This is a genomic window from Nostoc sp., from assembly GCF_036917235.1.
In the GTDB taxonomy this organism is placed as follows: domain Bacteria; phylum Cyanobacteriota; class Cyanobacteriia; order Cyanobacteriales; family Nostocaceae; genus Nostoc.
In genome coordinates this window covers 1-57,671 of the sequence record NZ_JBALDU010000111.1, presented here as the reverse complement: position 1 = coordinate 57,671, position 57,671 = coordinate 1, and the positions used below count along the sequence as shown (strand labels likewise).

45 protein-coding genes (1 of these 45 running past the window's edge) are annotated in these 57,671 nt (G+C 42.3%); 17 read left to right on the top strand and 28 right to left on the bottom strand.

The genetic code is table 11. The features are described from left to right. The 5 genes from V7K44_RS31770 to V7K44_RS31750 all read right to left on the bottom strand — a co-directional run. Positions 1-539, bottom strand: partial view of a class II aldolase/adducin family protein gene (locus tag V7K44_RS31770; RefSeq protein WP_334937852.1) — the 5' portion only. Its footprint begins 223 nt before the window's first position; 539 of the gene's 762 nt are visible here — the first part of the coding sequence; the start codon lies at positions 537-539; its stop codon lies off the left edge, out of view. Continuing rightward, positions 523-1,197, bottom strand: a complete 675-nt coding sequence (locus tag V7K44_RS31765) for a hypothetical protein (protein ID WP_334937846.1) — start codon at positions 1,195-1,197, stop codon at positions 523-525. Before V7K44_RS31765 ends, V7K44_RS31770 begins: the two co-directional genes overlap by 17 nt. Positions 1,198-1,316: 119 nt before the next feature. Beyond that, the gene (locus V7K44_RS31760) at positions 1,317-1,523 is read right to left on the bottom strand and encodes an RRXRR domain-containing protein (protein WP_322638086.1); all 207 of its coding nucleotides are present in this window, start codon (positions 1,521-1,523) and stop codon (positions 1,317-1,319) included. A gap of 335 nt (positions 1,524-1,858) precedes the next feature. After that, positions 1,859-3,532, bottom strand: a complete 1,674-nt coding sequence (locus V7K44_RS31755; RefSeq protein WP_334937843.1) for an RluA family pseudouridine synthase — start codon at positions 3,530-3,532, stop codon at positions 1,859-1,861. A gap of 436 nt (positions 3,533-3,968) precedes the next feature. After that, positions 3,969-4,355, bottom strand: a complete 387-nt coding sequence (locus V7K44_RS31750; protein ID WP_334937841.1) for a hypothetical protein — start codon at positions 4,353-4,355, stop codon at positions 3,969-3,971. Between the two features lie 442 nt (positions 4,356-4,797). On the opposite strand from V7K44_RS31750, the gene V7K44_RS31745 reads away from it, so the two are divergent. From V7K44_RS31745 to V7K44_RS31710, 8 genes are all read left to right on the top strand, one after another. Continuing rightward, the gene (locus V7K44_RS31745; protein WP_334937839.1) at positions 4,798-6,651 is read left to right on the top strand and encodes a response regulator; all 1,854 of its coding nucleotides are present in this window, start codon (positions 4,798-4,800) and stop codon (positions 6,649-6,651) included. After that, on the top strand, positions 6,648-9,200 hold the full coding sequence (locus tag V7K44_RS31740) for an ATP-binding protein (RefSeq protein ID WP_334937837.1): 2,553 nt from the start codon (positions 6,648-6,650) through the stop codon (positions 9,198-9,200). The genes V7K44_RS31745 and V7K44_RS31740 overlap by 4 nt, the downstream gene beginning before the upstream one ends. A gap of 69 nt (positions 9,201-9,269) precedes the next feature. Continuing rightward, positions 9,270-9,647, top strand: a complete 378-nt coding sequence (locus V7K44_RS31735; protein ID WP_334937835.1) for a response regulator — start codon at positions 9,270-9,272, stop codon at positions 9,645-9,647. Positions 9,648-9,764: 117 nt separating this feature from the next. Then, on the top strand, positions 9,765-10,172 hold the full coding sequence (locus tag V7K44_RS31730) for a response regulator (RefSeq protein WP_334837211.1): 408 nt from the start codon (positions 9,765-9,767) through the stop codon (positions 10,170-10,172). A 631-nt stretch (positions 10,173-10,803) separates the two neighbouring features. Further along, on the top strand, positions 10,804-14,541 hold the full coding sequence (locus V7K44_RS31725; protein ID WP_334937832.1) for a diguanylate cyclase domain-containing protein: 3,738 nt from the start codon (positions 10,804-10,806) through the stop codon (positions 14,539-14,541). Positions 14,542-14,733: 192 nt separating this feature from the next. Continuing rightward, positions 14,734-14,952, top strand: a complete 219-nt coding sequence (locus V7K44_RS31720) for a hypothetical protein (protein WP_094353160.1) — start codon at positions 14,734-14,736, stop codon at positions 14,950-14,952. A 654-nt stretch (positions 14,953-15,606) separates the two neighbouring features. Continuing rightward, on the top strand, positions 15,607-16,329 hold the full coding sequence (locus V7K44_RS31715; protein ID WP_334937830.1) for a carbonic anhydrase: 723 nt from the start codon (positions 15,607-15,609) through the stop codon (positions 16,327-16,329). A gap of 546 nt (positions 16,330-16,875) precedes the next feature. After that, complete coding sequence (locus V7K44_RS31710) at positions 16,876-18,384, top strand: UbiD family decarboxylase (protein ID WP_334937828.1); 1,509 nt, start codon at positions 16,876-16,878, stop codon at positions 18,382-18,384. Positions 18,385-18,588: 204 nt separating this feature from the next. On the opposite strand, the gene V7K44_RS31705 is transcribed toward V7K44_RS31710, so the two are convergent. Further along, a complete protein-coding gene (locus tag V7K44_RS31705) occupies positions 18,589-19,482 on the bottom strand; it encodes a TauD/TfdA family dioxygenase (protein WP_334937826.1) in 894 nt (297 codons plus the stop codon). A gap of 288 nt (positions 19,483-19,770) precedes the next feature. Between V7K44_RS31705 and V7K44_RS31700 the strand changes: the two genes are divergently transcribed. From V7K44_RS31700 to V7K44_RS31685, 4 genes are all read left to right on the top strand, one after another. After that, positions 19,771-20,310, top strand: a complete 540-nt coding sequence (locus V7K44_RS31700; RefSeq protein ID WP_334937910.1) for an SH3 domain-containing protein — start codon at positions 19,771-19,773, stop codon at positions 20,308-20,310. 105 nt (positions 20,311-20,415) lie between these two features. Further along, on the top strand, positions 20,416-20,616 hold the full coding sequence (locus V7K44_RS31695; RefSeq protein WP_334937824.1) for a DUF4058 family protein: 201 nt from the start codon (positions 20,416-20,418) through the stop codon (positions 20,614-20,616). Beyond that, a complete protein-coding gene (locus V7K44_RS31690) occupies positions 20,595-20,720 on the top strand; it encodes a hypothetical protein (protein WP_442940730.1) in 126 nt (41 codons plus the stop codon). The genes V7K44_RS31695 and V7K44_RS31690 overlap by 22 nt, the downstream gene beginning before the upstream one ends. A gap of 93 nt (positions 20,721-20,813) precedes the next feature. Continuing rightward, positions 20,814-22,910, top strand: a complete 2,097-nt coding sequence (locus tag V7K44_RS31685; protein ID WP_334937822.1) for a tetratricopeptide repeat protein — start codon at positions 20,814-20,816, stop codon at positions 22,908-22,910. Between the two features lie 145 nt (positions 22,911-23,055). On the opposite strand, the gene V7K44_RS31680 is transcribed toward V7K44_RS31685, so the two are convergent. Next, complete coding sequence (locus tag V7K44_RS31680) at positions 23,056-23,316, bottom strand: endonuclease domain-containing protein (RefSeq protein WP_334937820.1); 261 nt, start codon at positions 23,314-23,316, stop codon at positions 23,056-23,058. 3 nt (positions 23,317-23,319) lie between these two features. Next, positions 23,320-23,511 (bottom strand): hypothetical protein, encoded by a 192-nt coding sequence (locus tag V7K44_RS31675; protein WP_334937818.1) that lies wholly within the window; start codon positions 23,509-23,511, stop codon positions 23,320-23,322. Between the two features lie 196 nt (positions 23,512-23,707). Here V7K44_RS31675 and V7K44_RS31670 point away from each other — a divergent pair, with 196 nt between their 5' ends. From V7K44_RS31670 to V7K44_RS31660, 3 genes are all read left to right on the top strand, one after another. Further along, positions 23,708-25,324, top strand: coding sequence for a tetratricopeptide repeat protein (locus V7K44_RS31670; protein ID WP_334937816.1), 1,617 nt, complete (start codon positions 23,708-23,710; stop codon positions 25,322-25,324). Positions 25,325-25,558: 234 nt separating this feature from the next. After that, entirely contained in the window at positions 25,559-26,038 is a 480-nt protein-coding gene (locus V7K44_RS31665) for an MOSC domain-containing protein (RefSeq protein ID WP_334937814.1), read from the top strand. Between the two features lie 57 nt (positions 26,039-26,095). Continuing rightward, positions 26,096-26,473, top strand: a complete 378-nt coding sequence (locus tag V7K44_RS31660; RefSeq protein ID WP_334937810.1) for a hypothetical protein — start codon at positions 26,096-26,098, stop codon at positions 26,471-26,473. A 134-nt stretch (positions 26,474-26,607) separates the two neighbouring features. Here the strand turns inward: V7K44_RS31660 and V7K44_RS31655 are convergent, their stop codons facing one another. From V7K44_RS31655 to gvpN, 16 genes are all read right to left on the bottom strand, one after another. Then, a complete protein-coding gene (locus V7K44_RS31655; protein WP_334937808.1) occupies positions 26,608-28,830 on the bottom strand; it encodes a chemotaxis protein CheW in 2,223 nt (740 codons plus the stop codon). 37 nt (positions 28,831-28,867) lie between these two features. Further along, positions 28,868-30,130 (bottom strand): GAF domain-containing protein, encoded by a 1,263-nt coding sequence (locus tag V7K44_RS31650; RefSeq protein WP_334937806.1) that lies wholly within the window; start codon positions 30,128-30,130, stop codon positions 28,868-28,870. Between the two features lie 29 nt (positions 30,131-30,159). After that, on the bottom strand, positions 30,160-31,185 hold the full coding sequence (locus V7K44_RS31645; RefSeq protein WP_334937804.1) for a chemotaxis protein CheW: 1,026 nt from the start codon (positions 31,183-31,185) through the stop codon (positions 30,160-30,162). A 66-nt stretch (positions 31,186-31,251) separates the two neighbouring features. Then, positions 31,252-34,416, bottom strand: coding sequence for a hybrid sensor histidine kinase/response regulator (locus V7K44_RS31640; RefSeq protein WP_334937802.1), 3,165 nt, complete (start codon positions 34,414-34,416; stop codon positions 31,252-31,254). 207 nt (positions 34,417-34,623) lie between these two features. Continuing rightward, positions 34,624-39,870 carry a GAF domain-containing protein gene (locus V7K44_RS31635; RefSeq protein ID WP_334937800.1) on the bottom strand — a complete coding sequence of 1,749 codons (5,247 nt, stop codon included), beginning with the start codon at positions 39,868-39,870 and terminating at the stop codon, positions 34,624-34,626. A gap of 236 nt (positions 39,871-40,106) precedes the next feature. Continuing rightward, positions 40,107-40,640 (bottom strand): chemotaxis protein CheW, encoded by a 534-nt coding sequence (locus V7K44_RS31630; protein WP_334937798.1) that lies wholly within the window; start codon positions 40,638-40,640, stop codon positions 40,107-40,109. A gap of 14 nt (positions 40,641-40,654) precedes the next feature. Next, positions 40,655-41,017, bottom strand: coding sequence for a response regulator transcription factor (locus V7K44_RS31625; RefSeq protein ID WP_094345744.1), 363 nt, complete (start codon positions 41,015-41,017; stop codon positions 40,655-40,657). A gap of 145 nt (positions 41,018-41,162) precedes the next feature. Then, on the bottom strand, positions 41,163-42,494 hold the full coding sequence (locus tag V7K44_RS31620) for a response regulator (RefSeq protein WP_334937796.1): 1,332 nt from the start codon (positions 42,492-42,494) through the stop codon (positions 41,163-41,165). A gap of 444 nt (positions 42,495-42,938) precedes the next feature. Beyond that, entirely contained in the window at positions 42,939-43,646 is a 708-nt protein-coding gene (locus V7K44_RS31615) for a gas vesicle protein GvpC (protein ID WP_334937794.1), read from the bottom strand. A 213-nt stretch (positions 43,647-43,859) separates the two neighbouring features. Next, positions 43,860-44,081, bottom strand: coding sequence for a gas vesicle structural protein GvpA (gvpA, locus tag V7K44_RS31610; protein WP_012408764.1), 222 nt, complete (start codon positions 44,079-44,081; stop codon positions 43,860-43,862). Positions 44,082-44,285: 204 nt separating this feature from the next. Further along, the gene (locus tag V7K44_RS31605; protein WP_334937792.1) at positions 44,286-44,975 is read right to left on the bottom strand and encodes a GvpL/GvpF family gas vesicle protein; all 690 of its coding nucleotides are present in this window, start codon (positions 44,973-44,975) and stop codon (positions 44,286-44,288) included. A 227-nt stretch (positions 44,976-45,202) separates the two neighbouring features. Continuing rightward, positions 45,203-47,026: an AAA family ATPase gene (locus tag V7K44_RS31600; RefSeq protein ID WP_334937790.1), complete on the bottom strand. Its 1,824-nt coding sequence runs from the start codon at positions 47,024-47,026 to the stop codon at positions 45,203-45,205. A 259-nt stretch (positions 47,027-47,285) separates the two neighbouring features. Beyond that, on the bottom strand, positions 47,286-48,035 hold the full coding sequence (locus tag V7K44_RS31595) for a GvpL/GvpF family gas vesicle protein (RefSeq protein WP_334937789.1): 750 nt from the start codon (positions 48,033-48,035) through the stop codon (positions 47,286-47,288). A gap of 131 nt (positions 48,036-48,166) precedes the next feature. After that, positions 48,167-48,601: a gas vesicle protein K gene (locus V7K44_RS31590; protein WP_334937787.1), complete on the bottom strand. Its 435-nt coding sequence runs from the start codon at positions 48,599-48,601 to the stop codon at positions 48,167-48,169. After that, a complete protein-coding gene (locus V7K44_RS31585) occupies positions 48,588-48,938 on the bottom strand; it encodes a gas vesicle protein (RefSeq protein WP_334937785.1) in 351 nt (116 codons plus the stop codon). Before V7K44_RS31585 ends, V7K44_RS31590 begins: the two co-directional genes overlap by 14 nt. Then, on the bottom strand, positions 48,935-50,104 hold the full coding sequence (gvpN, locus tag V7K44_RS31580) for a gas vesicle protein GvpN (protein ID WP_334937783.1): 1,170 nt from the start codon (positions 50,102-50,104) through the stop codon (positions 48,935-48,937). Before gvpN ends, V7K44_RS31585 begins: the two co-directional genes overlap by 4 nt. 211 nt (positions 50,105-50,315) lie before the next feature. Here gvpN and V7K44_RS31575 point away from each other — a divergent pair, with 211 nt between their 5' ends. After that, a complete protein-coding gene (locus V7K44_RS31575) occupies positions 50,316-50,567 on the top strand; it encodes a gas vesicle protein GvpG (RefSeq protein ID WP_334937781.1) in 252 nt (83 codons plus the stop codon). A gap of 76 nt (positions 50,568-50,643) precedes the next feature. Here the strand turns inward: V7K44_RS31575 and V7K44_RS31570 are convergent, their stop codons facing one another. From V7K44_RS31570 to V7K44_RS31555, 4 genes are all read right to left on the bottom strand, one after another. Further along, a complete protein-coding gene (locus V7K44_RS31570; RefSeq protein ID WP_334937779.1) occupies positions 50,644-51,417 on the bottom strand; it encodes a hypothetical protein in 774 nt (257 codons plus the stop codon). A gap of 128 nt (positions 51,418-51,545) precedes the next feature. Then, on the bottom strand, positions 51,546-52,544 hold the full coding sequence (locus V7K44_RS31565) for a WD40 repeat domain-containing protein (RefSeq protein WP_334937777.1): 999 nt from the start codon (positions 52,542-52,544) through the stop codon (positions 51,546-51,548). Positions 52,545-52,698: 154 nt separating this feature from the next. Further along, a complete protein-coding gene (locus V7K44_RS31560) occupies positions 52,699-52,983 on the bottom strand; it encodes a hypothetical protein (protein WP_334937775.1) in 285 nt (94 codons plus the stop codon). Positions 52,984-53,028: 45 nt separating this feature from the next. Beyond that, positions 53,029-54,912: an ArsA family ATPase gene (locus tag V7K44_RS31555; protein ID WP_334937773.1), complete on the bottom strand. Its 1,884-nt coding sequence runs from the start codon at positions 54,910-54,912 to the stop codon at positions 53,029-53,031. Positions 54,913-55,316: 404 nt separating this feature from the next. Between V7K44_RS31555 and V7K44_RS31550 the strand changes: the two genes are divergently transcribed. After that, positions 55,317-57,671: NACHT and WD repeat domain-containing protein (locus tag V7K44_RS31550; RefSeq protein ID WP_442940729.1), on the top strand; the 2,355-nt coding region annotated here is incomplete at its 3' end.

The window sequence follows — 57,671 nt, the reverse complement described above, 5'->3', positions numbered from 1 at the left end:
AAAATGCTATGGTTACGTAGGATTATGGCTTTGTTTGGCCCCAAAGTATGCGCCAATCGCTGACCTTCAGAAGTTTCTAAAACAACACCTGTAAAATCGTCAAACAGGGCATGATCTTCGTAAAAAGCACAAGAATCTTGAGTCAAGGGGTCAAGGAGACGCCCCAAACTAGACCAGGCTTTACCATAAAGTGAATGGGCGTGAGCTGCTGCGATGACATCAGGTCGAGCTTCATGAATCTGAGAATGGATGGCGAAAGCAGCTTGGTTTACGTCAGCATCGCCTTTAACCACCTCACCTTCTTTGTTAACTAGAATCAAGTCAGAAACTCGGATATGACCAAAGTATGCCCCGAATGGATTGACCCAGAAATGGTCTGTAAACTCAGGATCGCGAGCCGTAATATGGCCTGCAATTCCCTCGCTGAAGCCAAACTTACCAAACAGGCGAAAGGCGGCGGCGAGGCGTTGCTTGCGGTGGAGGCGTTCGTCTTCAACTCGCTCGAAAACTGGGGGTTTTGGTCTAATATAGTTGGCCATGTTCTTTTTTCTCCTCTTCTTTACAGGGAGCGTTGGAATATCCAGAGCGAAAGGATTTAACGCTGTGAGATTCTGGGATGAACTGGTGACGCAAGACGCAACCAGTATCATTACCCAAGACATGAATGGATACAGATGCGCTCTGGGATGTGGTTTTGACGGCGTGAATATCACCATCTGGGGGTAAGAGACGGTAGATATCCCCTGGTTGAAGCGATCGCACTTCAGTTACTTGTAATTGTGCGTGTCCTTCGGCATCACCGCTATCTACACGGCGATAGACTGTTTCTTCTTGATTACCTTTGTATAAACCAATCAATCCCCAGGCTAGATGATCGTGGACGGGAGTCGTTGAGCCTGGGGGAATCACCAAACTGAATACTGACAGGGAACGGTCTTTAGCGCGATAAAGCAGCCATTGACCAATACCACCGCCCATCCGGCTTTCGGGATTGACTTGGGCAAACTTTTGGGGTAGCCATTCCTGTTGAGCAAGGAGTTCTTGAAAATAGGGTTCTAGTCTAGCGAGAGTTTGGGTGCGATCGTCAACAGTGCTAGCACTAATTTCCCGCACTGTTGCGACAAAGGATCGTAGTTCCTGGCTCTCAATAAACCATTGGTCTTTTGGTAACGGTTCTAAAATAGTGTGGTTCGTCATCTATATTCCTCTGTTTAGGAGGCGACTAAGATTAACTAATTACTAAGTCGTAATTCGTAATACTTCTCTACGAGAGGCTGCGCTCAGGACAAGCTCAGTATAAGTTCGTAGTTAAGAATTCAATTACGATTTATTTTAATACCAGGATGAATTTTAAAGCCAAGTTGCTCAAGTTTTAGATGGGAAAGGGACTCCTTCAGAATGATAGTAAAAGGATATCGCTGGAATACAGTAGCTTTACCTTGTGACAATAGCAGCCTAGCATGGCTGATGCGTACTGGATATAACGGTTGTCTGTTGGCATCGAGAATGAATACTTTAGTCATACAATTTTAAATTTTAGATTTGCGATCGCCAGATTGATAATTGGGGAGTGGGCACAGAAGTTTTTATTGGGAAGCCTCTTAGCAGTTATATTAATTTCCGTAAATACTATAAGTCGGTCGGATAACCGTTGAATTAATTACAAGCAGAAATTATCACATACAAATTTAAAAAGCAATAGGCTAGCTGTTAGGGGAGATAAAGCGTAGCTTTATCTCTTTGGGGTTCTTGGGATTTCAAGGAATCAAGCTGATATACAGCAGAATTCAGGAGTAAAACGGGTAACAGACTTAGCTTGTGTACCTCACCGACTTGAAATCTGCTGTAATATGACTCGTTAAAATGGCGTAATTGCTTGTAAATGCAGGGTTTTTTCTAACTGCGGATGTTTGAAGCGAAGTTCTCTGGCGTGCAGATGTAAGCGACTAGTAACTGCACAGCATCCATAAAGGCGATCGCCTAAAATAGTTACCCCAAGTCCTCCTGCATCAGCTGCATGAACCCTCAATTGATGGGTGCGTCCTGTTAGCGGCGTAAATTCTACGCGGGTATAGTCTCCTTCTCTCGCTATTACTTGGAAGTGTGTCAAGCTGGGTTTACCATGTTGCCAATCAACTTTTTGCTCAGGGCGATTTTCAGGATCTCCCCACAATGGCAGTTCAATCACACCTTGCTCAACTGTCAAAACACCGGAAAGTATGGCTTCATAAACCTTGTGAACCTGGCGTTGCTGAAACTGCTGGCTGAGTTGCCGATGGGTTTGGCGATCGCGTGCCAACAACAAAATCCCAGAAGTTTCTCGATCTAAGCGATGCACAGATATAAGTGCCATGCCATCAGCTAACAAATTACGTAAGCGACTCAAGACACTATCTTGGCGATCGCGATAACGACCGGGTACTGAAAGTAATCCAGCAGGTTTGTTGACAGCAATCAGCCATTCATCTTCATAAATAATCGGAAAAGTAACCTCTCCCCAAACCCCTCCCCTCCAAGGGTTGGGGGCTGGGGGGTTAGGTCTTAACCCTGAGAGTAAAAACCCCATTAATGGCTGACATCGCTCGGCACACGCTCCGTAAAATTCTCTCGGAATTTTATCCTGATTTACGGAAGACTCACCCCACCAAAATTCTGCCATTGCTAGGGGTTTGAGATTATGTGTTGCCGCATAATGAAGCAGCTTTGGGGCACAACAGTCTCCTGTACCAGTGGGCAAACCTCCTGGCATCAATTGTTGCAACGATCGCGATCGCCCGGAAAAATTAGTCAGGCTGTAGCTAGCGTGCATTTGAGCTTGCAATTGACGGGAAAGTGCTTTGCGCCGTTGTTTCAGTTCGCTAATTTGTGCATCAGTCGCTGCAATTACCTGTTGTAGGGGCTGTAATACGGCATTTTGCTGGCGTTTAAGTTGTCGTCGCTCAATTCCCTGCTGACGACTCTCTTCGTCAAGTTGTTCAAGGGCAATAGTAAGCGCTTCGGGAGTGAGTGTATTGCAGATTTGCTGACGTTTTTCCTGTCGTTGGTGTTTGCAATGGCGATGGCGATCGCTCATTGCTTGCAACTGTTGTTCAAAGTCATTAAACAGGATTTCATACTGCTGGCGTTCGGTTAGTTGCTTCAAGGTAATAATTTCTTGCTTAATCGCGTCCAACTGTGCCAAAGTCCGGCTTTCCTCAAAAGCAACTTCATCTCGTCCCGGAATTGGCGGCACCCAGCCCTCAACCACACTGCAACCATTCAAAAGACCAGAAAAAGCTTTTAGTACGCGTTCTTCGCCATTAGGCAGTTCAACTAATAGTATTCCATACATCTTGCCTTCACGAGAATAACAGTCATTGTTGGCAAGATATTGTATTAGTCCGTGGGCGATCGCTTCGGACATTGAGGTGCGCGGTAATTTTAGGCGAACGCCACTTTGCGGACAACGCCCTTCGTACCAATAACTACAAGATGAGTCAGCGATCGCAAAATCGCAGTCGATGAAATCTGAAAGTGCGTGCAGAACTACCATACAAGGTACGATCGCAAATCTAGCCTGATGTTGGACTCAACCACTTCTATACCGATAGTAACGGGAAAACCATTGCATTCGGTACTCCGAATCAGTGGTGGGAGGATGTCAATTTTGTAAGAATTCTATTGTGTTGAGTGCTTTTGGCAAATTGGCATCCAAAATTTTTCTGTTGCAGTTTTAATTTATATATCAACAGGGTTACAGGGACATTGAGAAAATTCTACAAGGGATCAATTCCCGTCTCAAAATCCCACCCAATGGCCAGTTGTTGACGTTCACGCTCTCCCAACCACCTTAAGGTGGATGCAGCACAAGCGTCACCGCTTCACTACAACTGGCTAGAAATCAAACAGAAAATATATAGTACAAATGCACTGACACAGATATAAGTTGGTGATGGCAGTGTTTGAGTGTGTAGTTGTCTAAGTTTATGTCAAGCTAAGTGTTGAGGACAGTAGCCCAATCCACGGATATAACTTTGTCGGAATATTTCAATTTCATTGGGTTGCGGTCTACCATGAGAAACTACTGCTACCTGATAGCGTTGCATAACTTTAATTGCTGATTCTCCAGCTTCCAAACTGCCCAGAACATTACTAATGAATTCGGGTGGTGAGTAAATAATTCCCACTTCGCTCAAGAAAGCTTTAATATCTTTATCTTTTTGTTCCGATACAAAAGATTTAATTTTGACGTTGATGATCCAACCATGAAATTGATTAATTACAGTAATAAATTCCAGAGAAAAGTCATTCCTACTAAAATATTCCACAACTCGCAGTGTCAGACTAGCATTGGCCAGATAGTATAGGTATTGCATAATTTCTAGAGCAGAATTGAGACTTTCAAAAAATAATCTATAAATCTAAAGATTTAATGAGGATTCTAAGTTTTTACAGAAAAAATAATTAGATAAATTTCTCATAATCAAAGTAAAGGTAAATACTACTTTGTCTATTAAGATTTGCAAATAAATATGTCAGATTGCAAAATCTAAATTAACTTGTTGTGTTGTTTGTAATACCAATTTAATGTGAAGTTTTACATATCTCGATCCCCCTAAGTCCCCCTTAAAAAGGGGGACTTTGATAGATGTTTTTCCTGTTCCCCCTTATTAAGGGGGGCTAGGGGGGATCGAATTCTATGCAGCTTCATAAAAAATTGGTATAACAATATATTAAAATTAGACAAAAGTTTGACCACGCAGAGGGTGTATCCTGCGATCGCGAAGATGCCATCAGCATCTTCTTTTGATACAAGTTATGAAAATTTTGTTGGTAGAGGATGACGTATTACTGAGTGAAGCACTCTGCGAGTTGTTGCGTGCAAATCGTTATACTATCGACATCGCCAGCAATGGACAAGTGGGATTAGAACTAGCGCTATCGACTGAATATGAGTTGATTTTGCTGGATTGGCTAATTCCAAAACTGGATGGGATTAGCTTGTGTCGGCAACTGCGAAAGCAAGGCTACCGTAAATCTATTCTGTTGTTAACAGGGAAAAATTCTAATGCAGATATTGTGGCGGGGTTAGATGCTGGAGCAGATGATTACGTCATTAAGCCATTCAACCCAGAAGCATTACTAGCCAGAATTCGCTCTTTATTACGACGCAATGAGGCAATCTCATCATCCACGCTAACCTGGGGAAATCTCTGTTTAGATCCAAGTGCCGGCAGAGTAACTTGTAATGAGCAGGAAATTCCCCTGACAGCAAAAGAATACAAACTGCTGGAGTTGTTTTTGCAAAACCCAGACCGGATTTTTAGTCGTGCAGTGATTATAGATCGGCTTTGGGGATTTGATGATACACCGACTGAAAATGCAGTTACGACTCATATTAAAGACTTGCGAAAGAAACTGAAAACAGTAGGTCTAGGAGAAGATTTTCTAGAAACGGTATATGGTATGGGCTATCGGATCAAGCCTGCACCTAATCGCTCCATCTCTGTTGGGGAAACGAATCAAGATGGAAAGAAAAAACCCGGTCCCAAAGATATGACTTCTGTAAATCGGGTGCTGGAGCGCTTTCGTAATTCCTTTGCTGGACAGGTTGTGGTACTGGAGCGGGCAAAAACTGCACTCTTAGCCGGGAATTTAAATGAAGAGTTACATCAACAGGCATTGCATGAAGCGCATAAGCTAGCAGGCTCAATGGGGTCGTTTGGTTATCCAGAGGGTTCCCGGCTGGCACGGAAAATAGAGCATTTGCTGCTTGGAGATTTCTCGTTATCTCCCGATCAAATCTCTGATTTCTCGCAACTGGTAACAGCATTACAGCAAGAGTTAACTAAGTCTGCTGTCACTTCCACCGCTCAAAACTTCCCGGTAAATCAAACTTATCGTTTATTAGTCATCGATGATGATACGACGCTGACAGAGCAGTTGCAAGTAGAAGCCGACTCATGGGGGATCAGGATGAAGGTTGCACCAAACTTAGCAACAGCCCGATCGCTTTTTTCCTTAAAAACTCCTGACGTAGTTTTACTCGATTTGAGTTTTCCAACAACAGAGGAAGATGGATTAATATTATTGAGCGAGATAGTACAGCGATCGCCAAATATCCCAGTAATTGTTTTTACAGGACGAAATACCCTGGCAGATCGACTGAAAGTATCGCGTTTAGGAGCTAGACAATTTTTGCATAAACCGGCGACAACCGAGCAGATTTTTCAGGCGATCGCTCGTGTCTTACCTCAACCTCAAACTTCCGAAGCCAAAGTTTTAATCGTAGACGATGATCCTGTAATCCTGGCTGGACTATCGGCGTTACTAACTCCTTGGGGGCTGGAAGTAACAACCCTCTCCCAATCACAACAATTTTGGCAGGTGCTAATTGCCACATCTCCAGATTTGGTAGTACTAGACTTAGAAATGCCGATAGTTAATGGTTTAGAGTTGTGCAAAGTCGTGCGACAAGATGCCCAGTGGGGAGATTTACCGATTTTAGTAGTTACAGCCCATACCGAAGCCGAATTTCTTCAGCAAGCATTTGCTGCCGGAGCCGATGATTTTATCAGCAAGCCAGTGTTAGGGCCAGAACTTGTGACACGGGTACTGAGCCGCATTCAAAGAACGCGCTGGCGCTCTCAGCTAGGCAGAAGTCAAGCATGATCGGAAATTCACGATTATTGAAGTACGGTGTGGCTATTGGCTCAACTGCGATCGCCACTTTCTTGTCAGTCTGGCTAGAACCGCTTATTTCTCAAACCATTGGTGGATTTTTCTACATAGCGATCGTTGCAAGTACTTGGTATGGTGGTTTTCGACCAGGAATTGTTACAGTTGTCCTTTCCACACTGGCAATTGATTATTACTTGATTCCCCCTCGATATCAACTGGGGATTAATGAATCAGAAGATGTATTGCGGTTAGGAATTTTCTTATTGGTTGCCTTGATAATTAACCTGGTGACAGGCAATCTTCAATACAGCAGACGCAAGATTCAACAACTCAACCAACAATTGTCTCAGGAAAATGCCGAGCAATCGCGGATGACTCTTGACGAACGCAAACAAGCACAAGAAACGCTGCAACAGCAATTTGAGCAACAGCGCTTAGTGATGGAGATGACCCAGCGTATCCGGCGATCGCTGAATTTAGAAGATATCTTGCAAACTACTGTTGATGAAGTGCGGCAATTTCTGGAGTGCGATCGCGTGACTATCTTCCAATTTTATCCAGGTTGGGGAGGAACGATTGTTATTGAGTCTGTTGCACCAGACTGTATGGCTCTTTTACCACTCCAGATTTATGACCCTTGCATTGGTGAAGAGAACGTCGAACCCTTTAAACAAGGCTTAGTTACTGCAAAAACTGATATTTATACTGCCGGAATTAGTCCCTGTCACGTTCAATTTTTGGAAAGTCTCCAGGTGAGGGCAAATCTCGTCGTTCCTGTTTCTTTAGGAGATGAATTGTGGGGATTACTGGCAGCTCATCAATGTACGGCCCCTCGTGAGTGGCAATCTTCCGAAATTACTCTGTTGCGGCAGTTAGGAGCGCAGGTAAGCATTGCTATCCAGCAAGCAGATTTGTTCAAACAGTTACACACAGAACTAACAGAGCGCAAACAGGCAGAAATTGACCTACAACAACTGAATACCGAACTTGAGCAACGGGTGCAAGAACGCACTGCACAACTGACAGAGACGAACGATCGCCTACAAAAAACAGTTATAGAGCAGCAACAAACCCAACTCACACTTTTAGAACAGTCGCAAATGCTGGAGCTTCAGGCTGTAATCACCCGAAATATGGGGGAAGGTATTTGCTTAGTGAGAATAGATAATGCAGTCATTGTCTATGCCAATCCTAAATTTGAGCAGATGTTTGGCTATGACTCTAGTGAACTCAACGGTCAGCACGTTTCGATTGTCAACGGTCTCAGCAAATCGGTAACTACTGAAGATGTCAATGAAGCTAGTGTATCTGCCGTCTTACAAAATACTGAAGCCACATATCAAGTCCAGAATCTTAAAAAAGATGGTACACCATTTTGGTGTAGTGTGACAGCTTCTGTATTCAGGCATCCCGACTACGGTGACGTTCTGGTTGCAGTTCACCAAGATATCACTGAGCGCAAAGGCATCGAAGAAGCTTTACGCGAGAGCGAAGAAAAGTTTCGTCAGCTGGCAGAAAACATCCAAGCAGTATTTTGGATGACCGATAATCAAAGTCAACAAGTTTTATATGTGAGCAAGGCATACCAAACCATCTGGCAAAGAAATTGTGAGGACTTGTATCACAACTATTCAAATTGGTTAGATGCAATTCACCCAGAAGATCGCCAGCGTGTCGAAACTGAAGTTACTGAACAGCTTAAACCAGGGCAATACGATAAAAAATACCGGATTATCCGTCCTGATGGTTCAATCCGTTGGATTCGCGATCGCGCATTTCCGATCAAAAATGAATTAGGCGAGGTAGTTCGGATTGCCGGGATTGCCGAAGACATCACTGAACTAGAGCAGATTAATTTGATCAAAAGTGAGTTTATTGGCATTGTTAGTCACGAACTCCGCACTCCCTTAACTGCAATTCGGGCGGCATTAGGCTTACTACAAACTGGTATCTACGATAAAAAACCAGACAAATTCAAGCGGATGATTGAGATTGCAGCCATCGATAGCGATCGCTTAGTGCGTCTAGTCAACGACATTCTCGATTTGGAACGCTTAGAATCGGATCGAGCTGTCTTAGAAAAAACCACCTGCAATGCAGCTGATTTAATTCAACAAGCAGTAGCCGTAGTGCAAGCGATCGCCAATCAGCAAAATATTACTTTTAAGATCCACCCTACCAATGCTCAAGTTTGGGCGGCGGCTGATGCTATTGTGCAAACACTCACCAATTTGTTAGGTAATGCGATTAAATTCTCACCAGCCGATTCTACTATTACTCTGAGTGTCCAACAGCAAACAGACCGCGTACTATTCCAAATAACGGATCGAGGACGAGGTATTCCAGCAGATAAGTTAGAAGCAATCTTTGGAAGATTTCAGCAAGTAGATGCCTCTGATTCTCGCACCAAAGGCGGCACAGGCTTGGGATTGGCAATCTGTCGTAGTATTATTGATCGGCACGGTGGGCAAATTTGGGCTGAAAGTACTCTTGGTGTTGGCAGCACGTTTTTCTTCACTCTACCATTGCCGGGAAATTAGGCAGAGGGGCAGGGGAGCAGGGGAGCAGGGGAGAATAACCAATGACAAATGACAAATGACAAATGACAAATGACTAAAAAATTGTTAATTGTGGATGATGAAGAACGAATCCGCGAATTAGTACAAGCTTGTTTAGAAGACTTGGGAGGATGGGACACTCTGACGGCTGCATCAGGGTCAGAAGGACTAAAAATCGCCCAAACAGAAACCATTGATGCCATTCTACTTGATGTTTCTATGCCTGACATGGACGGCTTTGCAGTCTACGAAAAACTTCAAGCAAATTCAGCAACCCAAGGGATTCCAGTGATTCTATTAACAGCGAAAGTCCAAGGAAGCGATCGCGCCCGTTTTGCCCAGATGGGAATTGCTGGGATTATCACCAAACCTTTTGAACCCACCTCTATTTGCAACGAAGTTAGTGAGATTCTGGGGTGGAACGATTAATAGTTAATTTTTATAACAAAATCTATATCTTTATTAGTTTTTTATTTTTGTAATGTATTTTTCTTGGTTACAGATAAAAACCTTTTATCTGTAACCAAGAAAGGTATATGAAATAAAATGAACATGCTAGAGGAGGTAAATATAATCGGTAAAACGATATTGCTGATTGATGATGAACTGCATGTCCGTGAGATAGTAAAATTTTGCCTCCAAGATTTAGCTGGTTGGAATGTGGTGACAGCAGATTCTCCATTAGAAGGATTGCAGAATGCAGTACACCATACTCCTGATGCGATTGTATTAGATATCTCAATCCGCGATCTGGCTAGTTTTGAGTTTATGAATAAACTAAGAGATCATCCAGAAACTCAAGCTATTCCTGTAGTGTTGCTCAGTGCGAAAGCGCGATGGTTGGATTCGCAAATTTTGCGACAGTATCAAGTCGCAGGTGTAATTCTCAAACCCTTTAATCCAGTTACCCTCCCGGCTCAGGTTGCTCAATTGCTGGGTTGGGATTTTACTTGACTAAAAGATTAAACAAGAATGGGTAAAACATCCAGCATATAACAGGATTTCCAATTACTTGGAGTGCAAAAAATTCCTAGAGACGCATAACGGGAGCATCCCACTTTTTTGCCTGTCATTGCGAGCGCAACGAAGTGGAGCGTGGCAATCCCATCAACTGGTGCTTAGTAAGAGATTGGGGGATTGCTTGTCTGCGACACGCACTTGCGTTCGTCGTCCCTCCTCTCTACGAGACGCTGTTCGCGTTCGCAATGACAAGTTATTCTCTGATCGCAAAGTAAAAACTGGGATGCACCCCGCATAACTAGCTGTGCGTCCCTAGCGTGTATCTCATGCAAATGAAAATTCCTATAAATTGCAGTCCGAATATCAAGGTTTAGCCTTTAAGCAATAGGTTTGATTTTGAAGTTATTATCAACTACAGCAATCCTAAATCATTCGTAAGAAAGAAAATCGCTAAAACACTTATAGATAGTTACTTTCTGCCTATGCATTTTCTCACGTTTCAATTCGGATTGTCATATCAAGTTTAAGCTTGAATTTAACTTAACGTTTTAGAGAATTTGGCATAAAATTAAATACTAGAGAAAAATCTTACATCTAGTTAAGTGCATATACATAGATTATTACTATGCTCTTCAATCGTCTATCGGGTTCTGAAATTGATTTAAAGCAAATCCTGGCTCGAATTAGGATGCTGGTCGATCAAATTCATCCGTCACTTGAAGTGAGTGAAATTCTCAAGATTATTGTCAGCGAAGTTAGAACAACATTAGAAAGCGATGTCTACGAGGGGCTACGCCTACGTGCCATTATCTATCGCTTTTTTTCCAATGGAGATGGAGTTATCGCAGAAAAGTCTGTAAGTAATGGATGGAAACCGATTCTAGGGCAATTAATTTACCATCCTTGCTTCAATACGACATGGGTAGAGCGATATCGAGATGGAAGCGTTGGTGTCATTGAAGACATTCATACTACAACCCTTGACCCTTGTTACAAAAAACTATTAACGGACTTGCAGATTCGAGCTAATTTAGTAGTACCAATTTTAGTAAACAATCGAGAACTTGATGGAGTTTCTAGTACATATCCTCATTTATGGGGCTTAGTAATTGCTCACCAGTGCAGTGGTTCGCGTCAATGGAGTTCTTTAGAAATTGAGTATTTCCAACTGATAGCCGCAGAGCTAGGAATCGCTCTTGGGGAAGCAGAACGCCATCAGCAAAAGGCTACATCCTGCCAAAAACTAACGCTGCAACTCAATCAAAACCTAAAAAATTTGACAGTTCAGCCAAAGTTGAAGTCAATCAAAAAAACTCTGTATCAGAATTTTAGAGGTTCCATTATCACAAGAACAGCATTGCCAAAGAATATATCAGTTGGGGACTTGATTGCATTTGACCGATTACAAACTCCAGTTTGGATTTATGATATTCAAAACTTGCAGATGTGGTGGGCTAATCAATCCGCTCTGCATATTTGGAATGCTCAAAGTCGAGAAGAATTGCTCAGTCGCAACTTCAGTGATGTTTCTGTGTCTACTCACACTCGAATGCAAAGCTATTTGCAAGAATTTCAGCAAGGGAAAACCATCACTGAAAACTGGACATTTTACCCAGAAGGAAAACCTGTTTCTCTGCGCTGCATCTTTTCTGGAATTCAAATTGAAGAAGGGCGAATGGCGATGCTGGTTGAAGGATCGACAGAAATTATCAATCAGATCGATCGAGAAACACTCAGATCGATTGAAGCCCTACGTCACACCACAGTAATGATCTCGCTTTACACGATGGATGGTGTACCTTTGATGCAAAACCCGGCAGCCCTGCGCTGTTATCGGGATACCCTGTACCCTAACTCGTCAGCTGAGAATATTTTCCTGAGTCACTTTGTTGACAAGAGTGTTGGACAAAAAGTTATGAAAGCGATTCATTTCGGTGAGGCGTTCAGCATAGAGGCTCAGGTGTTTACTACTGAGGGGATTCAATGGCATGGGATGGATATACGATCTACCCGCGATCCCGTAACGGGTAACTCCATCATCCTCGTCAACGAAAAGAATATTACCAAGCAACAAGCTGCACTACAAGAACACCAGCGTGCAGAATCAGAATTGCGCTGGCGGGAAGCTTTGCTGCGTTCTATGACTGAAACTTCTTTGCTGGGATTTTTTGTTGTTGACAATCGTACCGACGAAATCCTTTATTTCAATCACCACTTCTGTAAAATTTGGGGCATTGAACATCTAGAAGACCAAATGCGTTTGGGTGCTTTAAAACATAATGACATTATTCCTGATTGTATATCTTCAATTGTCGATGCATCGGCATTTGTCGAATCCTATAAACCGTTGCAGTCTGAAGAAAATCGTTGCACGATTGAGGATGAAATTTTATTTATCGATGGGCGAACGATTCGCCGCTTTTCCAGTCAAATTCGGGATATTCAGGATCGATACTTTGGGCGGTTATACATTTTTGAAGACATCACTCCTCGTAAACAAATCGAAGCCGCACTCAAAACCAGTGAAGAAAGATGGCAGTATGCCTTGGAAGGAAATGGTGATGGAGTTTGGGATTTGAATGCTGAAACTAACGAAGTCTTTTTTTCTCGCCGATGGAAAGAAATGTTAGGGTTTGCAGAGCATGAAATTGGAAATACCCTCAGTGAATGGGAACAGCGGGTTCACTCCGATGATAAAGCGAGGGTTTACGAGGAGATTATCAAGCATTTGTCCGGTGAAACCCAACAATATGTCAGTGAATATCGGATTAAGTGCAAGGATGGAACCTACAAGTGGATTTTAGATCGGGGTCAAGTTTCGAGTCGCGCAAAGAATGGTTTTCCCTTACGGATGCTAGGAACTCATACTGATATTACTGAACGCAAGCGTATGGAAGAAGCGCTGCGAGAAAGCGAACAACGCTATCGTTCCGTAATTACAGCGATGGCAGAAGGTATTGTCCTCCAGCAATCCGATGGGCGAATTACCGCCTGTAATGACAGTGCCGCAAGAATTTTAGGGTTAACAGCCGAGCAAATGATGGGGCGAACTTCCATCGATCTGCGATGGCGAGCTATTCATGAAGATGGTACTTATTTTCCAGGCGAAACTCATCCTGCCATTGTCACCTTACGCACCGGACAACCCCAATTTAACGTCATTATGGGAGTTCACAAATTTGATGGCAGCTTGATTTGGATTTCAATCAATTCTCAACCACTGTTTGAATCTGATGAATCAAAACCATCTGCGGTGGTTGCATCATTTACAGATATCACAGTTGGCAAACAGGCACAAATTGCCCTGCAACAGCAAACAGAACGGGAACGCATGGTTTATGCGATCGCTCAACATATCCGTAGGTCTTTAGACTTGGATGAAATCTTAAACACAACTGTTGCTGAAGTTCGACATTTTCTGCAAACCGATCGCGTCATCATCTATCGCTTTAACCGTGATTGGAGTGGTGTGATTGTCACGGAGTCTGTAGTAGCAGGTTGGCAATCGATTTTGAATATGGAAATTACAGACAGCTATTTTGTAAAAATACAGGGACAGTCTTATCAAGAAAGTACGCTCAGAGTTACTCCAGACATCTACACCGCCGGATTTGCCCCTTGTCATGTAGAGTTATTGGAAAGGTTGCAAGTCAGAGCCAAGCTAGTTGTACCAATTTTACAAGGCGATCGCCTTTGGGGTCTTTTGGTTGCTCATCATTGTAGCGCCCCACGTCAGTGGCAACCTTGGGCAAGCGAACTACTTCAGCAATTGGCAACACAGGTAGCGATCGCTATTCAGCAATCAGAACTTTATCAACAATTGCAGCGTGCCAACCAGCAGCTTGAAAATATGGTAATGGTAGATGAATTAACTCAAATCGCCAATCGCCGATGTTTTGATATTAAGCTTAATTCTGTCTGGCAATATCTTTTACGAGAACAAGGTTTTGTCTCACTACTTTTATGCGACATTGACTATTTTAAACAATATAACGATACTTATGGTCATGCGACCGGAGATGATTGTTTGCGCTTTATTGCCCAAGCTTTCAAACAAAGTGTCAAACGTTCTAGAGATTTAGCTGCTCGTTATGGCGGAGAAGAGTTTGTTGTCATCTTGCCTAACACTGCTAGTGATGGGGCTTTTCACGTTGCCCAAGAAATTCATAAAGCTATCCAACAGCTAAATATTCCCCACGCGGCATCGCCTGTGAAGCACCACGTCACTTTGAGTATCGGAATTGCCACAGTGATTCCCACATCTAATATGGTTCCTTTGGATTTGATTGAGGCAGCAGATCAAGCCCTTTATCAAGCCAAAGCAAACGGACGTAATCGTTCTTGTATAAATAGACTCTCTTAGAGAGTGAGCAATAGCTGCGGTTCTTGCTACCCTACGCTAATCAAGTAATTGTTAATATTTTCTAAAGTTTTTTAAGTACTGTCATTTCTTTATTAGTTCTTTATTTTCTGTTTATAAATTAAAGCTATTGGTAGTTAAGCCAAGAGCAAACTACTTATTTGTGTTTAACTTTTTTAATAAAACAACAATATTATGACAAACTGCCCTTGCTGTTCTAACCAAATGCTTCGTCACATTCGTTTACAAGAAACCTACTGGTTCTGCCGCCACTGCTGGCAAGAGATGCCTAACCTGAGTTTAGATAAAAGTACTTTAAATTTGACTAGAAAAAACACATTATTAGCCAGAGAACCAATTTCGGTCAACCACAAACTTTTGAAAATGAACGTCAGAACAGAGCTTTGTGCCTGAGTGAATCAGGAAGCAAACATCAAACGAGCTATGCTTACACTTTTAGAGGTTGTTTGAAAAGTCTAATTTATTACTAACTGGCAATTGTAAATCTCGGCTACACAGGCAAAACCCTTGTTTTGTATTAGTCTACGGAAGTGGACAAGAGTTTGTGTATTACCGAATCCTATTCGCCCAATACTTTTCAAACATCCTCTTAAATAGCTAGATGTATCGTCTGAATACTGACTAATATCTTAAAAGATAATATTACTATATTTACAGAATATTCAAGTGAGTTAAATACACAATTTATCTAAGTTTCAAAACCAAGTATAAAGACTATTTCGCTTCTGTTGCTACAACGAGGTATAAATCCATTTTAACTCATGGATTATGAATTATACTCTATCTAAAATTTATCCACAGAAAGACTTTAAAAAAAATTACGATTCTTATTGATTATTAGAATTTAGACAAGAACCGATAAAGCCGCTTTAACGACTATCTTTTATCGCTTGTTCATCTACTTTAATTACTAAAGCGAACTGGATTCTAAGCACTCTAAAACACACGAATATTAAATGACTCTTAAACCGTGTAATCAAGTACTCTTGCATCTTAGTTAAGTCTGATATCTTCTTGAGAACAGCTTTATTGTTGTCAGGTAGATTGATGAGTCGAATTAATGGATTTGTCGGGCGACGTAATTTCTTGAAATTTGCCAGTGTCGTAAGTATTGCAGCTACTACTATTAGTGATAGCTTTTGGAATACAGAGCAAACTGCTGTTGCTGATATTCACCCAATTAACTCTAATTCAATCAGTCCGAATGAAGCCATCAAACGATTGCTTGATGGTAATCAAAGATTTATTCATCAAAAACGTCAATATCCCGATCAATCACTAGAACGCTTACGATTAGTTGCGAAAGCTCAGTATCCCTTTGCCGCTATATTAGGCTGTGCAGATTCTAGAGTACCTGCGGAAATTGTCTTCGATCAAGGACTTGGAGATTTATTTGTCGTGCGAGTTGCTGGTAATGTTGTCAGTGACACGGTTATAGGTAGTCTGGAATATTCTACAGCAGTATTGGGTTCGCAGTTGATTATAGTTTTGGGTCATAGGAGATGTGGTGCAGTAGCAGAAGCAATCAAAAACGAACCACTTCCTGGCAGAATTGGTTTGATTATTGAGGGTATCAAACCATCTGTAGAAAGGATAAAGTTCCGAACTGGTGATAATATGCAAGATGCAGTTATAGCCAACATTCAGTATCAGACTGAAAAATTGCAGGAAAGCTCAACTATTTTAGCTAAATTGCTCGGTGAAGGTAAACTAAAAATTGTTGGTGCTTGTTACGATATTGACACTGGTAAAGTCAACATTATTACTTGAATATTTCACACCTTTTAAGTGTAGGATTCTTAGTTCAATGATTTTGGAAAAATGTTTGAGTTGATCTACGCTAACGCAAACTCACAAAAATTTAGAAATAAACTTAAAGCTTGTAACAAATAAACCCAGCAGGGACTATATAACAAGGCCGCCTGCCAGGAAGGTATAGTATATTCTGGCCATGTTTGATTGGTTAGCGCTTATTTGTAAAAAATAATTGCGTATCCCTAAATACAATAACTAAATGTTTCAGAAAACACAGTTAAGAAAAGTTACTAAATAGGTTAATTTCTAATTAAAACCCAATAGGCTTGGGTTAAGAGATAAATCAAGACGCGATTTATCGCGTCTCTACATAAAGGTCTTGTTGCTCTATCTGAACTGTATTGAATTAAAACCAACAATTTCCCGAATGGGGAGACAGGGAAGACAAGGGAGAATGATTGAACAAATTTCTTCTTTGCGTCTTCCCAATGCCCAATCCCCAATGCCCCATAATATAAGAAAGCGCTTCACACTTCTTAAATAATCAGCTTTATTAGAACAATGGCGAGAGACTTGCGGGGATTCATTAAAATTTTGGAAGAAAGAGGACAATTACGGCGAATTTCTGCTTTAGTTGACCCAGACTTGGAAATTGCTGAGATTTCCAACCGTATGCTGCAAAAAGGTGGGCCAGGGTTGTTGTTTGAAAACGTCAAAGGTGCTTCCTTCCCGGTGGCGGTGAATTTGATGGGAACTGTGGAAAGGATTTGCTGGGCGATGAATATGCAGCATCCAGAGGAGTTGGAAACTCTGGGGAAAAAATTGAGTATGCTGCAACAACCAAAACCGCCAAAGAAGATTTCCCAGGCAATAGATTTTGGCAAAGTGCTGTTTGATGTGGTGAAAGCGAAACCAGGACGAGACTTTTTCCCCGCTTGTCAGCAAGTTGTGCTTCAAGGTAATGATTTAGATTTAAATAAGTTGCCTTTGATACGTCCTTATAATGGTGATGCTGGCAAGATTATTACTCTGGGATTGGTAATTACTAAAGATTGTGAGACGGGTACACCAAATGTAGGTGTGTATCGCTTGCAACTCCAATCTAAAAATACGATGACGGTTCACTGGTTATCGGTGCGGGGTGGGGCGAGGCATTTGCGAAAAGCGGCGGAACGTGGGAAAAAATTAGAAGTTGCGATCGCACTTGGTGTAGATCCTCTAATTATTATGGCAGCTGCCACACCCATCCCTGTAGATTTATCAGAATGGCTGTTTGCTGGATTATACGGTGGTTCTGGTGTGCAGTTGGCAAAGTGCAAAACTGTGGATTTGGAAGTTCCCGCAGATTCCGAATTTGTCTTGGAAGGAACGATTACACCAGGGGAAGTTTTACCAGATGGGCCTTTTGGCGACCACATGGGTTATTACGGCGGCGTGGAAGATTCGCCGTTGGTACGCTTTGAGTGTATGACGCACCGGAAAAATCCGATTTACTTAACAACATTTAGCGGTCGTCCACCCAAAGAAGAAGCGATGATGGCGATCGCGCTAAATCGCATTTATACTCCTATTCTGCGGCAACAAGTATCAGAAATTGTCGATTTCTTCCTACCAATGGAAGCTTTGAGTTACAAAGCGGCGATTATTTCCATTGATAAAGCATATCCGGGACAAGCGCGACGGGCTGCTTTAGCGTTTTGGAGTGCTTTACCACAATTTACCTACACCAAATTTGTAATTGTTGTGGATAAAGACATAAATATTCGCGATCCGCGTCAAGTTGTGTGGGCGATTAGTTCTAAAGTTGACCCAGTGCGAGATGTTTTTATTTTGCCAAATACACCTTTTGATACCTTGGATTTTGCCAGTGAGAAAATTGGCTTAGGTGGACGCATGGGAATTGATGCGACTACAAAGATTCCGCCGGAAACAAACCATGAATGGGGTTCGCCTTTGGAATCTGATCCAGATGTGGCGGCGATGGTAGAGAGACGCTGGGCGGAGTATGGTTTGGCAGAGTTGCAGTTAGGAGAAGTAGACCCAAATTTGTTTGGCTATGATATGAAGTAACCTGTTATAGCTCAATACAGTTTAGATAGAGCAACAAAACCCTAATGTAGAGACGCGATAAATCGCGTCTTGAAAGACCAATTCTCTACACCAATAACGCTTGACTAAAACGTATTGCGTTATAGGTCATGCAGTAATAACACAGCAAAGCTATATCTTACGCCAGATATCATTTAAATAAATGATATCTGGTGTAATCAAATATCAAAATGAAAAAGCTGGAGAACACAGCCTGATATAAATATCTCTTTGATCGTCAGTAAAAGACCTTCTTCCATGAAGTATTCTTGTATTATCAATCATTAAAATATCGCCTTTTTGCCACGAAATCTCCGTAGTTATTTTTTCAGCAATTTCATTAAGTTCCGATACAACCTCTTCAGGAATTTCTGAATCATCTTCAAAATTAAGAATCTTTGGGTTTAACTGCTTTGTAGGCAATAGACTATTAATAAATACCTGATATTTTCCACATCTGCTAGGGATAATAGCTGGAGAAATGTATTCAAGCAGAATCGATTGATCCTCATTTACTATCAAATGCGTATTATTTTTACGACACATTTCTTCTAGCTGATGCAAATCATCTGTTTGGTATTTTTTCTGCCAGTCCTCTTCAGATATCCGAACATTAAATTTTAACTTCTTTTTGCTGAATAACTCTTTGGTTGAGCTACTAATTTCATTAAAAAACTCTCTCCCATCACATACCGTAGTTTCACCATCTTCTAATGGTGGATTAGCGCAGAAAAACCACAGCATAAGTGGGATATTCTGCTGATAATACATTTCGCCGTGCAACTTAATCTCAGATTTAAAATCATTGACACTTAAAAGAGTCTCATCTCCATTAATTACCCTTCTTCTGAATGCACCACCAGCATAATTTATAAAATCGATACTCAAGAGATTGGTAAATTCTTTAAAAATATCAACATCAACATCCACATCAACATTAAATCCTCTAAAAAGTAAGATTCCATTAGCCTTAAACAAATTAATAATTTCTTCCTTGTCTAATTCTAAAATACTCACATTATCGGGATTATTAATTTCTTGGACTATGCTATTTGATATGGAATATATTTTTTTACTCATATAACTTAATGAATATTTGCCTAAATTTGAACTGATTGTTGGCGTTAACTACATTATATACTGACATCTTAATACTCAATGATGTAGTTGTGTTGCATATATCAGCGTAGGCGTAGCCCATCGTAGACATCCCAGGACTAAATTTTGTAAAATTAAAAGTGTTATTACAGTACTAAAATTTCTTGGATAGAACTACCTTACAAAGTTAACCAGAATTTGTTTAGGTAGATTCGGACATATCAATAAAACTCCAGCTTTGGGTACTGATGCCAGAAACTTGAAGAAATGATGAAAAAAAAAGTGAAAAATTCAGCATCAAAGTTAGCGATCGGATTGGCATTCAGTTGTATTAGTGTGGTACTCAATACTGGTATAGCTAGTGAAATAAGTTTAGCGAAATCAACTAATTCTCAAAAGTGCGATATTTTTGCCTACGTCACCGATGCAGATTCCCAAGGGTTAAATGTGCGGAGTGGTGCAAGTACAAATAACGTCATTATAGGACAAATACCAATTAACGAAACAGTTCATGTTATTGGTGTTGCTGGAAATTGGGTGCAGATTACTAATGCTAGCAATGGTTTTCAAGGAACTGGATGGGTATTCGTGCCAAAATTAGGGTTAACAACGCGGGGCTACGGTACTAAAGGCGTGGATTTCTATGCTAGTAGCAGTCAAAAAAGCCAAAAACTGAGAAGAATTCCTGCTAATACAGCTGTCAAATTGTTAGGTTGTCAGGGAGATTGGGCGCAGGTAGAATATCAAGGTGTTAAGGGTTGGTTGACAAGGGAAGAACAATGTGGTGCAGCCCTTACTAGTTGTTCTTAGAACCCCACCCCCAACCCCCTCCCCGCAAGCGAGGAGGGGGCTATCAGAATTACGAGGAAGGGGCTATCAGAATTACTTTTAAAATTTGGTTTTGAGATATCTGTTATGCCTTATCCATTTCCAGGAATGAACCCGTATTTAGAAGAGCCTGAATTATGGCCAGGAGTACATGGGAGACTAATAGTTGCGATGTCTGACCACAAGCTGCTTCGCATCTACTACGTCCTAAATATTTTGTCGCCATTGAAGAACGAATTTATAAAACTACTGGCGATGATAAACTCTTGGTTGGTATTCCTGATGTAATAGTACAAAATTCACAGACAGCAATAAATCCTAAAATACCGAATATAGCTGTAGCTACACCTGCTGTTCAACCTAAAACGGTGACAGTTCCCAACCTGAGATAATAAAGAAGAGATATGGGGATTTGAGATTTATGCCAATTAACTGGGAATACTAACCTGAGATTCCTTGTAAGGTAAGACTCGATTCCTAAAAACATGAACTTGACTACACTACAAAAAGCAAAACAGGCTGTATTTATAAAATTTTCTAATGTATTGCAGCACTTGTCTCAACTTGTATTTTGTATTTTACTCGCATCGATTCTGAGTATGATAGAAATTATTTCACCTATTATACCTCTAACAAGGCATGGAGTGGCTGAGGCAGTTCCCATAAATAAATATCTATCATCCTTGCAAGTAGATAAGACACTTGCAGTTTTGGAAAAAGCTAGAAAATTTATTGCCACAGGAAGTTCTTTTATCCCAGATATTTCTATTTTAAGAGCAACATTGGCGCCGACTATTGCTCCAACTTTCGCACCAACTTTCGCACCAACTTTCGCACCAACTTTATCTTTCATTGGCAGAGTAGATTTCTTTTTTGAAACTCAAGAGGTTAACTTAATTAAGATTAATATAGGTGATAAAAAAGATTCCTTTGTGTCTCCTGCTTTAGAGTGTTATAAATTAGGAGTCGAAAAGGCTCAACAAGAAAAAGCAGATTATAAGGGTGCTGTTAAGCATTACAGCGATGCTTTAAGTAAAGATGGCAAGTTTGCAGAAGCTCATGTAAGCCGAGGTCGTGCGTATTCAGAGTTAGGAGATCACGAAAGAGCTATTAAAGATTATACTATGGCAATGAATGTAAGCCCCAAATTTGCCGAAGACAATGATAGATATGTTGAACCATTGCTAGGACGAGGTACAGTTTACATCAAACTTGGTAATTATCAGGCAGCACTTGATGATTTTGATCTAGCAGTTCAACTAAATCCTGACTTTTATGATGCTTATTTGGGTAGAGCTATTATCTATATTGAACAAAAAGATTATCAACAAGCCATTAAGGATTTAACAGAAGCATTAAATTTAACTGCTGATAATTATCCGGCTGCGTTTCTAAAACGTGGTTCTGTTTGGGCTGAATTGGGCGAATACGAAAAAGCTATTGAAGACTTCACTCAGGCTATTGATAGTAATGCAGATGATGCTAATACCTATTATGCAGATGCCTATTATAAACGCGGACTTGCTAATTTAAAATTAAGCGAACCAAAAAAAGCAATCGAGGATTTAAATAATGCTATTAAGCTAGATTCTAAGTATTATGAAGCTTATGATATTCGTGCGATCGCTCACGAAGCACTTGGAGAATACGAAGCAGCAAATAAAGATTACATCAGTGCAGATTATAGTAAGGCATTATTAATATATAATCTCACAGGGCATTCAGGAATGTTTGCTGCGGTTCGGTCAGTGGCTATCAGTTCTGATGGAACAACTTTAGCTAGTGGGAGTGAAGACTCAACTATCAAACTATGGAATTTAAAGACAGGACAAGAGATTAACACACTTTCTGGAAATTCAGGTTCAGTTCTTGCTGTAACTTTTAGCCCTGATGGTCAAACTCTTGCTAGTTCAGGTACTGAAAAAACTATTGAACTTTGGAATGTCAGCACAGGAGAAGAAATCCTTACTATATCAGGGCATTTTGATTGGGTTCGTTCCCTTGCTTTTAGTCCAGACGGACATACCATAGTTAGTGCAAGTGATGACAAAACCATTAAATTTTGGAATATAGAAACTGGAGAACAAATTCGCAGCTTCTCTGGACACTCAGGTTACATTAAGTCTTTGAATTTTAGTCCGAATAATAATATTATCGCTAGTGGAAGCTGCGACAACAGTATCAAACTATGGGAAGTGCAAACTGGCAAAGAAATTAATACCCTAGAAGGACATCAACAGTGTGTTCGTGCTATAGCTTTTAACCCAAATGGTCAGACTTTGGCTAGTGGTAGTGAAGACAATAACATCATACTTTGGGATTGGCAAGATAATAGGCAAATACGTACTTTTAAAGGTCACTCTAATGCAGTGACATCCTTGGCTTTTAGCCCTGATGGACTGAACCTTGTCAGTGGTAGTGACGACAAAACCCTTAAAGTATGGGATGTACAAACTGGACTATCAATTATCACTCTTTTTGGACATGAATCTTATGTAGAGTCAGTAGCTTTTAGTCCAGATGGTAAAAATATTGTTAGTGGTGGTTATGATAAAACAGTTAAAGTCTGGGAGATGCCTTGAATGGATATTTTAATAGAATAATCTCATCAAAAGATTCGCAGAAACATAAATGGACTGGATTACACTACTGCGATCGCACTTCCTCATCAAAACCCACATAATTAGCCCCCTCGTCGCTTGCGGGGAGGGGGTTGGGGGTGGGGTTCTATCTCTGCAACCAAGAACCAATATCCTGCAACACCCCCTCCATCCTCTCCAGAACATCCTCATTTCTAAATCGCACAACCTGCAACCCCAAACTCTCCAAAAATTCTTGACGTATCGCATCTTCCTCTTGCGTGTAGTCGTGAATTTCGCCATCCACTTCCACCACTAACCGCGCTTCATTACAGTAAAAATCGACGATAAAACGGTCAATTGTTTGCTGACGGAGAAACTTGAAACCCAAAAGTTGCTTGTGTCTCAACTTTTACCAAAGTAGCTTTTCTGCTGGAGTTGGTTCACACCGCATCTGTCGCGCTAATGGTTTGAGTTTTTTCCAAAGTTCGTGTGGGGTTTGCCAAGGGTATCCCGGAACCCCACCCCCTAACCCCCTCCCCGCAAGCGAGGAGGAGGAACTGGAGTTGGTGAGAGGCTTGCGGTTGTGATGATTTTGGGTCATTTGACACTCTTGGAGTTAATTAATATTTCATGTATTATTCCCAGCGATCGCACTCTCCCAACTCCTCAAAACTCTGGCATAATCAGACATGGCTGCACCTTCAAAACTGATGTAAATCCTGCAAGGTAATTAAAAGGTTTACGCCGAATGGATATTTTAATAGAATAATCTCATCAAAAGATTCGCAGAAATATAAATGGACTGGATTACACTACTGCGATCGCTACAGTCTGATTTTATTAAAAGGTTAGCATCTGGTTGTCTGCTTCATTGTGAAACAGAAGGTCAATATAGTGAATTAACTATAATTTCTGGAGAGAGGTTAAAGGCACTACGGGAATTTTGCTGGCAGATGGCTGAAAAATATAAGCGTGTTTTACCAGTGCGTGATGTTTTTCTTAGCTATCTCAAAGGTAAGTTGGGTGAGGAAGTTGTCAAAGAACGTTTAGCTGATTTTATTACCGAAGTCGATTATGAAAAGCGATTTGGCGGCGATGGCAATATAGATTTTACCTTGACTTCTGACCCATCTATTGGTATTGAGGTTAAATCTCGTCATGGTCGCATTGATAGAGTTAGATGGTCAATTAGTTCTGAAGAGGTTGAAAAGAATGCAGTTGTAGTTTGCATTTTAATTCAAGAAGATGTAAGTGAAGCTCAATCTGAGTATCACCTTTTTTTGGCTGGTTTTCTCCCAACCCGGATGATTAAGTTGAAGACTGGTAAAATTTCTTTTGGAATAGAACAATTACTATATGGTGGTGGTTTATGGTGCTATCTAGAACAGTTACAATCTTCTATAAATAATTCTTCTCGGCAACAACCACCTATTTATAAATATCTTCCGAAACAAGAAATTCTATCTAAGCCAACTAATCATCAGGTATTCAAATCTCCTTTTAAACCTGAATATAGTGATGAAGATTTAAATCTACTTTATATAAAAATGGGTGATGAATATTTTGAGAAAGGAGAATATACAAATGCTATTATTAATTACACTAACGCGTTAGAAGTTAATAATCATATTAATTTATATTATAAACGAGGTTTAGCTCATTATCAGATAGGAGATTATGAAGCTGCGATCGCAGACTATTCTCAGGCAATCCAGATAAACCTTCATGATGCTAAATCTTACAATAAACGAGGTTTAGCTCTCTATCAGCTGGGGCGATTAGAGGAAGCCATTAATGATTATACTCAAGCTATTAGAATTAATCCTAATGTTGCCGTAACCTATAAAAATCGTGCTGAAGCTCGTTCTCATGTTGGAGATAACCAAGGAGCAATTGAGGATTATACCCAGGCTATTAAAATTAATCCTCATTATGCTGATGCTTATAAAAACCGTGGGATTACTCGTTATTTATTAGGCTCTCAGCCAGGATTTCCTCAAGCAATCAAGATTAATCCTCAAGATGCCATAGCCTATAAAAAACGCGGTAATGCTCGTTCAGATTTAGGAGATTTTGAGGGCGCAATTGAAGATTATACTCAGGCAATCCAGATTAATCCTAGTTATGCTGATGCTTACTACAACCGTGGTAATGCTCGTTCAGATTTAGGAGACTTTGAGGGCGCAATTGAAGATTATACTCAGGCAATTGAGATTAATTTTAGTTATGCTGATGCTTATTATAATCGTGGCAATATTCGTTTAGAAATTGCAGATAAACAGGGAGCAATTGAAGATTTTCAAAAAGCGGCAGATATTTATCGTAAAGAAGGTAAGCTCGAAGTACTCAAAGATACACGAGAAATAATATTAGATTTAGAAATAGAAGAATCATTAGATATTTTAAACTTCTAAATAATTGCTATATGAAATAGCCTCCAAAGTTTGTTTGCTATCTGGCTGATTTACTTAATTTAGGCGATGTTATTACTGATGAATTGTCTATAGTATTTAACCTTAATCAGCAACACACAAATTGGGATTATCGAGTGTTGTAAATGAGCGAACCTACCGTTTAGTTTTTTTTGATAACCATTAAAACAGTTTTACTTAGTAAACCTAACATTAACGAAGACTCATACCGCAAAGATGAAACTTATTTCTGTAAACGTGGGACTACCGCGTGAAGTGACCTGGAAAGGGAAAACAGTTAGCACTGGAATTTTCAAAGAGCCAGTTAGCGATCGCGTCATGGTGCGCGTACTCAATTTAGACGGTGATGGACAAGCCGATCTCACCGTTCATGGCGGAGTAGATAAAGCAGTTTATGTATACCCATTCGAGCATTACGATTATTGGCAAAATGAATTGCCTGACACAAAGTTACCGCTAGGCATCTTTGGTGAAAATTTAACGATCGCTGGACTGAGAGAAGAAGACGTGAATATTGGCGATCGCTTTCGTATCGGCACTGTAAAACTGATGGTGACACAACCTCGCCTACCCTGCTACAAACTAGGCATTCGGTTTGGACGACCTGATATGAGAAAACGATTTCTCACAAGTCGCCGCACCGGCCCGAAAGCTGGTGCGACTACTTTCAGGAGCAAAGTCGTCGTCAGGATGTGAAATAAAGGCTTGCTGGAATGCTAAACAAATATTAATTTCACAACACTCTTGAAAATAATGAAAACACTACTGAAAAGTTCGGCATTACTCCTTGCTTTGCCAATCAGTATATTAGCTAATTTTTCCTTACCTGCTTCTGCTGATTCTACTGCTGGCATCATCCTGAGTACAAAATGCCGGGGTGGTTATAACATCAATATTTGGCAGAATTATACGAACGGTGAACTGCTCTATCGCGCAACCAATCCCAACGGTAATTTAAGTTTGGGTAAAGGAACTAGCCAAGCGACAGAAGGGGTTCGAGTGTATAAGTTTCGGAATGGAATTTATGAATATTGGGTGTGGGATGGCACGTTAGATAATCCGCAGTCTGGAACTTTAGAGGTGTATAAAAACAAGCGTATCTTGATGAAGCAAGCTTGTAGAAAAAGTTGAATCTTCTAGGGGGTGTTAGCACTTTTTGGAAACCCAGCTAGGGCAAATACGTTATCGCTAAAACCCTTTTAAGTCAGCCAGTTTTGTCTGAAATTCATAACACCTTCTTAACAAGAATGACACAGGTATTGAGTTCAAATTAGAGATTTTGTGAGAAGCTGACCATCCAAAACCAGGCTAAGTTGCCCATTGGCAAGAATGCTAGTTCCTTGGATATAAGCAGCAACTGGGATTGCTTCCCCCAGAGGATGGATCGCAGCGGATTGTTTGCCAATTATGCAATCTACTTCTAAAGCACATCGTTTGTCTAAGTAACTAAATACTAATAAAGGCTTATCCTGCTTGAAAGCATTTAGTGTATCTGGGCTGTAAGTAGTAACTGAGGTGGGAAGCTGGTTAGGACAAATCAGCACCTCACTCAATAAGTGGATAGGGACCAGCATTTCTGTTGTTAGATCCTCACGATCGCAACCAAGGAAGCCACTGGTGCCAGAAGACTGCAAAAATAACATCCGTCCCGCTTGAGTTTGGATAATTTGTTCGGACTGGGATAGACAAATCTGCTCTACAGAATCGGCAATAAATGCATAGATTCTGGAGTTAGCTTGACAGACAATAAGTTGAGCAATTTTTTGATCAAGGGGAATTTGGAGCGAGAAGGCTGTACCATGTCCAGCTTTAGACTTCAATACTATTCTTCCCCGAATAGCTGTTAATTGCTTGCAAACTTCAGTTAATTCTACTCCTAACTCTAAGGCAGCACGATCGCATAAAACAGATGAAACCTCTGGTTCAAGTACCAGTTCTTGTAAGATATCCCCTGGTTTTGTCAGGGCGAGTCCTTGGGCTAAAGCTTGTTGATAAATTTGAGATAAGTTAAGTCCTGCGCCATCATCACAGCCATCAATAATCAGTTGATTTTCTTGCTGGTAAATTTGAATTTCAATAATACCGTTGCTATTTTTACCAAGGTGTTGGCGTGTTTGGCCAGACTCAATACTTTGCTCTAGTAAATAGCAACTTATATGCAACAGGAGAGCATGGAGGCGATCGCTAAATGCCCGATCAACTTGGATATCGCTAATTTGTAAATGTAGTCTAGCAGACTTATCTTGTAGAGCTTGTAACTGAGACCAAAGCCGATGCAAGGATTCTAAGGCTACTTTTAAAGGAATAGTTGTAACTGTTTTGACTAAATTGGCAGAATGCTTAAGTAACTTTTCCTGCTGTATAAGTTCTTGTTTGAGTTGATGATGATTGTTATTCAGCGAATGAACAGTTGATCCCACCTGAGATGCTTCAGCCAAAACAGATTGCAGAGTACTGTATAATTGCTGAGAGCGAGAAGCAGCTAGGGGAGAAAGGGTATCTGAAATTGCTGCTAAACGTCCTGACCATTCCTGTAGATTATCCAGCAGGTGTTGTAATCGTTTAACTTGTCGGAGCAACCGCCCGATCGTATGTTGCTGTTGTTCTTCTTGACAGGCTTGCTGATTATATGTAGTTAATAATGTTGCAACTAGCACATTGAGTTGTTCGAGATGCTTAATATTGATGGGTGTGGCGGTTGGAATACTTGTTGCAACAATGGTAGAAATCGATTCTTGCAAAGAGAGTGGATGGCGATCGCTAACAGATTTAACTAGGGATGCAACAGAAGTTTCAGTAGGCAGGGAAAAATCCCCCAACCAAGCATGAAAATCTCCTTCGTCATACTCCTTCGCGTTTGCTAGTTCCCCTACATTGATGGGAAGCTGCTCGGTATCTACGCGAACAAGGCTGCCAGACTGGGGGCTAGTTTCATCTATTAGTTCCCTGTCAAGACTTTCCTTGTCTTTAACGATAACTTGCTCCGCAGAAGATTCTACCTTGGCCAAGCGATCGCCAAATTGAATAACTGGTTGATGTTCCTGCGGTTGCTCTATCGATGTCTCAAAGTTTGTTTCCTGGCGATCGCCAAACTCTGCTTGTAAATGAGCAACAATGGCAGACATCCGCTCCAGAATTTCTACTTCATCAATTTGCGAGGCTGTTAAAAATGCCATCAATAGCATCTGTAGGCAATCTAATCCTTCCGATAACAGGGAGGCGATCGGGGCGTTGACAGTTGCCCGATACTGATGCAAAAGCTGAAAAATCTCTTCTAGTGCAGCCGCAACTATGGCAATGGCATCTAGCTCGGCTGCTATGGCAATCGAATGCAGAGAGCGAGCAGCTTCCATGAGAGCCAAAGCTGTACCAGGGTTACTGTCTTTTGTATAGTTAGGCAACTCCTGCTCCAAGAACAGCAACAGATCGATCGCTTCTTCTAGGAAGCGATCGTCGTTCTGCGGTTGGGGGACAAAATCGGTACTCATGAACAACTCTCAGTTTCTATGGGGTTTGATGACAATTCTATGGCTTCGATATTGTTTGGAGGCTACAAGCAGCGATGTCAGCGATCGCTCTGAATTGCTCCTGGATTTGGGCGATTGACTCCAGCCCCGCACTGATTTGGCGATCGCACGGTTCGATAGCAGAAGCAACGTCTGCTGCTGCCACCTGGAGTTCTTGGAACCATTCCTCTATATTTAGGGTGCTGTCGCGGGCTTGACGGGCGAGAATTTCCACCTGTTCGGCAGCAGCTAACAAACCTCTTTCCCGATCGCTAGCTTTTGTGGCTTCGATGGCTGTATTCAGGGAAAAAACCTGAATTTTGGTACTCAAGCCTTCCACAAGATCAATAAAGCCAGAAGCTTGCTCGCAAAATCCACCAAGGTATTGCAGTTGTTTATTAGTAATAGCAACAGTATCTTGAATAGACATTAAATGCTCGCCGGCAAGCTCGGCGATTCTTGTTCCTTCTTGTACAGCTTGGCTCACCTGCTGAAATGGCACTAGTAACTCTGACCGATCAGCCTTTTGGGGAGGCAATGACAGATGTTGAGCAGGTGGAGCTACTATTTCAGCCCAGCGCAAGTTAATTGTCAACATCATTCCTACTTGTTGTAGCAAACTACGCTCTGCTTCCTGCCATTGTCGGGGTTGGAGGCAATGATGAATAACTAAAAAACCCCAAGGCTGTTGTTTGACAATCAAAGGTAGGCACAGGCTAGCTTGCACCTGAAAGCGTTGCCAAAATTGCTGTTGGCGGGGAGTTAATTCTAATACTTCAGTTAGGTTGCCCTGCGAGTTTTGTCCGTCCCCAACATCGGGTTTATTAACAAACAAATTTATCGGTAGGGATTGGTTGAGTAAGGATGTCCAACCCGCTTGTATCGTTTCAGCGATCGCTCGACTGCGATTATCTTCCTCAAAACGATAAATCAAAACGCGATCGGCGTTGAGAACATCTCGCAGGGCGGTGACTGTAACATCCAAAAGTGCAGTTTGATTTTTTGTCTGCTGCATTTGCCGATCGATGCCCGCAAGTTGTTCTCGCTGGAGTTGAAAAGCCCCTCGAACATTTTGATCGTTGTCACTGGGCGAATCCTTAGCCAAAGCTTGGATAAAAGCTTCGATTTGACTCACCTTCTGCTGCAATTGAGCGACCTTTGGCCCCTTAGCAGATTGAAAGACTGCTTTGATTAGAGCCACATTAGCCAAAATTTCTTCTATCTGGATTTCATTTTCAACAGGCTGGGTTTCAGAATTAGGGTCTAAAGTTGCGATCGTCACAGAAAACTCCTTGGCAGCATCAAGTTAAATCAGTGGGTTTGCCATTGCAAAGTCTGGGCGATCGCTCTGGTGTCTAAAATCCAGCGATCGCCTGGCAGAATACCTCGAACAAAATTTAGCAGTTTGTTTGGGGAAAAGTCGGTTGGTGCCGATTGTGCTTGCTGTAAATCCTGCCACTCTACATCGTAGACATGAGCCACCAAAAATCCGATTACCTGATTTTGCAGTTCGAGAACTAGAACCATTGGCTTTTCTGGTCGTGACTGCCGCTTCAAAAGCGGCGCATAACCAAGCAAATGTTCCAAGTCAACCACCCGCAGCATCTGTCCTTGCCAATTATAGAAACCTAAAATCCAACTTGGTAAGGCCGGGGCTGGGGAAATTTCTTGGCTAGCGAGATGAATAATGTCCTGTAATGAGTGGAATGGTAGCAATCCACTTCCTTGATTCCCCAAGGAAAAACGGAGAAATCTTTGCCGTTGTTCGCCTGATGTCAGCCCAGGAGCCAAGGTTGGGGTTGTTCCGGGCAACCCCAACTTATCAGCCAATATCTGGCTCATACCAAAAAGAAGTACTTTGAGTGGTTCCTCGTTCGGTGCTACAGGCAAAACAGCCATGTGGCTAACACAGCTTAACTCCGCCACTTGCCGATAAGACCAAGGCACCGGACGCACTGCTTCTAAAGGAATATCGATTAAGGCAGGGGGCTTGTCTACAGGAATGCCACAAATTTCCCCAGTCCGGGTTTGAGTCAGAAGTAAGAAGCGCCCTGAAGTGTCAACCGCAGAGAGAACTTGATCCGCCTGTTGGGGTTGTACTTGCTGAATGAACTTCTGGCGCAAGTCCACAATTGTGATGGTTTGCGCTCCCAAATCAACCATCCCGATACCACTTTCAACCGTACTGCTAATAGGGGGACAAGCCATCACCTTGAGAACTGCACCAACTGGTAGGGCAAATAAATAGTCTGCGATCGCAAAAACAACGACTCGTAGGGAGTCGCGATTGCTCACAGTGCCAGATAATCGCTTAAACGGAAAGGGAGTGTTAAGCATAGGAGGTTACGGGTGGGGGCAGGGGAGGCAGGGGGAGAAAAAAAGGCTTAACCCAAGCGTATTGGGCTAAGGGCTATGAACCAGTTCAGCGATCGTGGATAGGAAGTTCTGTTCTGAATAGGGTTTGGTCATGTAAGCTTTTGCTCCTAGAGCTAAAGCTAATTGGCGGTGCTTCTGTCCGCTACGGGTAGTCAGCATCACTACAGGAATGCCGGACAAACGCTCGTCTTGGCGACGGTGTTCTAAAAACTCAAATCCATTCATCTGCGGCATTTCAATGTCACAAATCACTAGATCGACATCACTGTGTTGCAGCATTTGCGCGATCGCCTCTCGACCATCGCCTGCTTGCAACACTTGATAATCGGCTTTCTGGAGCGTCTGCACCAAACTTTGCCTTTGTACAACCGAATCTTCCACGACTAACACCGTCAGTCGATTAGGTTGAGCAACGGCTGTATTAACTTCCATCGGCTGTTGCTGCGGTTGCGTTATAGTTAGCTCGGATTGCTGCCCTTCTAGAGCAAGAACAGGCTCAGGCGCGGGCAATAGTTTAGTTGCAATTGATGCCGGGGAAGTCGGGATCGTATCTGTCTCCCAGGTTTGCCGAACTAACTCCAACGGGTCAACAATTAGGGTAAGACTACCATTGCCCAACACGCTGTAGCCTTGGATGTAACTAGGTAAAGTCAGGACTCTGCCGAGGGACTTAATTACTAATTCCTGCTCGACTAAAATCTGATCGACTTGCAAGCACAAGTATTGATGCTCTGTTTCCAACAGCAGCAGAGGTTCGACGGTGTTCCGTTGTTTGACTGGAAAAGGACTTAGGTTTAAATTGTGGTCTTGGGTGAATAAAGGATATTTGTAATCCAGCAAATTGGCAAGCGAGCGGATGGGAACTAGTTGCTGACTTTGGCCTTCTCCCCACTGCCAGAATTTTTGGCTGCCTTGCCCGTGTAAAGATTGCTGGACTTGAATCTGCTCTGGCTGCGGTAATAAAACCTGGCTAACTCCTTCAGACAGTAAGCCATAAGTAATACCTTGAGATTGACAAACGAGCAAGCGTGCCGTTGTCAAGCTTAGAGGCAATTGCAAGGTAAAGGTGGTTCCCTGCCCTGAAAGCGATCGCACCACAATCGAACCTTGTAAAGTTTGCAATTGAGTGCGAACGACATCTAAGCCGATACCACGGCCAGATAACTCACCAACCTGCTTGGCGGTAGAAAAGCCTGGTTCAAATAATAACTCTGCCAGTTGGTCTTCTGAGGCGTAGGCGGCTTGTTCGGCAGTAAGTAAGTGTTTTTCTATACCTCGTTGACGAATGGCTTCCCAGTTTAAGCCTCGACCATCATCCCGTACCTCAATAGTAGTGCGGTTGCCTTGATGATAGGCTTGAATTGTAATTGTTCCGGTTTCTGGTTTACCCTGCTGGCGGCGGGTTTCTACCGGTTCAATGCCGTGATCGAAGGCATTGCGAATCATGTGCAGCAAGGGATCGTACAGTTGTTCAGAAATGGCTTTATCCACCAGTACCTTCGTACCGCCAAGCTTGAGTTCAACAGGCTTATGATAAGTTGCTACCATCTGTTGCAGCAGCCGGGGTAATCGATTCAACACTGTTCCCAGTGGAACCATTCTGGCTTGCAGCAAATCTTCCTGCGCTCCTGAAAGCAGTTGCTTGCGCTTTCCGAGACTGAAGCGAGATTGCTGAACTAAGCCATTAACAGCCTCAATCCGTTCTCCTAATTGCACCATGTCTTCTGTAAGATTTTGCAGGAGAATGTGCAACTCGCTATAGTTATCCATTTCTAAGGCATCAAAATTGGATTGTGCCTCGGTAGCAGAGATAACTCGTGGAGATCCATGTATACGCTGCTTGCGTTCGGGAAGCAGCAGATGTCGATCCGACCAAGTAAAAACTTTACTAAGTTGTTGTTGACAGTACAAAAACTGTAGTAGAGTCTCTTGAGCTGCTTTCTGGATGTGGTTAGATTGCAGGTTTTGTTGGTTTTCGCTGATTAGCAATTCCCCAATTGTATGGCTGAGGCGATCGAGTTGTTCGATCGCGACTCGGATACTGGGAAGTGATGCCGATGATTGAGCCTGGAGGCTTGGCGCTGGTGGTGGAGAGGCTGGCCGATCTGAGTCTGAGTATCGGCAGGATGTCTGTGGATCTCCGATCCAGATTGACTGTAAAATCCGCTCTATGGCAGAGGGGGCTACTACCGAATCCTGAGAATGAGAAATAGGTGCCATTACCTCCGGTGTTTTCGGTACGGAGTTATCAGGCCGCTTCGGGAAAAACGACCAAATTGATTCCGCTTCGCTGGCACTGAGGAGGGGGGATGGCTGATTCTCAGTTGTAATCGTTTGTGTTGGTTGGGCAGCGATCGCAACTGGCTGCTCTTGCGGTTCTGGGACAGGAGTAGTTAGCATTGCCCATTCTCGCAATTGTGGAGATATTTCTCCCCCTTGAGTGCGATCGCCTGCAAGTACTGCTGCTTGAGCTGCTTTAAAATTTTCTAAAGCCACCTGAGCGATTTGCAGTACTTTGTCTGGATGTGCTTTGAGCGCGTTTAGGGTCGCCTGGGCAATTTCTTCCAATCCAGATAAGCCATAAGATGCTGCTAATTCAACAAAAAATTCGGCTTGGGAGTTGAGTGTTGTTTGAATTTGTTGCGGATCTTGGCTTTGGATGTCAGTTTCCAACTGTTGCAAATCCTGAAGTACACTCCCGGAAAAGATTGACTCTACGACATCAAAGCCAAGTTCTTCCGAAGTGGGAAGCAGAGCCTCACGACCAAAAAAGTCGCCTAGTTTATGTTGGAGTTGGGCGAAGATTGAGGCAGTGCGATCGAGTATTTCTGCCTCATTGTAGGATAAGCCCATCAAGGCTGCACTCAATGGAGTTCGCAGACACTCATAAGCATCTAGAAGCAAAGCACCCAATTCTGGATCGATTTCCAGTTCTGGAGCGTATAACGCTTGGAATACATCTTCCAAATGATGGGCAATTGTCTGAATAGTTTCTTGCCCAACGCTGGCAGCACTCCCTTTGATGGTATGGGCACTTCGCATCAAGGCATGAACTTTTTCTATTGTTTTTTCATCAAGTAAACCGATCAGATTCTGCTCAATGGTTTGTAACAACTCTGCCGCTTCCGCAAGAAAAGCCTGCTCTTGATTACTGGGATCGGGGTTCATAACACATTTTACGAGATTAGTCAAACAATTTTGGATTTTAGATTTTGGATTTTGGATTGATCCCGACGACAAGGGGCAAGGAATTTTGGATTTTGGATTTTGGATTAAAAATTCTTCAATCTAAAATCTAAACATCGTAAATTGAAACGGGGCGGGGCATGTAGCTTGCTTCTTCGGAGGAGTACCGAAATAATCTAAAATCTAAAATCTAAAATCTAAAATCTAAAATTCTCAGTCAACTTTGAACTGGCTAACGCTGGTTTCCAGTTGTTGTGAAGTCATCCGTAGTTCCTCAAAGGACTCGGAAATGTGGATGGCACTTTGTGAAGTCTTGCGGGCGATCGCCGAAACATCCATCATCGCTTCTGTCAATATCTGAGATTGCTGACTTTGAGTGGAAACTGTTTGAGTAATTCCTTGCACCAGTCCACCAATTTCGTTGGTAGCTGCCACGATCGCACTCAGGGAATGACGAGTCTCATCAATCAAGTTCGAGCCTTGGACAACTTGGGAAATCCCTATTTCCATTGCTTCGGTAACTTCGTTGGTGCCACTTTGAATTTCTTGCACGAGTCGCTCAATTTCTGTGGTGGCACTAGCCGACTGATAAGCCAGGGAACGAACTTCATCTGCAACCACCGCAAAGCCTTTGCCATACTCTCCGGCACGGGTAGCCTCGATCGCAGCATTGAGTGCCAGCAAGTTAGTTTGGGTGGCAAAGTTTTCAATCAGACTCACTACTTTCGAGATTTTCTGAGAAGCTTCACCGAGGCGTTTAATCTTCTTCGCTGTTTCCGACACGGTTTCCCGAATCTCCAAAATGCCCTCTACGGTTTTTTCCATCAGGGAATCGCCAGCTTGGACGGTTCTATTAGCTTCTTGAACGGCCTGCCCGACTCTTTGGGCATCAGCAGCGACTACCTGGGTGGAAGCTACCATCATTTGTAATTGTTCCAGAGCGCGTTCGAGCCGTTCTCCCTGCTGTTGAGCTTGATCGGATAGTTTGACTACTGAGGTGGTGCTATTGCTGGAAGTTTCACTCACCCTACTGGCAGCAATCTGCACTTGTCGCACTAAATCTCGCAAACTTTGGATGGTAGTATTGTAACCATCAGCGATCGTCCCAATTTCATCTTCAGATAGGGGAGCGCGAACGGTGAGATCGCCACTGAAGGATGGTTCCAAGGCCATGAGAACGCGTATTGCTCCTTGTTGCAGTTTTTCCCGGGCGGTGCGTTCGCGTTCTGCTGCTTCTGCTAGTTGCTGCTCTTGAGTACGCACCTGTGTTAGGTAATCTGCAAGATTGAGGGCAATACCAATCTGGACGCTGGCTTGGTTGAGAACATCTTCCTCGGATTGCTCCCACTGGCGGGGTGCGCTATTTTGATAAACTCCCATCAACCCCCATAGCCGATCTTCTTGAAAAATCGGAGCAATCATGTAGGCTTTAGTTCCCCACATTTCTAACAATTGGATGTGACATTCGTCATGACCGACACTATATATATTGTCAACCCGCAAACTTTCTTTGCGGACATAACGCCCTCCTTTGTTGTACTGGAGATAGGTATCTCTAACTTTGGCAAGGCTAGTTCCCACTAACTTAGGCCAATCCCCAGTCACAGACTCAACTACAAATTCTCCAGACCAATCAGGCTCAAAACGGTAAACTCCAACTCGATCTGCTTTGAGTAACTGACGAAGTTCAAGGGTGGCAAACTGGACAAATTCTAGAACATTACCGTGACTTTGAGCCATCTCTGTTAACCGACTTGGCAAGCGATAAGAAAATCGGGCGTTTGCTACTTCCCGTTCTGCCAGTTTGATCAGTTCCTCATTCTTGGTTAAGGTTTGTTGTAAGTATTGCGATTGCTGGACTGCAACCCCAAACTGCGTGCCGATTTTCGCTACCAAGTTGACTTCATTCTCTTGCCAGTGCCGCGGCCCGTCATTCTGATATGCTCCTAACAAACCCCAGAGCTTGTTGCCGGCAATAATCGGGGTGATGATATAGGCTCTCATCTGGAATTGCTCTAGAATTTTTAAGTGGCACTGGGCATGACCAGCAGCGTAAATATCATTAATCACAAAGGTCTCGTTGTTGCGATAGCGTCCACCTTGGGTTTGTTGGAGGTGTTCGTCTTCCCATACAGTCTTGATATCGGGACCAACCAAAGCCACCCATTCACGACTTACGGATTCGGCAACAAACTCCCCACCCCAATCTGGATTGAAGCGATACACTGCTAGCCGATCGCATTCCAAATGCGATCGCAATTCTGGTAAGGCATTGCGAAAAATCGTATCTAACTCTTGAACTTGGCGGATTTTTTCTGAGAGCCGTGTTAGCGCTCGTTCCCCTTCTGCGGTTCGCGCTAATTCTGCATTCTTCTTCTTAAGCTGTTCGATATACTTAATCTGTTGCAAGCCTATACCCATTTGCACAGCTATTTTTCGCAACAGTTGCACATCCTTAGATTTCCACTGCCGAGGGCCAGTATTTTGGTATGCTCCTAAAAAGCCCCAGAGTTTGCTTCCAGTGAAGATAGGAGCGATCGCGTAAGCTTTGGCCTGGATTTTTTCTAATATCTCTAAGTAGCACTGAACGTGACCGGCAGTGGAGATATCATTGACAACAAAGGTTTCATAATTGCGATAGCGTCCGCCCTGAGTTTCTTGTAAGTGTTCGTCCATCCACATCGTTTTGATGTCGGAACCAGCTAAAGACAGCCATTGATCTTTTACGGCTTCGGCAATAAACTCTACACTCCAGTCGGAACCAAAGCGAAATACTGCTAGGCGATCGCACTGTAGTTGTTTGCGTAAACTTGGCAGCACATTCAGGAAAATTGTATCTGCCTCTTGAGCTTGGCGAATTTTTTCCACCATCCCTGTCAGCACTTGTTCCTCTTCTGCTGCCCGCGCCAACTCTGCATTCTTCGTTTTCAGTTCTCTGACGTACTCGGCTTGCTGCACGCTTAACCCCAACTGAATGCCCAATTTGGTCAGCAATCGCACCTCCTCAGAATTCCACTGGCGCGGGCCGCTATTTTGGTAAGCTCCTAGCAAACCCCAAAGTTTGTTTCCAGCAAAAATAGGGGCGATGGTGTAGGCTTTAGCCTGGAACTGCTCTAACAGGTCGATGTGGCACTGGGCATGACCAACAGTATAGATATCATTGACGACAAAAGTTTCATTATTGCGATAGCGTCCGCCTTGGGTTTGCTGTAGGTGTTCGTCTTCCCACACAGTCTTGATATCGGGGCCAACCAGAGGCACCCAGTCACTTCCTACAGATTCAGCCATAAATTCACCACTCCAGTCAGAGTTGAAGCGATATATTGCTAGGCGATCGCATTTGAACAACTGCCGCAATTCTGCCAAGGTAGTGCGGTAAATTGTTTCTGGGTGTTGGGAATGAAGCATTCTCTCCGTCATTCGGGCGATGGCGTGTTCTACTTCAGCTACTTGTGTCATTTCTAGATTTTTTAACCGTAGCTGTTCGATATATTCAGCTTGCTGGAGGGCAATGCTTAACGGTTCGCCGATCTGCAACAAAGCACCGATCTCTTCATCAGTCCATTTCCGAACATCAGAATTCTGATAGGCTGCTAACAAACCCCAAAGATTACCAGCGCGGAAGATGGGAACAATGATGTACGCTTTGGCTTGGAACTTCTCTAATGCTTCTAAATAGCAAGGTGAAAAACCAGCAGCATAAATATCGTTGACTTTGCGGAAGCGCTTTTCTTTGGCGTACATTCCACCCTGCGTTTCCTTAAGATAGGTATCGGCATCAGGTTTAACAGGGGAGCCATAGTCCTTAACATGGCAACGCTCTGAAGATACCATGCCTGTTTTGAAAATGCTTTCTTGTTCCTGCATCTCCACCAGTGACGACCAACCAGCAGCCACAGATTCAGCGATAACTTCTCCACTCCAATCTGGATGAAATTGATAAACGACAACGCGATCGCATTTTAAAAATCGCCGCAACTCTTGGGTTGTAGTGCGGAAAAGGGTGCGAAGATCCGTTGCTTGCCCAATCTTTTCAATGATGCCGAAAACTGTACGTTCTCGTTCAACAATTTTGGCTGACTCTTCAGAGCGGTGATAAAGTTGTTGCTGATATTGCACCTGTTGAATCGCAATACTAGACAGAGTTGCAACCTGCACCATTAGGCGAACTTCACTATCTTTCCACTGACGAGGCTGAGAATTTTGATAGGCAGCCAGCAAGCCCCACAACTTTTCTCCCTGGAAGATGGCAACAATAATGTATGCTTTGGCTTGATAGGTTTCTAAAATTTTGATATAGCAGTCAGAAAAACCAGCACTGTAAATATCATTATTGACTCGATAAATCTGTCCGCGATGGAAAGTTTTGCCTTGAGTGTGCTGAATGTAGCTATCTGCACTGTGCGATCGCCCTGTTGTCCCAACCAATCCCCCTTCGTCTGCAAGGTTCCTAACACTGCAATAGTTAACGTTATTGACAATTGCTGGGTTGTTTCGCTGTTCTTCTAATAGAGAAACCCACTCAGATCCAACCGATTCAGCGACAAATTCTCCACTCCAATCTGGCTGAAAACGATAAATTGCGACGCGATCGCATTTTAGTGACTGTCTGACTTCTTGGGTGGTAAGGCGAAAGATGGTATCCAAATCTTTGGACTGGAGAATTTTATTCGCTACACCCACCAGGATTTGGTCTTTTTCTACTTCTTGTTGCAACGTAGCCTGAATCACGGCAACTTGAAGTTGCGCTTCTAATTCCTGCTCGATCAATTTTAGTAACTGAATTTCAGCATTTTGCCACTGGCGAGTAGCAGTGCATTGCTGCACTACCAACAAACCCCAAACCTCATCTTTTACTAAGATTGGCAAACTCACACAAGCTCTAACCTGAAACCGCTCCATGAGTTGCTTTTGGTAAGGAGACAAGTTTGCAGTGTAGGTATCTGCGATCGCAACTAATTTTTCTTGTTGATAAATCTTGGCAGAACCCAACCCAAAAGTGACGGCGGGCAGTTTTTCCTTCAGCATTGGGGTAAAGCCATCCCTCATCGCCTCCGCAACAACTATCCCCAGCGTCGGATTTGTAAACTCATACAGCACCACGCGATCGGCTTGTAGTGAGCTTTGTACCTCCATGACAACAGTAGCGAGCAAGGTATCTAGATCGGAAAATTGGCGGATTTTGCTAGCGATCGCCTGTACTTGCTCTACCTCTAATCCATCTCCTCCGTCTTGATACGGCAACACACTCAGCAGTTCTTTTAACTTGCGGATTCTCTCTCGCAATGGCCCTGTTTCCACCCAATCAGCTTGATCTAGTTCAGTTCGCAATTCTTCTAGAGCGGAGGTGATTTGCTGTTTTGCTGCTACATCAACGGTATGCCCGTTATCAGTTTCTTTATAACCGTTGCTGGCATTTGAGTGAGGTTGGCTGGATCTAAGATTGTGTTGCGCTACCATGATCTTTCTTGCTATGAAGGTTGTCGGAGTTAATTAAGTAGAATGCAGAGCAAAGGCTAATTACTAAGAAAGGCAGAGGGCAGAAGGAAAGAAGTATTAATAAAAACTGTCTTTTCTGGCTGGGTCTGAGCTACAGTTTAAAAAAGAATTGTATTGAGACGCGTAGCACGAGATACAAAGCATAGCTCCCTTCTGCCTCCTGCCTCCTGCCTTTCTTTGGTAAAAAGCTGTGAACTTTAAAGAGGCTGAAGGGCTTGAATCACAATCTGGGTGTCAAGTAACATCAAAGGGCTACCTTGAGAATCTACAAAGTAACCCTGTAAAAATGAGCCTAGTCGGCCAGGTAACATCGATGTCGAAATCTCTAACCGCTCTTGGGGGTCATGAACTTCAATGGTATTGACTTGATCCACCAACAGCCCGACGGTTTGATTCTGGACTTGAACAAGCATCGCCATGCCAGAGTTTCGCACACCTTCTCGCCGACACCAGTGTGTTGCTCCCAACAAAGCTGCTAAATCAAGAATCCAGATCGCTTCTCCCCGCCAATTCATTATGCCTAACAAGAATTCTGCTACCTGCGGTACTGGCAAAATCTCGGTCAGCGCAACCTGAATTACTCCCCGCAAATCAGCTAATGGGAGTAACCCATTAACCTTTCCATTCAACGGAAATCTTAAAAACCTCTGGTTGTTTCCTTGAGAAGAGTTTTCAAGTCGAAATTGGCTATTAATGGGTAGCTCTCTAAAGCTATCATTGGCCTGTACCATTGCCCTAGTTTCCTTTAGCGAATAAATTTATTAACAGTCTGGAGCAAGGTATTTTCATCTACAGGTTTGACTAAATAGCCATCAGCACCACTCATAGTGCCCCAAGTTTTATCAACATCTGTATTTTTAGTTGAGCAAATCACTACCGGGATTCCTTTTGTTGTCGGATCGGCTTTCAACTTGCGGCAGAACTCAAATCCACTTTGGCCAGGCAAAATTAAATCCAGTAGAATCAAGTCAGGTTTTTGTTGTTTCAACCTGAGTTGAGCCTCTTCACCACTGCGAACTTCATAAACTGAATATCCTCCTTGCTCTAGGTAACGTGTCATCTTTTCGGATTCTGTGAGGCTATCTTCAACTAAAAGAACTTTTTTCATTTTTTCCTAACTATTTAATTTAGAATTTGACAAATTATTGCGACAAATGAATTAACACTAAGCCAGATATAGAAAGCAATTTCCAATCCAAAATCTGTTTTGAAAATGGATGTAGGGGAGCCACTGACATGACTACCGCTTCAACCTAAACACTTAAATACTTGTGAAGCACATTGAGTACTTTGTCTGCTTCTACAGGTTTACCCATAAAGTCAGTTGCCCCTACTAATTTTGCTCGCATCCGATCTACTATTCCATCTTTCCCCGTTAAGATGACAACCGGCACATTTTTGAGGCTTGGAGTTTTACGGATTTGAGAACAAATTTCATAGCCATTGACTTTTGGCATCAAAAGATCCAAAAAAATGAAGTCGGGCTTGCTTTTAATTAGGTTTAAAATTGCTGTTAACGAGTCTTGAATGCCAACAAAGCGATAACCTTGATGGGTCATAATTTCCTCCAAACTGCGACATATCATCGGACTATCATCCACACAGGCAACTAAAGGTCTTGAGACATCAATAATTGCTTTCCTAGCTGCTGGAGGGGCAAATTGTATAACAGTGTTCTCTTCTTTCTTCAGTGAAGAATTGGAATTATTAACTGCACTGGACGGACTGAAAATTTCTTTGCCAGTCGCTGGGGGAGCAACTTTGTTAAAATTGGGCGCAACTTGTAAAACAGTGTCCTCTTCTGTCTTTAGTGAAGAATTGGAATTATTAACTGCACTGGATGGATTGCCAGTTTCTTGACTAATCCCAACCTTCCTGAGTTTTGGGGTGGGTGAAAAAGCGATCGCCCCTGTTTTTACCAATGTCATCAATAACCGAGTCAAAGCTAAGACATCCCGACCGCTTTTTTGCCCTAGACCTCGTAAAGTTTTTGTGCCATCAACTAGAGCAATAATCTGTTTAGAAGATGCTTGTCCTTGGAGTAGCTCAATTTGTTGAATGATCGGAAATAAATTGGGCGAGCAAGTAGCCAGTCCTGCATCTCGCCATTCTTGCCAGGCTTGTGTAGCCTGTTTCAAGACTTCCTCAGTTGGTATTACAGCTAGGAGAACCCCAGGAACTTCACCAACAACGGTAGTATGTGACAACTGCCCTGCTGGATTGTTGCCATTTCTTTTGGCTTCAATGTACTGGATTATATCAAACAGGACTTCAGCGATTGAGCTTGCAATCAGGCTAACAAGTTGTTGTTGTTCGATTAATTTTTGTTCTCGCAACTTAGCAAGAATGGAATACTCACGATAATTTTCTTGGGGAGAGACAAGCTGCTCCAACTGTGTCACATCTACATTAGAACAGTACCGCAACAAGTGTCGTCGCCATCGCTCATCGGCATTAGAACCGCCAGCCTGCCAAATTAATCGTCCTAAACGAAAATATAGCGTCCAAGTCGGCCCATCCCTTGCTTCAAGATTTAGCCTGCCTGTAAATAATTTAGTTTGAAGTTGCTCGATCAATTGATTCACAATGGATCGCACCTCCTAATATATCTAGAGTTTTGCATTTACATTAGAATTGTTCAAACAACCCAGCTTACTAACTTTATTGTGAGATTGCCAATAGCCCAGTTCAAAACCTTGATTGAGCTATCCCAGCTTGTTATATCCCTTTCCAATCTGGATATTTTTAAAGTTAAAAACCAGAAACTTGAACAAACATTTAAGCTCTTTTTCTAATTATTAATAGGTTAACTAATTATTAATAGGTTAACTTGTTGCCATGTTACATCTATTGAGCAAATTGCTTGTATAGATGTGGTTGCAATACAGACCGGAAAAAGATAGAAATGTTGAATACTACAAAGCATAGACCAGCTTTAATGCTTATCGATTTTGTACTCTGCTGCTTAAGGCGATAGACATAAGCGATCGCCCAACCGCTAATCTGCAAATACAAAAAATCAGCTTAAATTAAGTTTGTCCAGAAATTGCTTGTTGCCGAATAAAGTATTGGCGATCGCGTTGTTCTAGTACGCCTTGCTTAATCAAGGAGCGCAGGACATCTATCGTTTGCACCCGGCTTAAGCCTATCACTTCTTCAATTTCTATCAGAGTAGCTCCTTCAGCTTGCTGAATGTATTGCTGCACTTTAGATTTAACAGTATCTGCATTCAAGACAGGTACTTTCTTAGTCATGGTATTCGCCGAAGGACGGAAACCATTAGCTTTAATTGCAGAACGGGAAATTGACAATTTTGGAACTGTTACAACTGATTTCTCTTCTTTAGCAGGAGTCGGGGAAACTGGTTGTTCGGGACTGTAATCGCCCCAAATACTGTTATGTAAGATTTCCCGGAAGTTTTGCAAGTTTTGGAATAATGCCTGAGCTTTTGCTGAACGCTGTTGGCGGTATTCTTGCTGGCGTTGCGAGACATCTGTTTTTATTTGCAATATTTCCAATTGCCGGTCGACAATCTCTTGCTGAAATTGCTGCTGTTGTAACTTTCTGTTGTCGTCAAGGCTGGTAACAAAACTGTTCAATTCTTGATGAAGCACATCTGCTTGCAACTGAAATTCTTGTTGAGTTAGCTGTTTCCACTGATTAACTTTTTGACGGCGTTCAGCAGTTATTTGCAATCGCTGCGATCGCTCTTGTTCCCATAAATTTTTGAGAGCCATCAGCTGAAATCTCCTACTTTGTTAACTAGAAATATTAAATAAGCTGTTACGCATTTAATTTATACATTTACCTGATGACTGATGAATGATGAATGATGATTGTTAACCCAAAACTCGTCAACAGTCATCATTCAACGACCATCAAGAGTGTTTATATACTTTAAACGCGCATCAGCTTAGAAGCCATAAAGACTCCCTTTTTCTAATGTGGTGTTAAGCAGCAGATGGAACAGCAGCCTGAGATGTTAAACCAACTGCCTCGGCATATCTTAAGTAAGTTTCAACTGAAGCAATCACAATCCGAGCTTCTATTGATAGCAGTTCAATACCAACTAAAGAAACACGTACCCAAGCATCAATTACAATTCCTTTGTCCAAAATGCGGTCAATAACTTCAGCCAGACTTGAAGATGAGTTAACTTTTTCAACAGCCATTTTCTTTTCCTCTCACAACTCTAATTATTTATTTCATCTTGCTCTGATTGAGCAGTAGGTAAAACTTACACAATGTGTTTTATTCTTCCTGGGTTTAGTGTTCCCAAAAATATAAGATAAATATAAGAAAATAAAAAAAATAAAGAAAAAATTATCTCATCTTTATTTTTTCTGGGAAAGTTTTAAATATTATTTTTTATGAATTTATATGAGAGTATTTTCTAGAAAATGATAAGGTGGCAGAGGTTCGCTCAGTGCCAATTGCCAGTGCGAGCATTGTACCTGCCAGAGGGAAAACTGCTGCGTACTGAGCGTTGAATCGTTGCGCTGTGCCAAAAAGTGGATTTGCCGCACATCTGACTGTCGAGTTTCACAGATAACATTTGTATATGTTTTGAGAATTAACTGGCTCAAGAGTTCCCACTGTTCGCATTGTTGTGCTTGAAATGCTTGCTGTGTTTGGTAGCGTTGTTTTTTCGCTAATAAATAGGCTTTTCCCTTAGCATCAATATTGTCAGACTCATCAAGTAAATCACAGGGTGTCATTTTTAAAGTGTACTCAACTTTGTCTGCTAGCTGAGTTAGGGCTTCTAGATATTGCTCTTGGTGCTTTTCTAGATGATTCAGCAGTTTTTCTTGCGAGGTAAAACCCCTCCCAAAGCGTAGGGGAAGAAGGGGAGTTTGTTGAAAAAGTTCTCGAATCACGCGATCGTGGTTTAATACAGCTTGAAGTAAACGCTCATCCGTTGCCTGTATTGCCTCCAGTGAGATTTCCGGCTCTACGATCGCACCTAAACCAGAAGAGTAAACGAGTTCAATATTCCTTTCCATCCCGAAGGGTAGAACCAGGGGTGATGCGGTCGAGACTAAAAGAGCATAGGCGTATATTGACATAACGTAGAACGGCGTAAATATTTGTAGTTGGGATGAGGCAGGAAGGAGGCAGGAGGCAGATGGCAGGAGGCAGGAGGGAAGAGGGTTTAAGTTAAATTTACTTTAGTAACATAACTTAAGTAGCTTCCGCTCTGAACTTCTGGGTTTTTTCAAGTAAGTTATTCATGCCTAGTTTTGGCACAATCAAGGATGAAAAATTCTTACTTCTTCCTCCTGCCTCCTGCCCTCTATTGACATTGGTGCTGATTGGCAAGCATCTGATATGTAACTTGGAAATCATCATTTGTAATCTGAATCAAGCTGGATTCAGTCAATCTTTGGGCGCGGTATCGACGAATTGCGCTTAAAGCAGCTTGATTGCTCAACAAAGCCAAGTCTGCACCATTCCAACCCTCGGTAACTGTCGCCCAGGTTTCTAAATCGACATCAACCAGGGGACGATCTAGATTGTGAACTCCTAAAATCGCTAATCGGCTGGCTCGATCTGGTAGATCGATTTTGATTTGTAAGTCCAATCTTCCGGCTCTGAGCAAGGCAGGATCGAGCGCTTCTGGACGATTGGTTGCTCCTACTAACAGTACTTTAGGGCATTCATGCAAGCCATCCAGTTCGGTGAGCAGTTGACCGACAACGCGATCGCTAACTCCAGAATCACCAGTGAATCGTCCCCGTATTGGTGCTAAGGTATCAATTTCATCTATAAACACAACGCAAGGAGCTGCTTGCCGAGCTTTGCGAAAGAGTTCTCTGACTGCCTGTTCTGCTGCTCCTACCCATCGACTGAGTAATTCCGGGCCATTCACAGCAATAAAGTTGGCTCTAGCCTGGGAAGCGATCGCTTTTGCAAGTAATGTTTTTCCCGTTCCCGGCGGCCCCCACAACAGAATCCCACGGGCAGGCTTGGCTTTGGTTTGCTCGTATAGTTCGGGATAAAGGAGTGCGCCCTCTACAGATTCTTGAAGTTTTTGTTTAACATCATCCAAACCACCAATGTCATCCCAACTTACACTAGGTGTTTCAATTGCTACAGACCTGAGAACTGAGGGTTTTATCTCCTTAATTGCTTCGAGAAAATCCTGCTGCATAACAATCATATTCTCAGGAATGGGACTGTTGAGCGAGGGGACTTGACGACGAAGAGCAATGTAGGCTGCTTTTTGACAAAGAGCTTTGATATCGGCACCGACAAAACCAACGGCTAAATCAGCGATCGCTCCTAAATTAATTGAAGTCTCCAAGGGCATGGCACTTGTCAAAATCGTCAGAATTTCCAATCGTCCATTGCGATCGGGAACTCGAAACTGAACTTCGCGATCGAAGCGTCCCGGACGACGAAGCGCCGGATCGAGATAATCGGGACGATTTGTTGCCGCTAATACAATTACGCCCTCAGTTTTGGCAAACCCATCCATTAACCCAAGCAACTGCGCCACTAGTCTTTTTTCAACTTCGCCTTCCACTTGGCTGCGATCTGGAGCAAGGCTGTCAATTTCGTCAATAAATATTAGGCAGGGAGCAGAACGAGTTGCTTTCTCAAAAATGCTTCGTAAACGAGCTTCTGCTTCCCCGTAATACTTGCTCATCACCTCTGGGCCATTGATGGCAATGTAGTTTAACTCTAACTCTTCTGCCAAAACACGGGCTGTTAAAGTTTTTCCCGTACCGGGCGGGCCAACGAGCAAAACCCCACGCGGAGGCTCTAACCCTAATTTCACCAATAAATCTGGACGTTTAAGGGGAATTTCGACTAACTCTCTGATTTCCTTGAGAACATCACCCAAGCCGCCGACACCTTGCCAAGAAGCTTTTGAGTTCTTGTTAGCTGATGGGGGGGTGACATCAGCATCATCCATTGGTCTAGCTGCATCGGTGGAATTGGATCTGACTCGGCTGGAACTCCTTGTTCTCGGAATATTGCCTTGCCGAGGAATACTACTGAGATTATGAGACCGAATTTCAATAGAAGTTTTTAACTCCCCTTTCTCTACTTTTTCTTCTAAAGCTTTGGCAATTTCTAATAGGTGTTCAAATCCTTTAAATATGTCGTCCATTGATTTTACTTAAATAAAAGGTAGAGAAAAATTTAATTTCTAAAAAATTCAACAGTTTCAATTTTTATTGCTGTTCATACCAATTCTCTATGAAATGCCTCTAAATATTTTTGAACATAGCGAATTAACTTGAGAAAATCTCTGCGTACCTTTGCGCTAACCTCCGCGTACCTTTGCGTTAAAAAAAACTATGATTTGGCAAAGAAGATAAACTAGACTAAAGTCCTCTTCTCTCCTGCATCATCCCAACTACAAATATTTACGCCGTTGTACTTAATCGAAGACGAGCAAAGTTATACGGGGCAGTGAAATTGTTGTAGCGAATTCGCAAACGGTTTTCAAATTGACGATCGAGTGCTTCAACGTGTTCGCTAAATTCTGATTCTGCTTCCCAAGGAATTAGGTAGGCTGAATTGTAAATCATTGTGTCCATTTGGGGAGTATTTTCTACCACTTCGATCGCAATGGAGTTGAGTGTGCCTTTAAATACATCGATTATGCCTTGCTTGCGATCGCTCATTCCCTGTTCGATGGTTTGCCCTATTTGGATTACCCGCTCCATACTCAGGGGTTGACCTACTAGCTTATCCCTTTCGGCTTTGAGATTTGGATGTTCTGCCAATAGTCCCTGAATTTCTGCCTCGGTATCCCAAAAAACTTTGACACTAACTTCTCGGCAACCCGATAACTTCGCAAGCAATTGCGTCAATTCTTCTTGATGAGGACGAATTAATTGATCTGAAACTTTTTCCCAACTGGAAACCAAAAGTCCAAATTGCACGGGCAGTAAATAGCGATCGCCTCCTTGCATGATCTCCTCAAGGACTTTCTCATGACTGAGCAGGTTACGACGGCTGGCTAAATAACGCTCTTGCTGTGCTTCCGAGTAGATGACTGCAAAATCATCCAAAATTTTAATTTGTACAGGTTGCCGATCTAAGCCCTCTAAATTTAAATTTTGTGGAGCAGGCAAGGTCAAAATTCCATAAATGTAAAAGCCATAACTCATATAAATCTCTTACCAAGAATAATGTAGATAAAAAAGTTACACCAAAATAAGATAGCAAGTATTGTTTTAAATTCTTGGAACACCTTCCTAGTAAAGGCTTTTAATCCAAAATCTAAAATCCAAAATTGGTATTACAGGGGTTTAGAAGTGAGTACTAATCTTAACTTGGCATGAACTAAGCTTAATTGAGCCAGTCCTAAGTCCAAGTCACCTTCAACCACAACACCCGTATTTAATAGGCGATCGAGGAGTTCTAGAATAGAGGGTTGATTAGAGGTTTCACCGGGGTAGTATCCTCCAGATTGGGGAAGTAAATTTCCCATTTCACCCAAGTTAATATTTAGATCGGCTGGGTCAATATCAAATATCTCGCAAAGCTGAACAACCTGCTGTTCAAGCTTTTGCAGGCTTTCGGCAGCTCGATCTAGTTCAGAGTCGCTGAGGTTGCCAGCATCCATTCGCCGAATCACCTGAGCTTCCATGAGTTGGCGTATCAGTTCAACAACCGTCAGTAACAACGGCGCTAAACCTGAATCGGAACCTTTTGATTTGCTAATCGCCTGCATTCTGATTATTAATAGGATTGAGTGCTTTGAGCGATCGCAGTTCTGTTTCTAGACTGGCAACACGCTCTTGAAGTTGTTGATTAGTTGTTAATAAGGAACGAGCTTGACTATTAAGATAGGGGTCGCTCTCCCACCAGTTAATTCCAATCTCTTTGGCTTTATCAACAGAAGAAATCAACAAACGAATTCGGATGTTGAGCAGTTCTGTGGAGCCGACAGAAACAGAAATATCTCCTGCTATCACAATGCCTTTATCTAGAACCCTTTCTAGAATATCTGCCAAGGTAGAACCTTGAGTTGATGTGGTGATAGCTCCCCGATTAGTATTAGTACTCATTTGTTTATTAAATGGCCAGAATCAAAAGCAACTGTCTGTGAGATGTTCGGCAGTTCAGTGCCTTGCATTTGCAATAATACTCCCTGCTCCCTGAGAGACTTGAATGCAGCCACAATTTGACTGCGATCGATCCCTAATTCTGTTGCCAAATCAGAGAAACGCCTTCCTGGAGACTTGTACAGGTAGTTGTAGACTTCATGCTCGTAAGGTACTCGTTGTTCCAATACAATCTGATTTTGGCTGTCTGGTATTATCTCAGTCGGCTGAGATTGAGTATTTGTACTATGATGCAATTCACTCAAAACCTCTTCCAGTAGCCGAGTTGCTTCTATCAGAGGTTGATTCGTGCGAGAAAGTAGGATATCGGCACAAATATCTTGAAAGTAAGAATCTCCGAAATTGATAGAAATTTCGTGTTCGTGGCAGATTCTAGCAATCATCAAACAGGAACGTAATCCACCGCCCATCCCAGAGGTAGATCGACTCCAAAACATCCGCACTAAGCGCACGATTTTGTCTGCTTTCTCAGAATCTATGCCTGTTTTATGAACTACAATTTCCTGCTGAGTTAGTTCATCAGGTGGAGGCATATCGATGGTAATAACACGATCCATCAAAGCATCCTGAGTTGCATGAACTCCACAATACTCTTGAGGATTTGATGTTAAAATTGCCCGAAACTTAGGATGAACCCGGATATACTCGGCTCGCTGTTGATTTGTTGGCAATACCAACAACCTCTCCTCAAGTACGGAGAGTAAAACGTTATTAACCTCCGGGTGCGATCGATTGAATTCGTCGTAAACCAGCGTAAATCCTTCTTTACAAGCTAGGGTTAATCGTGCATCAACCCAGTGTTGTCGAAGTTCATCCTCAACTTTCACAACGCTATGGATGAAGTTATCAACAACCTTTTTGCGGGTATAACCTAATTGATTACCAATCAAGTCTGAGGTTTTAAACTCATCATCTCCAAATAAGAGGATGATAGGCTGGTTGAGCAAATCAGCTAGATGCATTGCCAGAGTAGTTTTTCCGACTCCGGCCGCACCACGTAAATGTACTGAAAAACCCGACTGTAGATAGCGCAAAGCACGTTGAGCGATGCGTTGAATAGCAGGGGTATTGACAAATCGTTGGGGAGATGCATTTAATACTGTTGTCAAGCTCTAAGTACCTCGTCAGTAATAATTTTATGTAAAAGTAATTTTTTGCACATCGGGAATATAAAATACAGATGTCGATAAGCCTTAACTGAACTCAAATCCAACACATTTTGGCATCAACATAAGACTAAGTAATGTTTTATATAATGTCATCAGCAAGATTACGGTCTTGTGAGACAGCCTTAACAAATCTACACAAGTGTAAATTAATATGGTTCTGCGCTTCTTACTATTACCGATTACTGGCCCATTAATGGGGGTAACGTGGCTTGGGGAAAAAATTTTAGAACAGGCCAATACTGAAATTGATGATAAAGAAAATCTCAGCAAGCAGCTTCTTACGCTCCAACTTGCTTTTGATATGGGAGAACTTTCTGAAGAAGAGTTTGAAATTCAGGAAGAAGCTCTTTTATTAGCGATTCTGGAAGCAGAACAGCAAGAACGCGATCAGGCACAAGATTGACATCCTCCCCCACTGCATTCGTGACTCCGAATGCAGTGGGGAATTCCAAGAATCACTTCTTGGGTTTCGTCTTCTTCTAAAAAGAGCTTAAAAAGTTTTCCCAGTGTTCCCTAAGTTCAATTTCAGAAGCATAGGAATCAGTATATTGAGGGTTTTCTTGTTCATGTTTTAAATAATCTTCTAGGGTTGGATTTTTAGATTCATCAGGTTCATTGATTTCGGACAACCTTTCCAATATTTCCAGGTTTTCTCTACTATTTTCTCCCAATAATCGCCTCAATCTTTCATCTATTGGATGGATTTTCTTTATTCTCTCTTCGAGTAATCCACTGCTAAGAAAACCATCCATATCATAGAGATAATCATTTTTTATGAAGTCAAAAACCGAGCGACCCCAAAAGCTCTCTACCAAAGGATCTAATAGCTGAAGAGAGTAGAGCAGGGTTAGTTCGTCTACTGCCTTTTTTGTGTTTGCTATTGAAAGGTGAATAATTTTGTTCCTTATTATACCGAATTCTTGGTACTGTTCAAGTCGCTCAATTTTAATTCCAGTCGTTTTCTCTAGTTGCTTAGGTAAATTCTTATAGCTTATACTATGCCCAGTTTCTAGTAGCTCAATCAGACTAAGATCGTCCTTAAAGCCTTTTGGTGGAGTAGGCAAATTGTCAAACATCAATAGTGGATCTTCTTGAGCTATTCTAGCTTTCAAAAGTATCTCTGCCGCATGATCTGCGTGTACTATACAGATAAGCTTGTCACCATGACAAGCCTCCATGAATGCGTTACGGAAAAGAAGCATCCCCGTTTTTCTCATATTTCGGGGAACATCTTTCATAGATTGATGAACCATATTTTTTCGAGTAAAATTGTCTTGTTAGCCTAGTTTAATCACAACTTATTAGACTGTAGTTTCAGTAACACTACCCTAAAGTCCAGTAGTTCAGTTAGGATTTTTATTTTGATAAAATTTCAACGTCATCACTGAGAAAATAATCGCCAAATCTTGATAGCTCCGTAATCTCCACTTACTAAAGTGTTACCATCGGAGGTCATAGCTAGGGAAAAAACTGCACTAGGATTAGCATAGAGAGTAGATTCTAACTCTCCTGTTTGCAGATTCCAGATTTTGATATTGAGGTCATCACCTATACTGACCAAGGTCTTACCATTTGAACTAATGGCTACAGACCAAGTACAGCTATTATGTCCACTAAGCGTAGATTTCAATTCTCCTGTTTGCAGGTTCCAGATTTTGAGCGTTCTGTCACAACTTCCGCTGATCAAAGTCTTACCATCCGAGCTAATAGCTAAAGAAAAAATAGTATTAGAATGTCCAGTAAAAGTGGCTTTCAACTTTCCTGTTTGCAAATTCCAAATTTTAATAATATCAACACCTCCAGTAACCAAAGTTTTTCCATCAGGGCTGATTATTAAAGAACGAACTCCCCGTGAGTGAGCAAGGATGGTTGATTTCAACTCTCCTGTTTGCAGGTTCCAGATTTTAATAGTATCATCACTACTACCACTAACTAAGGTCTTTCCATCTGGGCTAATTACTACAGACCAAACTTGATCATGATGACCAACAAGGGTAGATTTTAACTTTTGTGTTTGTAAATTCCAGATGTTAATAGTTTTGTCTTTACTTCCACTGACCAAAGTTTTACCATCTGGGCTTATAGCAACGGAAAGAACCGAGCCTTTATGCTCAGTGAGGGTAAATTTCGACTTTCCTGTTTGCAGATCCCATATTTCGATAACGTCATTCTCATTTCCACTAACCAAGGTCTTACCATCTGGGGCGATGCCTAATGCATAATACCAACCACCTCCCGAAAGAGTATTAACTAAAGTTGCAGTCGTAATATTTTTACGTGAACGAGAGGCGCTAGGTAAATTATTTAAAGAAATATCCTTCTGAGATTCATAATTCGAGAGGTTTTTTGAAAAGATAGGGATGAGTCCAAACTCTCCCATAACGAACGTAAAAAGAGCTATTAATCCAAAAATTAGACCTAATAATACAATAAAATAGTCGCTCTGCCTTGGCTGGCTCATACTAAGCCTTTAGATTTTTGGTTGTATATATTATTAAAAAAAACTAGGAAGAGATTTTCTTGTGAAGAATTACTTAGTATTCCAATGTTATGGTGTTGAATTTTGGTGTATTGTCCTTCAAGCCAGTATTTGCTTGCTGATGGGTAATGTCCTCTTCAGCAATAATTTGACCATTTAAAATAGCAAGACGCTGCTGAATCTGAGATTGGCGTGCTTCGAGTTTCTTTAGTTCCTCCTCTAAACGCTCTTTTTCCAACATTATTTTGTAAGCATTTAAGTAAACTGTTGCTTGAGAACGTTGAGGAGGCATTGAGCTAAGTTTGGCTTGAATTTGTCCACGTTTTGGAGTGCGGTGCATAATAAATTTCTCTTTGGGTATGAAAGTATTTAGTCTAATTAGCTGTTAAAATAAACAGCAGGCTGCTGCTTGGATGCGTTCTAAAGGCTGAACTGAGCGAGGAAGCATTGGTAAGCGAACCATTGTCAAACCTGGAAAATCGCAATTAATGGTTGCTGTAGAAGTAAAGCGGTTTAGAACAAGGTAATTCTGGCTCACACCTATTTCTTGAAGAGATTTGAACAGGCGTTGTTGTTCGGCAAGTACACTAGCCTGGTTAAGCGTAACCCCAATGAACTCTGTTTGTTGTGGGTCTTTTAGCACTTTTTGGGCTTTGACTACGCGCTGTCGCAAAGTTCGTAAACGCCCCATAAACTCTGTACGACCAAGGACATTCTGATACTTGATCCAGAGTTTGAAAATCCAAGCTAGCCAGTCTGCTAGTGCATTTGGCATTTCTAGAAAACGCAGGAGATGACCTGTAGGAGCAGTGTCTAAAATAATCAAGTCTTCTTCTTGTTGCTCTAGCAATTCCATTACTGTTAATAGGGAAAGCATTTCATCAATCCCTGGTAAAGCTTGACCGACTATTTTGCGCCAAGCAGCAGGAGCATAAGCCATTTCAATAGTTTCGCTTGTTTGGGTTTCGCCACTCATCATTTCGGCCAGTTCCCACAGGTAATCGGCTCTGAATTGATCGACAATGCGATCGCTATCTACTTCCTGACCTCGAAGATTGGCAGTTATTTGATATGGTTCGTGTCCAAAACTCAGACCAAAGGCATCACCCAAGGAGTGGGCTGGATCGATGGAAACCATGCGAATTTTGCAATCGGGATGTTGTTGAGCCATAGCCCAACCAATCGCAGCTGCTACTGTGGTCTTGCCTACTCCACCTTTACCGCCAATTAGTAACAGGCGGCGACCTTGGGTGAGAAAATCTCCAAAGCTAGGAGGAATTGTTTCAGGCCATTGAACTGGGAGTAGATCGATAGGAAATAGCGGTTCAAGCTGAGGAACATGGATTTGGTCGATCAGATGGCTGAGGGCTAGAATCCCTAAAGGCTCCTCATCTTGCTGTGGCACAATAAAAATCGGCTTTCCGTCAGCAAGATCCGTATACTGGCTGATGAGCGGTTGTTGTTCTTGGTAACGATCTGGGTCAGTCGCACTGGCAAGGACTTGGTTGACAAACAATCCTCCGCAAGGAACCTGCATGGTTTGTAAGGCTTCTAGGAATCGTTTTGACTCCAACCAACTCATTGGTTCGGCGATCGCAACTAACAAACAAGCTGTATGGGTAGGATCTTGAAGGAGACGGCGACCTTGCGACAGTTCAGCTTTCAGGGTTTGCAAAAAGTCGTCAGCGCGATCGGGTGTGTAGCTCCCAGCAAAGGTCTTGCTAATATACCGATGCTTTTCTTGAAACAGTTCCAGAGAGTGGAGGAAAGTGTCTAAAAAATCCATCAATCCAAACAAGTTGAGAGTATGACCGCTAGGAGCCATATCCACTACTACTCGATCTACCTTCTGCTCGTTGAAAAGACGTTGGATCTCTAACAAGCCCATCAACTCGTCCAGTCCAGGCCAATTTAAATCCCAAACTGGAAGCAAGTCTTCTCCCTCAACAAAACTACCCCGCTCTACTAGCAGTTCTAATACCTGACCATGACGTTCTTTAAAGTCTTGTAGCAGAAGCTTTGCATCCAACGCCCTTACTAGTAAATTAGGTAGTTCCGCGATGGGACGAGGAATGTCATCAACGCTAACTTGTAAGACATCTCCAAGAGAGTGAGCCGGATCGGTTGAGATTAAAAGAATTTGTTCATTGCTAAATTTCTGCGCCCAACGATATGCAAAGGTGCAGGAGATTGTCGTTTTTCCGACTCCACCTTTGCCGCTAAACATAGCAAGGTGTAGGTTATCAAAAAGTTCCATCCCGTTTGCCATTTATGGCCTTTTAGGATAAAGTTACTACATATTTTTGAAAGTTACTTAAGTAATTTTGCTGAATAAAGCTATTTAAAGTTAGCCTTGGCGACTAGAAGTCGCGGCTATACAGACAAAACCCGCCTGCGCGGCTTAAGATTCTTACTTTTTCATTAGTCCACGGAGGTGGACTTTGCCTGTGTAGCTGCGACTTCTAGTCGCCCAAATTAACAGAGAGCAAGAATTGTATTTTCTTCTTTCTGCCTCCTGCCTGGTTGGTGAGCGTTCGCGTAGCGTCTCGCAGAGAAGTCGAACCACTGCCTTTCTTCAGTAATTAATTTTGTTGAGTTACTTACAAAGATTAGCCGAGGAACTATAACTGAGGTAAAGATTTAGCCAGAGATGTCCAAAAGTAAGGAGATAAGATGGTTAACAGTTCTGAAGGCGATATCAATATTGGCTGTAATGTCCAAGGTATTTCTGAATACGACTTTTTTTCTGACAGTAATTTTGAGGACATTCATTGTCGTCCACTTAAAACAGACTCTCCCTACTTAGGATTAAAAACTTTTGAAATTAAAGATAAAGACAAATTTTTTGGTCGGGATAAGTGGATTGCTAATCTGGGCGATCGCTTAAAAAAAGATAATGTACTCTTGCTTTTAGGAGCATCACAAACTGGCAAATCATCATTGATTCGAGCAGGTTTACTTCCTTATTTAGGATCTCATAAAAAATCATTAATTAATATAAGTTTTCACCCAGATGAAAATCCTTTTAAATCTCTTTATCAGTGTCTTGCTTCTACTTATGGTAAAAAATCGCCATTAGCGGATATTGCTAAAGAAATAAGAGAAAATACCCTAATTAAAATTGTCACATTGCTCAAACAAGATTATCAGTTTATTCTGATTTTTATTGACCAATTTGAAGAACTGTTTACGAAAACTCAAAAGCCGGAACGCGATAAATTTGTTGCTAGTCTCTTTCAACTATTCCAGCAGCAGGATAGCTCTGTCAAAATTGTTTTAACAATGCGGTCTGATTTTTTGGATAAATTTAGTGAGTATCCCCAACTTGCGAAGATCCACGATCGCTATAGTCGTCTACTCACTAGAATGAGCGATGCAGAATTAAAGTTAGCGATCGCTGAACCTGCTGCTAGACATGGCGTCACCTTTGAACAAGGATTAGTTGAGCAAATCATTCATGATTTTCACCAACAAAATGATTATTTACCACTTCTGGCATACATCTTAGATGTGCTGTGGAAAAGGGAAAATATTGCAAATCGCGTTCTGAAGACAAAGACTTATCAAGAACTAAAAGAGCAAACGTTTGGTTATTTAGACGAACAAGCTAATCAATTGATTAATCCTAGTGTTGGATGGCGCGATCGCCATTCGAGAGAAAAGGAACAAGAGATTCAAAAGTTACACCTTGCACTGACTGAATTAAAACTGCGCGAGCAATCCGCCAGGGTTTTGAATTTATTTCCTGTTCAACCGCTAGAGGGTTTGGTGCTGGCAATTCAAACAATGGGTGAGAATCTAGAGAAATACCCAAACCAGCTTCTAGCTTGTGTTTTGGGAAGCTTAAAGGAAGCAATGAACACACCCACAGAGGCAAATAACTTGCGCGGACACGAGCAAGAGGTGAATTGTGTCGCCTTTAGTCCTGATGGCAAGTTTATTGCCAGTGGCAGTAGCGATTCTACGGTGTGCTTGTGGAATATCATTGGCAATCCTACTGCTCAATTTTTGTTGGGACACGAGCAAGAGGTTAATTGTATAGCCTTTAGTCCTGATGGCAAGTTTATTGTTAGTGGCAGTATTGACGGAATTTTGTGTTTATGGGATTTACAAGGTAATCTCATTACTCAACCGTGGCAGGGACATGAGGAAGGAGTTATTTCCGTCGCCTTTAGCTCAAATGGCAATTCCATTGTCAGTGTTGGTTTTGACGGAACAGTGTGTTTGTGGGATTTACAAGGTAACACCATCACTCAACCTTGGCGCGGACACAAGGAAGGAGTTATTTCCGTCGCCTTTAGCCCAAATGGCAATTCCATTATCAGTGTTGGTTTTGACGGAACGGTGTGTTTGTGGGATTTACAAGGTAACACCATCACTCAACCCTGGCACAAACATGAGGCGAAAATTATTTGCGTCGCCTTTAGCCCCGATCGCAAGTTTATTGTCAGTGGTAGCAGTGATTTTACAGTGCGGTTGTGGGACATCCAAGGTAATCCCATTGGTCAACCTTGGCACGGGCATGAAGGACATATAAATTCTGTAGCGTTTAGCCCTGATAGCAAGTTTATTATTAGTGGTAGCTGCGATCGCACAATACGCTTGTGGAATGTCAATGGCAACCCCATCACTCAACCTTGGCGGGGACATGAAGGACAGATTAATTCCCTAGCCTTTAGTCCCGATGGGAAGCTGATTGTCAGTGGTGGCGATCGCACTGTGCGTTTGTGGGAGCTACATCAAATACTACAAGATCGGGTCATCGGGCGATCGCAGCGCAAATATGAGAATTGGGTCAATTCTGTCGCCTTTAGCCCTGATGGTCAGTGGGTTATCAGTGCCAGCAATGATTTGACAGTGCGCTTATGGGATATTCACGGCAACCCCATTGGTCAACCTTGGCACGGACATGAAAAAGAAGTTAATTCTGTCACCTTTAGCCCTGATGGTCAGTGGATTATTAGTGCCAGCAATGATTCGACAGTGCGCTTATGGGATATTCACGGCAACCCCATTGGTAAACCTTGG

What these genes read in the sequence shown, in the direction of transcription:
- V7K44_RS31765 (WP_334937846.1), bottom strand. Translation starts at nt 1,197, where the DNA reads ATGACGAACCACACTATTTTAGAACCGTTACCAAAAGACCAATGGTTT.
- V7K44_RS31760 (WP_322638086.1), bottom strand. Translation starts at nt 1,523, where the DNA reads ATGACTAAAGTATTCATTCTCGATGCCAACAGACAACCGTTATATCCA.
- V7K44_RS31755 (WP_334937843.1), bottom strand. Translation starts at nt 3,532, where the DNA reads ATGGTAGTTCTGCACGCACTTTCAGATTTCATCGACTGCGATTTTGCG.
- V7K44_RS31750 (WP_334937841.1), bottom strand. Translation starts at nt 4,355, where the DNA reads ATGCAATACCTATACTATCTGGCCAATGCTAGTCTGACACTGCGAGTT.
- V7K44_RS31745 (WP_334937839.1), top strand. Translation starts at nt 4,798, where the DNA reads ATGAAAATTTTGTTGGTAGAGGATGACGTATTACTGAGTGAAGCACTC.
- V7K44_RS31740 (WP_334937837.1), top strand. Translation starts at nt 6,648, where the DNA reads ATGATCGGAAATTCACGATTATTGAAGTACGGTGTGGCTATTGGCTCA.
- V7K44_RS31735 (WP_334937835.1), top strand. Translation starts at nt 9,270, where the DNA reads ATGACTAAAAAATTGTTAATTGTGGATGATGAAGAACGAATCCGCGAA.
- V7K44_RS31730 (WP_334837211.1), top strand. Translation starts at nt 9,765, where the DNA reads ATGAACATGCTAGAGGAGGTAAATATAATCGGTAAAACGATATTGCTG.
- V7K44_RS31725 (WP_334937832.1), top strand. Translation starts at nt 10,804, where the DNA reads ATGCTCTTCAATCGTCTATCGGGTTCTGAAATTGATTTAAAGCAAATC.
- V7K44_RS31720 (WP_094353160.1), top strand. Translation starts at nt 14,734, where the DNA reads ATGACAAACTGCCCTTGCTGTTCTAACCAAATGCTTCGTCACATTCGT.
- V7K44_RS31715 (WP_334937830.1), top strand. Translation starts at nt 15,607, where the DNA reads ATGAGTCGAATTAATGGATTTGTCGGGCGACGTAATTTCTTGAAATTT.
- V7K44_RS31710 (WP_334937828.1), top strand. Translation starts at nt 16,876, where the DNA reads ATGGCGAGAGACTTGCGGGGATTCATTAAAATTTTGGAAGAAAGAGGA.
- V7K44_RS31705 (WP_334937826.1), bottom strand. Translation starts at nt 19,482, where the DNA reads ATGAGTAAAAAAATATATTCCATATCAAATAGCATAGTCCAAGAAATT.
- V7K44_RS31700 (WP_334937910.1), top strand. Translation starts at nt 19,771, where the DNA reads ATGAAAAAAAAAGTGAAAAATTCAGCATCAAAGTTAGCGATCGGATTG.
- V7K44_RS31695 (WP_334937824.1), top strand. Translation starts at nt 20,416, where the DNA reads ATGCCTTATCCATTTCCAGGAATGAACCCGTATTTAGAAGAGCCTGAA.
- V7K44_RS31685 (WP_334937822.1), top strand. Translation starts at nt 20,814, where the DNA reads ATGAACTTGACTACACTACAAAAAGCAAAACAGGCTGTATTTATAAAA.
- V7K44_RS31675 (WP_334937818.1), bottom strand. Translation starts at nt 23,511, where the DNA reads ATGACCCAAAATCATCACAACCGCAAGCCTCTCACCAACTCCAGTTCC.
- V7K44_RS31670 (WP_334937816.1), top strand. Translation starts at nt 23,708, where the DNA reads ATGGACTGGATTACACTACTGCGATCGCTACAGTCTGATTTTATTAAA.
- V7K44_RS31665 (WP_334937814.1), top strand. Translation starts at nt 25,559, where the DNA reads ATGAAACTTATTTCTGTAAACGTGGGACTACCGCGTGAAGTGACCTGG.
- V7K44_RS31660 (WP_334937810.1), top strand. Translation starts at nt 26,096, where the DNA reads ATGAAAACACTACTGAAAAGTTCGGCATTACTCCTTGCTTTGCCAATC.
- V7K44_RS31655 (WP_334937808.1), bottom strand. Translation starts at nt 28,830, where the DNA reads ATGAGTACCGATTTTGTCCCCCAACCGCAGAACGACGATCGCTTCCTA.
- V7K44_RS31645 (WP_334937804.1), bottom strand. Translation starts at nt 31,185, where the DNA reads ATGCTTAACACTCCCTTTCCGTTTAAGCGATTATCTGGCACTGTGAGC.
- V7K44_RS31635 (WP_334937800.1), bottom strand. Translation starts at nt 39,870, where the DNA reads ATGGTAGCGCAACACAATCTTAGATCCAGCCAACCTCACTCAAATGCC.
- V7K44_RS31630 (WP_334937798.1), bottom strand. Translation starts at nt 40,640, where the DNA reads ATGGTACAGGCCAATGATAGCTTTAGAGAGCTACCCATTAATAGCCAA.
- V7K44_RS31625 (WP_094345744.1), bottom strand. Translation starts at nt 41,017, where the DNA reads ATGAAAAAAGTTCTTTTAGTTGAAGATAGCCTCACAGAATCCGAAAAG.
- V7K44_RS31615 (WP_334937794.1), bottom strand. Translation starts at nt 43,646, where the DNA reads ATGGCTCTCAAAAATTTATGGGAACAAGAGCGATCGCAGCGATTGCAA.
- gvpA (WP_012408764.1), bottom strand. Translation starts at nt 44,081, where the DNA reads ATGGCTGTTGAAAAAGTTAACTCATCTTCAAGTCTGGCTGAAGTTATT.
- V7K44_RS31605 (WP_334937792.1), bottom strand. Translation starts at nt 44,975, where the DNA reads ATGTCAATATACGCCTATGCTCTTTTAGTCTCGACCGCATCACCCCTG.
- V7K44_RS31600 (WP_334937790.1), bottom strand. Translation starts at nt 47,026, where the DNA reads ATGGACGACATATTTAAAGGATTTGAACACCTATTAGAAATTGCCAAA.
- V7K44_RS31595 (WP_334937789.1), bottom strand. Translation starts at nt 48,035, where the DNA reads ATGAGTTATGGCTTTTACATTTATGGAATTTTGACCTTGCCTGCTCCA.
- V7K44_RS31590 (WP_334937787.1), bottom strand. Translation starts at nt 48,601, where the DNA reads ATGCAGGCGATTAGCAAATCAAAAGGTTCCGATTCAGGTTTAGCGCCG.
- V7K44_RS31585 (WP_334937785.1), bottom strand. Translation starts at nt 48,938, where the DNA reads ATGAGTACTAATACTAATCGGGGAGCTATCACCACATCAACTCAAGGT.
- V7K44_RS31575 (WP_334937781.1), top strand. Translation starts at nt 50,316, where the DNA reads ATGGTTCTGCGCTTCTTACTATTACCGATTACTGGCCCATTAATGGGG.
- V7K44_RS31570 (WP_334937779.1), bottom strand. Translation starts at nt 51,417, where the DNA reads ATGGTTCATCAATCTATGAAAGATGTTCCCCGAAATATGAGAAAAACG.
- V7K44_RS31565 (WP_334937777.1), bottom strand. Translation starts at nt 52,544, where the DNA reads ATGGGAGAGTTTGGACTCATCCCTATCTTTTCAAAAAACCTCTCGAAT.
- V7K44_RS31560 (WP_334937775.1), bottom strand. Translation starts at nt 52,983, where the DNA reads ATGCACCGCACTCCAAAACGTGGACAAATTCAAGCCAAACTTAGCTCA.
- V7K44_RS31555 (WP_334937773.1), bottom strand. Translation starts at nt 54,912, where the DNA reads ATGGCAAACGGGATGGAACTTTTTGATAACCTACACCTTGCTATGTTT.